54 protein-coding genes (2 of these 54 only partly in view) are annotated in these 57,671 nt (G+C 54.7%); 32 read left to right on the forward strand and 22 right to left on the reverse strand.

All coding sequences use genetic code 11. The features are described from left to right. Positions 1–483 carry the final stretch of an acyltransferase family protein gene (locus RCF31_RS22405; protein ID WP_416413467.1) on the forward strand. It extends 645 nt beyond the left edge of the window, so only the last 483 of its 1,128 coding nucleotides appear in the window; the start codon falls outside the window, past its left edge; the stop codon is at positions 481–483. A 42-nt stretch (positions 484–525) separates the two neighbouring features. On the opposite strand, the gene RCF31_RS22410 is transcribed toward RCF31_RS22405, so the two are convergent. From RCF31_RS22410 to RCF31_RS22425, 4 genes are all read right to left on the reverse strand, one after another. Beyond that, a complete protein-coding gene (locus RCF31_RS22410; protein WP_416413468.1) occupies positions 526–810 on the reverse strand; it encodes a hypothetical protein in 285 nt (94 codons plus the stop codon). A 52-nt stretch (positions 811–862) separates the two neighbouring features. Then, the gene (locus tag RCF31_RS22415; protein WP_416413469.1) at positions 863–1,519 is read right to left on the reverse strand and encodes an RraA family protein; all 657 of its coding nucleotides are present in this window, start codon (positions 1,517–1,519) and stop codon (positions 863–865) included. 28 nt (positions 1,520–1,547) lie between these two features. Beyond that, positions 1,548–2,507 (reverse strand): C-terminal binding protein, encoded by a 960-nt coding sequence (locus RCF31_RS22420; RefSeq protein ID WP_416413471.1) that lies wholly within the window; start codon positions 2,505–2,507, stop codon positions 1,548–1,550. A gap of 126 nt (positions 2,508–2,633) precedes the next feature. Then, positions 2,634–3,974 (reverse strand): MFS transporter, encoded by a 1,341-nt coding sequence (locus tag RCF31_RS22425; protein WP_416413472.1) that lies wholly within the window; start codon positions 3,972–3,974, stop codon positions 2,634–2,636. Positions 3,975–4,601: 627 nt separating this feature from the next. On the opposite strand from RCF31_RS22425, the gene RCF31_RS22430 reads away from it, so the two are divergent. After that, positions 4,602–5,840 (forward strand): L-dopachrome tautomerase-related protein, encoded by a 1,239-nt coding sequence (locus tag RCF31_RS22430; RefSeq protein ID WP_416413474.1) that lies wholly within the window; start codon positions 4,602–4,604, stop codon positions 5,838–5,840. A gap of 45 nt (positions 5,841–5,885) precedes the next feature. Here the strand turns inward: RCF31_RS22430 and RCF31_RS22435 are convergent, their stop codons facing one another. Next, positions 5,886–6,194: a DUF1090 family protein gene (locus RCF31_RS22435; RefSeq protein ID WP_416413475.1), complete on the reverse strand. Its 309-nt coding sequence runs from the start codon at positions 6,192–6,194 to the stop codon at positions 5,886–5,888. A gap of 243 nt (positions 6,195–6,437) precedes the next feature. Between RCF31_RS22435 and RCF31_RS22440 the strand changes: the two genes are divergently transcribed. Beyond that, positions 6,438–13,166, forward strand: a complete 6,729-nt coding sequence (locus tag RCF31_RS22440; RefSeq protein WP_416413476.1) for a hypothetical protein — start codon at positions 6,438–6,440, stop codon at positions 13,164–13,166. Between the two features lie 15 nt (positions 13,167–13,181). Here RCF31_RS22440 and RCF31_RS22445 read toward each other — a convergent pair whose 3' ends face one another. Further along, positions 13,182–13,730 carry a helix-turn-helix domain-containing protein gene (locus tag RCF31_RS22445; RefSeq protein WP_084880352.1) on the reverse strand — a complete coding sequence of 183 codons (549 nt, stop codon included), beginning with the start codon at positions 13,728–13,730 and terminating at the stop codon, positions 13,182–13,184. Between the two features lie 102 nt (positions 13,731–13,832). Here RCF31_RS22445 and RCF31_RS22450 point away from each other — a divergent pair, with 102 nt between their 5' ends. Continuing rightward, positions 13,833–14,498: an AzlC family ABC transporter permease gene (locus RCF31_RS22450; protein ID WP_299450522.1), complete on the forward strand. Its 666-nt coding sequence runs from the start codon at positions 13,833–13,835 to the stop codon at positions 14,496–14,498. After that, positions 14,498–14,818, forward strand: coding sequence for an AzlD domain-containing protein (locus RCF31_RS22455; RefSeq protein ID WP_299450523.1), 321 nt, complete (start codon positions 14,498–14,500; stop codon positions 14,816–14,818). Before RCF31_RS22450 ends, RCF31_RS22455 begins: the two co-directional genes overlap by 1 nt. Here RCF31_RS22455 and RCF31_RS22460 read toward each other — a convergent pair. Further along, positions 14,800–15,342 carry a GNAT family N-acetyltransferase gene (locus RCF31_RS22460; protein ID WP_416413478.1) on the reverse strand — a complete coding sequence of 181 codons (543 nt, stop codon included), beginning with the start codon at positions 15,340–15,342 and terminating at the stop codon, positions 14,800–14,802. The two genes, RCF31_RS22455 and RCF31_RS22460, sit on opposite strands and share 19 nt — an antisense overlap. Positions 15,343–15,404: 62 nt before the next feature. Between RCF31_RS22460 and RCF31_RS22465 the strand changes: the two genes are divergently transcribed. The 9 genes from RCF31_RS22465 (at position 15,405) to RCF31_RS22505 (ending at position 24,468) form a co-directional block, all read left to right on the forward strand. After that, positions 15,405–15,875 carry a GNAT family N-acetyltransferase gene (locus RCF31_RS22465; protein ID WP_416413479.1) on the forward strand — a complete coding sequence of 157 codons (471 nt, stop codon included), beginning with the start codon at positions 15,405–15,407 and terminating at the stop codon, positions 15,873–15,875. A 43-nt stretch (positions 15,876–15,918) separates the two neighbouring features. Beyond that, positions 15,919–16,887 carry a magnesium/cobalt transporter CorA gene (gene corA / locus RCF31_RS22470; RefSeq protein ID WP_299451113.1) on the forward strand — a complete coding sequence of 323 codons (969 nt, stop codon included), beginning with the start codon at positions 15,919–15,921 and terminating at the stop codon, positions 16,885–16,887. A gap of 338 nt (positions 16,888–17,225) precedes the next feature. Continuing rightward, positions 17,226–18,620 (forward strand): amidase, encoded by a 1,395-nt coding sequence (locus RCF31_RS22475; RefSeq protein WP_416413798.1) that lies wholly within the window; start codon positions 17,226–17,228, stop codon positions 18,618–18,620. A gap of 77 nt (positions 18,621–18,697) precedes the next feature. Next, positions 18,698–19,495, forward strand: coding sequence for a DeoR/GlpR family DNA-binding transcription regulator (locus RCF31_RS22480; RefSeq protein WP_084880369.1), 798 nt, complete (start codon positions 18,698–18,700; stop codon positions 19,493–19,495). Further along, positions 19,434–20,720 carry a Zn-dependent hydrolase gene (locus tag RCF31_RS22485; protein ID WP_416413481.1) on the forward strand — a complete coding sequence of 429 codons (1,287 nt, stop codon included), beginning with the start codon at positions 19,434–19,436 and terminating at the stop codon, positions 20,718–20,720. Before RCF31_RS22480 ends, RCF31_RS22485 begins: the two co-directional genes overlap by 62 nt. Continuing rightward, positions 20,717–21,652 carry a phosphotransferase gene (locus RCF31_RS22490; RefSeq protein ID WP_416413482.1) on the forward strand — a complete coding sequence of 312 codons (936 nt, stop codon included), beginning with the start codon at positions 20,717–20,719 and terminating at the stop codon, positions 21,650–21,652. Before RCF31_RS22485 ends, RCF31_RS22490 begins: the two co-directional genes overlap by 4 nt. Continuing rightward, positions 21,649–22,587: a phosphotransferase gene (locus RCF31_RS22495; protein WP_416413483.1), complete on the forward strand. Its 939-nt coding sequence runs from the start codon at positions 21,649–21,651 to the stop codon at positions 22,585–22,587. Before RCF31_RS22490 ends, RCF31_RS22495 begins: the two co-directional genes overlap by 4 nt. 88 nt (positions 22,588–22,675) lie before the next feature. Then, positions 22,676–22,945 (forward strand): hypothetical protein, encoded by a 270-nt coding sequence (locus RCF31_RS22500; protein WP_416413484.1) that lies wholly within the window; start codon positions 22,676–22,678, stop codon positions 22,943–22,945. Next, a complete protein-coding gene (locus RCF31_RS22505; protein WP_299450536.1) occupies positions 22,942–24,468 on the forward strand; it encodes a sodium:solute symporter family protein in 1,527 nt (508 codons plus the stop codon). The genes RCF31_RS22500 and RCF31_RS22505 overlap by 4 nt, the downstream gene beginning before the upstream one ends. A gap of 38 nt (positions 24,469–24,506) precedes the next feature. Here the strand turns inward: RCF31_RS22505 and RCF31_RS22510 are convergent, their stop codons facing one another. Then, positions 24,507–24,836, reverse strand: a complete 330-nt coding sequence (locus RCF31_RS22510) for a helix-turn-helix domain-containing protein (protein WP_416413485.1) — start codon at positions 24,834–24,836, stop codon at positions 24,507–24,509. Positions 24,837–25,078: 242 nt separating this feature from the next. Between RCF31_RS22510 and RCF31_RS22515 the strand changes: the two genes are divergently transcribed. Then, the gene (locus RCF31_RS22515) at positions 25,079–25,768 is read left to right on the forward strand and encodes a DJ-1/PfpI family protein (protein WP_416413799.1); all 690 of its coding nucleotides are present in this window, start codon (positions 25,079–25,081) and stop codon (positions 25,766–25,768) included. On the opposite strand, the gene RCF31_RS22520 is transcribed toward RCF31_RS22515, so the two are convergent. The 4 genes from RCF31_RS22520 to RCF31_RS22535 are packed head-to-tail and all read right to left on the reverse strand — an operon-like array spanning position 25,758 to position 32,330. Further along, on the reverse strand, positions 25,758–27,350 hold the full coding sequence (locus tag RCF31_RS22520) for a cyclic peptide export ABC transporter (protein WP_416413486.1): 1,593 nt from the start codon (positions 27,348–27,350) through the stop codon (positions 25,758–25,760). The two genes, RCF31_RS22515 and RCF31_RS22520, sit on opposite strands and share 11 nt — an antisense overlap. Positions 27,351–27,358: 8 nt before the next feature. Continuing rightward, positions 27,359–29,341: a Fe(3+)-hydroxamate ABC transporter permease FhuB gene (gene fhuB, locus RCF31_RS22525; protein ID WP_416413487.1), complete on the reverse strand. Its 1,983-nt coding sequence runs from the start codon at positions 29,339–29,341 to the stop codon at positions 27,359–27,361. Further along, positions 29,338–30,207: an ABC transporter substrate-binding protein gene (locus RCF31_RS22530; protein WP_416413488.1), complete on the reverse strand. Its 870-nt coding sequence runs from the start codon at positions 30,205–30,207 to the stop codon at positions 29,338–29,340. Before RCF31_RS22530 ends, fhuB begins: the two co-directional genes overlap by 4 nt. Further along, positions 30,201–32,330, reverse strand: a complete 2,130-nt coding sequence (locus RCF31_RS22535) for a TonB-dependent siderophore receptor (protein WP_416413489.1) — start codon at positions 32,328–32,330, stop codon at positions 30,201–30,203. The genes RCF31_RS22530 and RCF31_RS22535 overlap by 7 nt, the downstream gene beginning before the upstream one ends. Before the next feature lie 158 nt (positions 32,331–32,488). Here RCF31_RS22535 and RCF31_RS22540 point away from each other — a divergent pair, with 158 nt between their 5' ends. Continuing rightward, the gene (locus tag RCF31_RS22540; RefSeq protein WP_299451120.1) at positions 32,489–33,274 is read left to right on the forward strand and encodes an AraC family transcriptional regulator; all 786 of its coding nucleotides are present in this window, start codon (positions 32,489–32,491) and stop codon (positions 33,272–33,274) included. Positions 33,275–33,384: 110 nt separating this feature from the next. Here RCF31_RS22540 and RCF31_RS22545 read toward each other — a convergent pair whose 3' ends face one another. After that, a complete protein-coding gene (locus RCF31_RS22545) occupies positions 33,385–33,738 on the reverse strand; it encodes a hypothetical protein (protein ID WP_416413490.1) in 354 nt (117 codons plus the stop codon). Between the two features lie 6 nt (positions 33,739–33,744). After that, complete coding sequence (locus RCF31_RS22550) at positions 33,745–35,403, reverse strand: inositol phosphate phosphatase SopB (protein WP_416413491.1); 1,659 nt, start codon at positions 35,401–35,403, stop codon at positions 33,745–33,747. 410 nt (positions 35,404–35,813) lie between these two features. Here RCF31_RS22550 and RCF31_RS22555 point away from each other — a divergent pair, with 410 nt between their 5' ends. The 6 genes from RCF31_RS22555 (at position 35,814) to RCF31_RS22580 (ending at position 40,746) form a co-directional block, all read left to right on the forward strand. Further along, complete coding sequence (locus tag RCF31_RS22555; RefSeq protein WP_299450550.1) at positions 35,814–37,010, forward strand: M20 metallopeptidase family protein; 1,197 nt, start codon at positions 35,814–35,816, stop codon at positions 37,008–37,010. A 16-nt stretch (positions 37,011–37,026) separates the two neighbouring features. Continuing rightward, entirely contained in the window at positions 37,027–37,875 is an 849-nt protein-coding gene (locus tag RCF31_RS22560) for a transporter substrate-binding domain-containing protein (protein ID WP_299450553.1), read from the forward strand. Positions 37,876–37,887: 12 nt separating this feature from the next. After that, on the forward strand, positions 37,888–38,607 hold the full coding sequence (locus tag RCF31_RS22565) for an ABC transporter permease (protein ID WP_084880409.1): 720 nt from the start codon (positions 37,888–37,890) through the stop codon (positions 38,605–38,607). 9 nt (positions 38,608–38,616) lie between these two features. Next, positions 38,617–39,300 carry an ABC transporter permease gene (locus tag RCF31_RS22570; RefSeq protein WP_416413492.1) on the forward strand — a complete coding sequence of 228 codons (684 nt, stop codon included), beginning with the start codon at positions 38,617–38,619 and terminating at the stop codon, positions 39,298–39,300. Next, on the forward strand, positions 39,300–40,076 hold the full coding sequence (locus RCF31_RS22575; RefSeq protein ID WP_416413493.1) for an ABC transporter ATP-binding protein: 777 nt from the start codon (positions 39,300–39,302) through the stop codon (positions 40,074–40,076). Before RCF31_RS22570 ends, RCF31_RS22575 begins: the two co-directional genes overlap by 1 nt. A 280-nt stretch (positions 40,077–40,356) precedes the next feature. Then, the gene (locus tag RCF31_RS22580; protein ID WP_416413494.1) at positions 40,357–40,746 is read left to right on the forward strand and encodes a response regulator transcription factor; all 390 of its coding nucleotides are present in this window, start codon (positions 40,357–40,359) and stop codon (positions 40,744–40,746) included. Positions 40,747–40,751: 5 nt separating this feature from the next. Here the strand turns inward: RCF31_RS22580 and RCF31_RS22585 are convergent, their stop codons facing one another. From RCF31_RS22585 to RCF31_RS22595, 3 genes are all read right to left on the reverse strand, one after another. Next, positions 40,752–41,531, reverse strand: a complete 780-nt coding sequence (locus RCF31_RS22585; RefSeq protein ID WP_313682906.1) for a molybdate ABC transporter permease subunit — start codon at positions 41,529–41,531, stop codon at positions 40,752–40,754. Next, on the reverse strand, positions 41,528–42,454 hold the full coding sequence (locus RCF31_RS22590) for an extracellular solute-binding protein (protein WP_084880424.1): 927 nt from the start codon (positions 42,452–42,454) through the stop codon (positions 41,528–41,530). The genes RCF31_RS22585 and RCF31_RS22590 overlap by 4 nt, the downstream gene beginning before the upstream one ends. 114 nt (positions 42,455–42,568) lie before the next feature. After that, positions 42,569–43,129 carry a DsbA family protein gene (locus tag RCF31_RS22595; protein WP_416413495.1) on the reverse strand — a complete coding sequence of 187 codons (561 nt, stop codon included), beginning with the start codon at positions 43,127–43,129 and terminating at the stop codon, positions 42,569–42,571. Positions 43,130–43,420: 291 nt separating this feature from the next. Here RCF31_RS22595 and RCF31_RS22600 point away from each other — a divergent pair, with 291 nt between their 5' ends. Both RCF31_RS22600 and ahr read left to right on the forward strand, forming a co-directional pair. Further along, the gene (locus tag RCF31_RS22600) at positions 43,421–43,690 is read left to right on the forward strand and encodes a hypothetical protein (protein WP_084881206.1); all 270 of its coding nucleotides are present in this window, start codon (positions 43,421–43,423) and stop codon (positions 43,688–43,690) included. A 106-nt stretch (positions 43,691–43,796) separates the two neighbouring features. After that, a complete protein-coding gene (gene ahr / locus RCF31_RS22605) occupies positions 43,797–44,813 on the forward strand; it encodes an NADPH-dependent aldehyde reductase Ahr (protein WP_299450569.1) in 1,017 nt (338 codons plus the stop codon). A 51-nt stretch (positions 44,814–44,864) separates the two neighbouring features. On the opposite strand, the gene RCF31_RS22610 is transcribed toward ahr, so the two are convergent. Further along, positions 44,865–46,616 carry a DUF2534 family protein gene (locus RCF31_RS22610; RefSeq protein WP_416413496.1) on the reverse strand — a complete coding sequence of 584 codons (1,752 nt, stop codon included), beginning with the start codon at positions 46,614–46,616 and terminating at the stop codon, positions 44,865–44,867. 30 nt (positions 46,617–46,646) lie between these two features. Further along, complete coding sequence (locus RCF31_RS22615; RefSeq protein ID WP_416413497.1) at positions 46,647–47,045, reverse strand: DUF2946 domain-containing protein; 399 nt, start codon at positions 47,043–47,045, stop codon at positions 46,647–46,649. Between the two features lie 187 nt (positions 47,046–47,232). Between RCF31_RS22615 and RCF31_RS22620 the strand changes: the two genes are divergently transcribed. Then, positions 47,233–48,174 (forward strand): D-2-hydroxyacid dehydrogenase, encoded by a 942-nt coding sequence (locus RCF31_RS22620; RefSeq protein ID WP_416413498.1) that lies wholly within the window; start codon positions 47,233–47,235, stop codon positions 48,172–48,174. A gap of 8 nt (positions 48,175–48,182) precedes the next feature. On the opposite strand, the gene glsB is transcribed toward RCF31_RS22620, so the two are convergent. Further along, positions 48,183–49,106 (reverse strand): glutaminase B, encoded by a 924-nt coding sequence (gene glsB / locus RCF31_RS22625; RefSeq protein ID WP_416413499.1) that lies wholly within the window; start codon positions 49,104–49,106, stop codon positions 48,183–48,185. A gap of 146 nt (positions 49,107–49,252) precedes the next feature. On the opposite strand from glsB, the gene RCF31_RS22630 reads away from it, so the two are divergent. Both RCF31_RS22630 and clcA read left to right on the forward strand, forming a co-directional pair. Beyond that, positions 49,253–49,603, forward strand: a complete 351-nt coding sequence (locus RCF31_RS22630) for a cupin domain-containing protein (protein WP_416413500.1) — start codon at positions 49,253–49,255, stop codon at positions 49,601–49,603. 20 nt (positions 49,604–49,623) lie between these two features. Beyond that, on the forward strand, positions 49,624–51,015 hold the full coding sequence (gene clcA / locus RCF31_RS22635) for a H(+)/Cl(-) exchange transporter ClcA (protein WP_416413501.1): 1,392 nt from the start codon (positions 49,624–49,626) through the stop codon (positions 51,013–51,015). A 10-nt stretch (positions 51,016–51,025) separates the two neighbouring features. On the opposite strand, the gene RCF31_RS22640 is transcribed toward clcA, so the two are convergent. Continuing rightward, positions 51,026–52,219 (reverse strand): L-talarate/galactarate dehydratase, encoded by a 1,194-nt coding sequence (locus RCF31_RS22640; protein WP_416413502.1) that lies wholly within the window; start codon positions 52,217–52,219, stop codon positions 51,026–51,028. Positions 52,220–52,410: 191 nt separating this feature from the next. Here RCF31_RS22640 and RCF31_RS22645 point away from each other — a divergent pair, with 191 nt between their 5' ends. Both RCF31_RS22645 and RCF31_RS22650 read left to right on the forward strand, forming a co-directional pair. After that, positions 52,411–53,424, forward strand: coding sequence for a LacI family DNA-binding transcriptional regulator (locus tag RCF31_RS22645; RefSeq protein WP_416413503.1), 1,014 nt, complete (start codon positions 52,411–52,413; stop codon positions 53,422–53,424). Positions 53,425–53,508: 84 nt separating this feature from the next. Then, entirely contained in the window at positions 53,509–53,973 is a 465-nt protein-coding gene (locus RCF31_RS22650; protein ID WP_084880455.1) for a heme-degrading domain-containing protein, read from the forward strand. 61 nt (positions 53,974–54,034) lie between these two features. Here RCF31_RS22650 and RCF31_RS22655 read toward each other — a convergent pair whose 3' ends face one another. Next, positions 54,035–55,048, reverse strand: a complete 1,014-nt coding sequence (locus RCF31_RS22655) for a LacI family DNA-binding transcriptional regulator (protein ID WP_416413504.1) — start codon at positions 55,046–55,048, stop codon at positions 54,035–54,037. Positions 55,049–55,443: 395 nt separating this feature from the next. On the opposite strand from RCF31_RS22655, the gene RCF31_RS22660 reads away from it, so the two are divergent. The 3 genes in view from RCF31_RS22660 to RCF31_RS22670 are tightly spaced (at most 53 nt apart) and all read left to right on the forward strand, a layout consistent with a single transcriptional unit that may run on beyond the window. Next, positions 55,444–56,367, forward strand: a complete 924-nt coding sequence (locus tag RCF31_RS22660; RefSeq protein ID WP_416413505.1) for a substrate-binding domain-containing protein — start codon at positions 55,444–55,446, stop codon at positions 56,365–56,367. A gap of 53 nt (positions 56,368–56,420) precedes the next feature. Continuing rightward, entirely contained in the window at positions 56,421–57,599 is a 1,179-nt protein-coding gene (locus RCF31_RS22665) for a Gfo/Idh/MocA family protein (RefSeq protein WP_416413506.1), read from the forward strand. Between the two features lie 9 nt (positions 57,600–57,608). Then, positions 57,609–57,671, forward strand: partial view of a sugar phosphate isomerase/epimerase family protein gene (locus tag RCF31_RS22670; protein ID WP_416413507.1) — the 5' portion only. 879 nt of this gene lie beyond the right edge of the window; only the first 63 of its 942 coding nucleotides appear in the window; the start codon lies at positions 57,609–57,611; its stop codon lies off the right edge, out of view.

Here is a 57,671-nt window from a genome sequence, read left to right on the forward strand (position 1 = left end):
GTCAACAGAGAGAAAATTGTGGCATATGCGGATTGCTGGCTGCTCAATAAGTGGTTGATCGCGGCTATCGCGCTGGCTACCTGGCTGGGATTCTATGTGATTGCGCATCAGCATATTGCCAGCGCTGTGAAGTATCTTCCGGTACTGATGGGCAGTGTGTTGTCGGTTGTGCTTTCTTACTGGCTGGTGTTTACCTTCGAGCGTTTGCCGCTGAAAGAAAACCGTTTACTGACAGGGGTAGTGGATTCCGCTCTGGTCATCTATCTGTTGCATTATCCGGTGGTGATTACCTTCTCGTGGCTGATGGATGTCTGGCTGCCGGCCAACCTGTCGATCATCTATGTGCTGATTAACTGCGCCATCGGGATTGCGGTGAGTACCCTGTGTTATTGGCTGATAAAACGCTCACGCTTTACCTCAATGTTATTTGGGCTGAAACCGAAGGTGAAGAAAGTCGTGATGCCAGTTGAGGTCAGTTTGTAGCGAAAATGCCAGCCTGCGACGCTCAGGGGCAGGCTGGCACAGTTAACGTGTCGCGTGGAGAAACGTATCCACCTGAGCGCGTCCTGGGATGGAGGCTACAGCACCATAGCCAGTGGTGGTCAGTGCGGCAGCGGCGTTGGCATCGGCATCCTGTAATCCGGTCAGCAAACGTGCCTCATCGAGGCTTGGCAGGCTCGCAGCGCTGACGGCAAAGTTTGAGGTGTCACCGCCATATCCGCTCAGATAACTGACCGGCTGTTGTGCCCCGGGTAACTGGCTGAATTCGTAGAGCGGTTCACCGAAGGAGAGAATATCCAGATCTTTCATTTTAAAGGTCCTGTCAGGCGGCCACGGCGGGGGGCCGCAGCCGCTTACACGGTTAAATGCGGCCGTATTTGGCCAGCCCTTCACGCAGCGATCCTGACTGGATAATCAGTTTGGCCTGTTCCAGCTCGCGCTGGTCGATGGATTTGGACAGTTCCAGCACTGCTGCAACCTGGGCCTGCGGCACACACACCACGCCATCGACATCACCGACAATCAAATCACCCGGGTGAATCGCCACCTCGCCCAGGGTTAAGGTGACGTTGGCGTCCAGAGTTTTGAAGCGACCCAGCGTGGTGCCAGGGGTCACGGTTTTGGCAAACACCGGGAAATCGTAATCACGGCGGATCTCGGTTAAGTCGCGCACGCCACCCATCAACACTGCGCCTTCATGTTTATTCGCCACCGCGCCCGCGGTCATCAGGCCACCCCAGACGGCGACGTTCTCCAGTGCCGGGCTGCCGCCAATCACAATCACGGAACCGGCTTCTGACTCATCAATCGCATCCAGCGCGTGCTGAGGCGGTAATTTTTCATCGGTGACATCTTCGAGGATGGTCACCGCCGGGCCGACAATTTTTTTGTCGTTGATACGGTTCTTCACCTCAAACGGCAGGAACATGGTTTTACCCACAATCTGGTCGCAGGCATCCGCAATCGAAGCGGTGGAAAAAATCGCACGGTAACCTTCAATAATCTCTTGGCTGTACATCTTCTCTTCCTCTTGGCAGGGCGGGTGCTTATCGATTCACCCAATTCAGGGGTTTGTTGCCTTCAAAGACACGCAACACTTCCTGCGCGGCTTTGCGTTGCAGTTCAATCACTGATTCCTCAGTGAACCAGGCGGTATGGTCGGTACAAATCACCTCAGATAAGGTCAGAAGCGGATGGTCGGCACGGATCGGTTCCTGCTCAAACACATCAAGCCCGGCAGCAAACAGCTGACGATTTTGCAGAGCCTGGAACAGGGCAGTTTCATCGATCAGGCCGCCGCGTGAGGTGTTTACCAGCACGCTGGTGGGTTTCATCATCGCCAGTTGTTGCGCGCCGATCAGATGGCGGGTTTGCTCTGACAATGGGACATGCAGGGAGATGAAGTCGGCTTCACGGCACAATGTTTCCAGCGAGACGCTGACCACCCCGGCATCTTCAGCGGCCTGCGTATCCAGCAGCGGATCGCACACCAGCAGCGAACGGAAACCGATGCCGCGAGCTTTAGCCGCAAGGCAGCGGGCGATACGGCCAAAGCCCACCACGCCCAGCACTTTGCCGCTCATGCGGAACATGGGTTCAGCCTGGCCGATGTTCCACTGGCCCTGATGAACCTGCTGATTGCGCGAGGTAATACGCCGTGTGGCGGCCAGCAGTAAGGCCAGCGCGTGTTCGGCGACGTCTTCTGATCCGTAATCCGGCACGTTGGCGACATAAATCCCTTTTTCTTTCGCCGCGACGAGATCGACGTTATCCACCCCAACGCCGTAGCGCACTACTGCCTGGCATTTATCGAGAACGGCGATCATGCCGCTGTCGAGGCGTGCTTCACGCAGCATCACGGCATCGGCATCCCGCAACTGTTCCAGCAGCGCATCCCGCGCGGTATTGGCAGGGATCACCACAAACTGCGGATGAAAGGCGGCGAGAATGGCTTCTTCTTCACGGTAATGCACGTAACCCGGCTCGAGAACCACAATCTTTTTCATGACAACCTTCTTAATCTGACATGTTAGTTTTGGTCGATGTTGACGATATCTATCCGTATCAGCAATGTTAAAGTCTGATATTAGTGATATTTGTCACGTTTTATTGATTTAATCTGAAATGTTAGATTAGTGTCCTGGCATCGGAGCAGCACTCGGTTCGCGCTGACGTTGCAGCCATTTGATGAGCATCATGGTGCAGATCCCCCCCACCAGCATGACGATGCTGAGATAGACCATCGGCGCGGTGGCGCTTTGCATTTGATCGCGTACCAGCGGGATAGTGTTTTGCGCGAAGAAACCACCGAGGTTTGCCAGCGAATTAATGATGGCGATACCCGCAGCCGCTGAAGCACCGGAAAGGAATTTGGTCAGATTCCAGAAGCAGGGTTGGATGGCGAACACCGATAACACCACGCCGCAGATAAAGGCAAAACTGATGACCGGCTGGCTGGCAAACCACACCGAACCAATCAGGCAGGCGGCAGAGGTAAACATCGGCAGCGCGACATTGATAAACGGGTTATTGGTACGTTCCGGCTTTTGCGTCAGCCAGCGCAGCATAATCATCACCATCGCCCAGGGGATCATATTGACGAATCCGTTGGTCATATCGGAAACGCCGAAGGATTTCACGATGGTAGGCATCCAGTAGCTGATGCCATAAGCGCCGAAGCAGATAAAGCCATACACCAGCGCCAGTGCCAGCACGCGTTTATCGGTCAGCGACTTGAACAACGTATCGACAGATTTATCCGTTTCCTGACGGCGTTCGTCCTCCAGCCGTTGCGACAACCATTGTTTTTGTTCGGCTGACAGGAACGTGGCGTGCGCCGGACTCATCGGGAACCAAAACAGCACCGGAACGATGAGCACAATCGCCAGCAGGCCGGTGATCAGGAACAGCCATTGCCAGCCTTCGTAACCCATAATGCCGTGCATGCTGAGCAGCGCACCGTTGAGCGGGGCACCAATCATATTGGCGAACATGCTGGCGGTGACGAGGAAACCGACGATACGCGGACGGTATTTAATCGGGAACCACTGTGTTGAGTAATAAATCAGGCCGGGATAGAAACTGGCTTCCGCCAGCCCGAGAACAAAACGCAGGCTGTAGAACATGGTCAGGCTTTGTGTGAAGGCGAGGGCAATAGTGATGATGCCCCAGGCCGCGAGGCTGAGGGCAAACCAACGTTTGGCACCGACCTTCGACAGGATCAGGTTGCCTGGTACGCTAAAAACCAGATAACCGATAAAGAACAGCGAGGCACCGAGGCCAAAAGCTGACTCACTCCAGCCGAGGCTGCTGACCATCTGCAACTTGGCGAAACTGATATTTTGGCGATCGATATAGGCCACCACGTACATCGCCACCATCAGTGGCACCAGCATGGTGATAATTCTGCGGATAGTGATGTGCTCAATGTCGTTCACGGCATTGCGCGTTTTACTCTCTGTCAAAGTACTCATGGCTGCTTTCCTGATTCTTATACGATTGAATGACAGCGTGAGAAGCCGCGAAAAGAAAACGCTCGATCCCTGGTGGGGGGGATGCCGAGCGAGGTTGAGGTAATGCCTCGCCAGCTGTTTACGTTAACTTCGCGCTGAATGTCACTGGGTGTTTAATCTGACATGTCACAAATCTATCAGTCGGCAGGAATAAAGTTAGGTGTATGTTAGTTCTTTGCTAAATCGATCACAAAAAGTGCAGCAGATAGCGATTTAATGTGATGGCTGTCACGGGTAATGGGGTTTTTAGCACAATTATTGCAATCAGGGGTAAAATAATAAAAAACAAAACTAACATGTTAGTTGTTTAAGTCATTTATATTTATAGAGATAGCTTTGATCTGATGCTTAACTTGTGGCGCGAAGCAAAGCACGAAAAGCGCTAAAAGCAGCCAGAACAGAGGTGACGATCACATATCATTTCCGCTGATAACCGCCATAACAGCAGCTGATGACAGCCGTGGATTTTGTGAAGTAACGGGCAAAATCATTAAATCGTCCCTTTACCCGATAAAAGAGGATGCTAGATTCTGACATGTCAGAAATCGACAGATAACCACAATAAAACCATCCTTCAGGGGTAAAATTATGTTCTATGCATCTTCCTCATATCCGCTAAAAAAGCTTTCTACACTGCTGTTGTTGCTGACGGCGGGCGGGGTCGGATTACCTGCCATGGCGGAGACACAACCCAAACTGGATGTGGTCGCTGAGTGGAATCGTCTGCCTTATGACCTGAGCGACCCTGCTGCCGCTGCGGCATGGCAAAAAAACGACACCAAAGCGATGCTGCATGGCGTCAAAGTTGATGCGCACGGCAACCTGTATGTCAGCACTGCGCGCTGGGGCGGCCCGGAAGTGCCGGCTACGTTGTCAAAGCTGGTGAAAAAGGATGGGCAATGGATGCTGAAGCCGTTCCCCAGCGAAGCGATGAACGATGTGCATAATCCGCAGGGTTTAAAGGCGGTGCTGGGATTTGAGATCGATCGTCATAATGTGATGTGGATTCTCGATCAGGGCCACATTGCCGGTGCGCCGAATAAACCCGGTGATGAAAAGCTGGTCGCGTGGGATTTGAATAAAAACAAAGAAGTGGCGCGTTACACCTTCACTAACGATCAAGTCGATTTTACCTGTTCATTCCTCAATGATGTGGCGGTAGATAATGACACTGGCGTGGTTTATATCACCGATTCCGGCATTATGTGCCATCCGCTGAAAGGTGGTTTGCTGGTGTACAAAATGAAAACCGGCGAGGCGAAACGGGTACTTTCTGCGCCTGAATGGGTTAATGACCAGCCCGGTTTTACCTTCAGTATTCACGGTGAAAAAGTGCTGAAGGATAAAGACGGTAAAGCCAATCCGATGCTGACCGGTGCCGACGGTATTGCGTTGTCCGGTGATAAGAAAACCCTTTACTGGACCAATCTGACGGGCAATCGTCTGATGAAAGTGCCCACCGCCGTGCTGCGCAACTTCAATAACAGCGAAGCGCAGATCGAGCAGGCGATCAAAGTGGATACGGTATTACCGTCGAATACCGACGGCATCACTGCGGATCGCCAGGGCAATCTGTATCTTACCGCGCTGATGCTCAATGGCCTGATGAAACGTGATGTGAAAACCGGCAAAGTCACCCCCCTGGTGACCAGCGACGCCATCGCCTGGCCGGATACCATCGGCTGGGGACCGCATGGCGACCTTTACTTTGTCAGTAACCACCTCAACAGCTGGGTAGGGGGTGAGATGAATTTTACTCATCCGCCGGTACCCAATTTCCGTATTTATAAGGTCCGTGTCGGTGGTGAACCGTACACCGCGAAATAATTGTTCAGCGGCGGAGTATCACTCCGCCGTTTAACTCTCCTGAGGTTAGTTATTTCGGGCGTCGTCGAGTGCATCCTCGGCATCGGCCAGTTTCTGACGCAGTTCTTTTACTTCACGTTCCCGGCGGCGAATTTCTTCTGCATTACCATTACGCGAAGCCGAATTACGGCAATGTCTTTTCACTTCGGTGATGGCGCGTTCCAGCCCGGCAATTTCATGCCTGTTGTTATATTCCTGCGCATAACCCATCTGGCGCTGCAGTGCTGCTTCTCTTTGTTCACAGCTTGGGGTTTGCTCTGAGGCATGGCTGGCGACAGTGAATGCCACCAGCGGCAGAGTTAAAAACATTTTCATCGACAAATATTCTCTCCATAGGAATGATCCAGATATCTCCGGTGTTAATTTACCTGGCACTTAATCTTCAGACTTTCAGTTTTGGTCTGTTTCTTCTGTTTATTGACAGCCGGGATAATTAGCAACCTCACTGAGCATCTGATCAAAATTCGAGAGTTCAGGTAGATACCTGATAATCCCGGTAGGCTGTTACCGGTAATCTTCCCTGATTATTTTTTGACTTTCTTTGAATCAGGGACTCCCATGGTTAACAACGTAAACAGCAACCACGCACTGTCATTTGCCCCGGCGTTCGACATCCCCTCCTCATCCGCACCGCAAAGCGCGTTGCCCTATCCGCCATGCGAAAAGTCCATTCTCAGCACGCTGAACAGCAGCATCAGCCATGCCTCGGAAAGCAACTTTGACTGGACAGATAACCACTTTATCAGCGAGACCTTTGACGCGATTTGTACGCCCGAGGTTACGGACTGGCTGCAGGCCGAGACAGGCCTGGATTACAGGCCGCCTGTTCATCAGGAAGACGACGGTCCGGTTCCGCTGAGGTCACGGTTTTACGGACAGGCGGAAACGTTAACGCCGGCAGAGAGGGAAAAACTGGTCGGCGCGCTGCAGAAGCTGGAGAAAAATTGCCGGATGCCGGAGGAAAAACCGGAGGAGGCGGTGTTACCTGAGATGGAGAACTGGAAAGCGGGGCTGGAGAAGCTGAAAGAATTCCGTCGCCTGGGGAAAAACCGCGAACATCTTACGGTGGATATACCGCGTCTGCAGGAGAAAGCGGTGGATCTGGCGGAGCGGGAATGGATGCCGGATACGCGCCATGCCGGGGCATCACTGCAACTGCTGTGTCAGGAAGTGTCGTCACACAAACTGGATACCGGTGACCAGAAAGTGGCGATGTTTAATGCGGTGCATACGCTGTGCAAACTGGCGGAGGCGCTGGAAAAGGCGGATACGTTGCTGGCCGGGGTGGCGGAGTACAGGCAGAGCGGGGACCCTCTGGCACTGTCTGTCAGGCCGGAAGAGATACGGCGTGATTTGCAGCGCGCGCGGGAAGAGACTCATTTTGCGTCTCTCTGGAACGGGGTGGCGAAGACGACAGACAAAGCGTCATGGCAGGACCAGGAATCGCTGCATACACGGCTGCTCCAGACGTTTGAAGCGCTGGAAAGCGGGTGCCGGAGAGCGGAGCAGGCGATAGAGGATACGCGGCCGGTCTATCTGAAGGAGATGCGGGCGGAGCAGGCGTGGCTGCGGGAAGAAGCGGGCGCGATGATGGAGGCATGCCAGTCCAGCAGCCATCCTCTGATTAGGCAGACGGCAGAGGCCCTGGATCAGCTGTGCCACCTGACGGCAAATGCCATGTCCGAGCCGGGCGGTTATAAGGACTGGGTCATCACCGCGTTGCGCAAGTCGGCGGGCGACCTGTGCGACCTGTCGGCGGCGCTGCGGAATGCAGCAGCCATCCGGCCACTGGTGCTTGAAGAGGTAACAGGCGGCAAGGAGGTGCGCGCGCTGACAGAAAAAGCACTGAACACCGTCATGAATGAGCTGAAGAACGTGCAGGAAAAGCTGGAAAAACACCAGAAGCGCCTGGGAAACGTCCCGTTCTCCGGAATGAATAAGTCAGAGATACCTGCCGCGCTGAATACACTGAAAAACAGGGTGAGTGCGCTGGCGAAGCTGATGGACACAGAGCGGCAGGCGATGAAGGCACCGTTGCCGGAGAATCCGGCGGATTTCATGCTGCGTGCGCTGGATCACAGCAGGGCGGCGCGCTGGATGGGTGAAAAGGATGATACGACGACGGACGTGCTGTCGGCGCTGGGGCACATGGCGGGTAAAGGGGCGCGTGGCGTGCAGAATGGCTTTGCGCATTACCGCCGTGGTGCAAAGCGAAGCGAGTTTAACGTGCTGATGCGGGGAGCCGCGCGGGGTCCGCTCGGCATGATGTTAAGGGTGTGCCGTGCCACCGAGAAGCTGGCGTTTGCCGCGCTGGAGGCGTCGGAGAAGAAGCCGGACGTGGTGCGCCTGCATACCGACAGAAACAGGAAGATAAAACAGGATAAACCGGCGCAGAAGGTGGAGACGTACCGTAAGGAGAAAATGGACGCGCTGAAAGAAGCACAAAAGACAGCAGAAGGTGAGATAGAAAAGCTGGCGCTGGTGCACGGGCGCCTGAACAGCGATTTGGACCAGATGTCGCTGGCATTTTCCTCTCGGAAAAAAAATAAAAATATCAGCAGGATGCGCGCCAGGTGCAGCCAGTCAATGGAGGACTGCCAGCGGGCGGCCCGGCAGATCCGCGCGGCGATGGACGATCTGGTCAATCCGGGAGAAAAGGCCGGGAGCGCGGTGCCAGCGACGGCACTTCAGGACAAAGCGGCCTATGAAAGGGCAAGGCGAGTCATCACGGACGGGCTGGCAGTGATGCGCAAAGCGATGGGGAAGTTTGAGGTGGAGGTGGCGCTGATCACCGATAAATGTTTTGACCTGTTCTCAAACGACGCACGCATTGTCAGATCCTGCGCTGAGATAGTGGATATGTGCGGAGCGGGGATGCTGCCGGAGAACCCGACGGCAGAGGATTATGCAGAGTCTGATCGTGTGATGCGCAGGATGGCCACTGAAATGGGACGCCAGCTTCCCAAGCCCCAGGACCCGGAGGGAAGCGATTTTGCCGAACGGGTGCTGCAGGAGGTCAGGTTTCGTCGGGAAGATACGGCGGTGCAGGCACAGACGCCAGAAGACGTGATGAAGTTTGTGCGCAGCTGGGAACAGAAACTGGTGAGTAAAGCCAGCGGTAAAATGGTCGCGGGAATTATCAGCCGCGCGGGGAGAATGCTGGCGCGCCAGGCGCTACCGGAGCTGTTTGGCGGGGCGATCCACATAGCGAAATTCGCAAAGGCGGTATATAAGGCGTCAATCATACTCTCCACCTACTATGAGACGCGTAAGAATCTCGAAAACACGCTGAAGCCGGGCGACCACCTGCTGGCAGCGGATAAGGATACTGTGCGGGATACGATGATAAAGTCAATGACGGAGATGATTTTCGACACCCTCGTGCCGTCAGCGTCAGATATCAAGCTGGTTGCCAATACGGTTATCACCGGGGTGGCGAACAGGCGTGACGGCATATCAAAGGTAGCGGACCAGGTGTTAAAGGATGCGAAAGAAGAAGGGGCAATAACGTTACTTCTTGAGGGCTTCATGACAGGTGCAACACGGGTCGTGGAAGAGGGTGTGAAGCTTCTGAGCGCTGCGCTGGAGGATACCCCGGCCAGCCCGGCTGCGCCGGCGGAAATGAAAATGACCGGTGTGCAGGATACGAAGGTAAGAGCGGTGCAGGGCAGCTCCCGTGTGCAGGGCGCTGCCAGGTTAACGCAGGATGAACCGACAGAGGAAACAAAACAGCCGGTAAAGAGCAGGCGAAAACGCGAGGCATCGCCTGATATAGAACAGGCACCGGCCGATGTGGTGCAGCCACCGGTAAATGCTGCACCGGAAGCGGCAGATGAAGACAGCCGGGTGAGTGCCAGTCAGAGGACGTCCGTCGGTCGTACCGGGCCTGCCAAATTCTCGATGACCGATAAAGAATATAACGATACGCTAATCGGTATTGAAGCCAGGCAAAGTACCAGCACGAAAGAATTTATTGAACGTGATATCCAGAAAATAATTGATAAATACCCGGACGCTCATGGGAAAATCACTTCACCTTATAGTTGGGTCAAAATTCAAGTCCCGCATGGGTTGGGTAATAAAGTTTCTAAGGTCCGTGTTATTGATATCTACATCGGAAATGTACACCCGAAAGCTCATGTATTATGGGAGGGGTCTGATGGCGGGAGGGATGCCACCGGTACCTCACAGGCTTTCCGTGAAGAACTGTTCGGCCAAATGGAAAGTCATATTGACCCCAGTCGACCCAAGCACATAATCCCCAGGTACACAGCCACGAACGACCCGAGCCTGAAGCCCAGGCCACACTCGGCAAGACTGTTGCGTGAAAAGTGGGACGATAATATGAAAACCCAGCGGAAGAATAAACCGAAGATAGCCGCCCAATATAAAAATTTGTTTAAATTTGGCTTCAGTAATGCCCAAACTTCGGCAGATCCCGCTTTATCACCAGAAGCCCAGGACGCAGTGAATAGATTTCTCGGCGGTGATAATCGTCATGTCATTACACTAAGTTATAACGGTCAGCCCGTGCCGGACATGATTGCAATCGAGGTCAACGCAGCGGGAGATAATAGTAATGAAAGAAAACTATTAATAATGGATTATGAAGGTAACCTGAAACAGGTCACTGTTAAGCGAGCTGGTGTCATTTTTGATGGTGAAAATCGGCATATTTTCGAGCCCGATGCGGAAATGCAAGCCTTTATATCTAAGAACCAGCCGCAGGCCGATAAGGAAACGGTTAAGGCGAAACCAGGAAAACATGTAGCAATGATGTATTCCGGTAATGACTTTGGTGACAAGCTTGCTGAAACTCATCTGAATTCCCAGGAAAAGGAGTTCAAGCGTGTGGTGCCGGACCCGGGGATTGCCTCACTTAATGATCTTATAGATGATTCTTTCGAAATGTTATCTGTGGGGTTAGCGCCTATAGCGAAAACGACTTTACAGGGAGTATTTATCTCCGGGGGGCTGACATTAGTTAAGGGATTTTTAAAATATCATTTAAACCGTGATGATCCAGAAGCACAAAAGAATATCAGCGTAGATACAGGGAGAGAATTAGCCTCGAATGCCTTTACTAACGCAGTGGGTGGCGGACTGATTAATAGGGCGACTAAATTTTCTCAGAATGCACAAAATATTTTGGTAGTACCCAACTCGGTAGGGATTACAACAAAAAAACTGGCAGACGGAGCTACCGAGATCGTTGCTGAGGCCAGTCGCCGGCTGGGTTATACTACCACTGAACGGTCAGGGGCCGAATTGCATAAGGAGAGTTCGGATGCGGAAAACAGAGATAAATGGCAACGGGCTTTGGATGATATAGATAATGGATTTAACCATGTCGGCAATCATTCATTATCGGCTGAGACAATAACATTTCTCCGCGAACAGGGGATTGATATTGATAGGTTAATTAAGTTGCATAGCGCAGGGAATTCATTTGCGAATGCGACAACAGAGGGGGTTACGGATTATAGTCAGGTAAAATATGACTATCAAGGCGTCAATGACATCTATGGGAAGGCAAATGCAAAATATAAGCAATGGGAGCAATCACAAAGGCTAGAGCGTATAGATAATCAGTTAAAGAAACTGCAGGAGAGTTTATCAGGTTCTGAAACCGTAACTATCCCTTTTTCTTTATTGCAGGATTTACGTGAGGCGGGAGTACGGATTGACGAGTTTCTGCAAGGTAACGCGCCCTATCGTTACAATGTGCCCAATATGAAATACGAAGTGCCATCTGAGGCGTCAGAACTTGATCAGACTCAAGCTAAACGATTGAGATTTATTGTTAAAGTCCATTCTCTGGATGAAAAAGATATTGAAGGTGGTGTTAAGATTCTCAGGGAAATAAGGGATTCCATGGCAGAGGGGGAACGGGTTTATATTCCTGAGAAATTAATATCTATGCTGAAGATGCCCGGTTCAAATGCTCAGTTATATGTCAGAGATCACGGCAATGTAGGACCTGCATTGATGGCAGCATCGCGAAAAGGATTTGCATCTCCAATGACAAATTTGAATATGGGCGATTATACCATGGGCAGAAAGGAGGTCGACAAGCTTATCGATATGTTCTGGGGGCAGTCTGTGACCGGACAACGAGCGGCTTATAATGATTTAATTACACACATTAATGATATTGAGGTAGCGGAGAAACCAGCGGGGATCAGCCCGGCAGACGCAGATGCAGATGTTAAAAGGCATAGCTTGCCTACCAAGTTTATTGAAGCAGTGAGGAAGGATGAGCGTTTTGATATTGATGGTTATCTGGCCAGAAATGCACAATATTCACCTACGGATGGACGGATGTTACTGAGCCAGAATCAGTTAAATCAATTAGCCGCTGAGCTGTATGCCACATTAGGCGCAAAGGATCGCAATGAAATTGATTTACTGAGTACCTCAGAGCGTATTGAGAGTAATCATAAAGCATCAGCAGCGAACTGGAAAAGTGCTCAGGAGGATCTGGAAGGTATTATGAATGGTAGCAAAAGACCACTAAGTAAAAAGACAATCAATTTCCTGAAGGCCAATGGCATTAATATTGAAAACTTACTTGTTGGAAATGGAACCCTGGACTCTGTGATTGCAGCGAAGGATGAAGCTAATGACAACATTAATTCTGAGTTAATCGTGTTAGACAAAAAAGGGGCTACCGTAATCAGGAAAAAAATTGACCATCCACTGAGGGTATCAAAGATTCCTGAGAAACTGGAACAACTTGAAGCGCTGAAGGCAACACTGGGAGATGAGGAGACGGTTAATTTACCTGAGAGTTTGAGAGTTTTTCTGAAGGACAGTTCATTAATTGATGACAATGATCCCTATATAAAGAATCTTAAAACAACCCCGGTATCCGAGGCAGAACTGGAATGGATGATATGGGCGTTGAAAGCGGAGGAAGAACTTTCAGAAACCCACGACCACGAAGCGGCTTCTCCTTCTAAAACCGCTGCATTTATGTCAAAACTGGAAGATTCAACATTTGAAGAAGTTCAGATCATGTTATCGCCTCATTTAATAGAACGGTTGAGAGCTCATGGTGTTGATATTGATAATTATCTGCAAAAGAACGGTGATCCAGATATAGCAAAAGAAATGGCGGAACAAAGAGGCGAACCGGGCAATCTGCGTTCACAGGATATTCTGGTCAGTAAAAGTCAGATAGAAGAACTCAGACTACAGCTACTTGCTTTGCAACAAGCTCCGACGGTTGTGGAGTCTCCGACTCCGCCAGCAGAAAACACCGCTGATACGCAGGTAACAACATAATGTTGTCCCTGTGACTCAATTCTGCTCCGACAGCTGCACCGCCATGGTATTGGGCTCCAGCGCTTCAAACAGGTGCGGCTCGTCAGCGGGATAGCAAATGTAGTCGCCGGGGCCGAGCAGCACCGGTGCATCGCTCGGGCCAACCAGGGCGCGTCCCTGGGCGATGATCACATGTTCCACCGAGCCGGGCGGATGCGGCTTTGACGCACGTGCTGCGCCGGGTTGGCTGGTGATCAGATAAAGATCGCGACGCCCGCCTGGCGGGCAACTCGCCAGCAGTGCTGCCTGATAATCCGCCAGTTCGGCAGAGATCACCATCCCTTCACCTTTACGAATCACCTGTAACCGCTTCACTTCCGGCTCCATCAGGCGCGCAAAAGGAATATTCAGCGCCACGCACAATGACCACAGCGTCTCAATACTGGGATTGCCATTGCCTGCTTCCAACTGTGACAGGGTCGATTTCGCCACTCCGGCGCGACGAGCGACCTCAGTCAATGAAAGACCGGCGCGCTGGCGTTCACGCACCAGCCCGGCAGCAATAATATCAATCGGCGGGGTCACAGCTACTCCTGTTCGATATAAAGAACAAATTGTTCATCTTGTAAAACGGTGTTGAGGCGTTCATTATAACGGCTTTCCTGTTCGATATGAGATCAAATTGTTATGCGTCTGGGAGCAGTACCTCTGGATAAAGGGGTGATAAAAGCGATTTTTCTCGTTTGTCTGGCCGATGGAATCGTCGGTCTTTCTTATGGCTCGCTGGCGGCAGCGGACGGTTTTCCGCTCTGGGTGCCGATCGCGCTATCCACCCTGGTGCTGGCGGGGGCATCCGAATTTCTCTTTATTGGTATTGTCGCCGGTGGCGGCAGTCCGTTCACCGCTGCGGCCGCCGGGTTGCTCGTCAACGCGCGGCATTTACCGTTTGGCATCGCGGTTAAAGATTTGGTCGGGCAGGGCAGTCGTGCACTGTTTGGCTGTCATATCATGAATGATGAAAGTGTGGTGTTTGGCATTTCGCAACCGAAGCTGGCCCAGCGCCGTGCCGCCTACTGGATCTGCGGCTTGGGTATTTTTGCCATCTGGCCATTGAGCGTGATCAGCGGTGCGGTGATTGGTCGCTTTATCCCGGATGTGTCGGCGATTGGTCTGGACGCCGTGTTTCCCGCCATTCTGATTGCGCTGATTTTCCCGGCACTGCGCCAGCGACGCACGCGCTTTCCGGCTTCGCTCGGAGCATTGCTCTCGGTACTGGCTACGCCGTTTGTTCCTGCCGGGATGCCGGTGCTGTTTTCTTTATTAGGTTTGCTGAGCTGGCGGGAGCGTAAATAATGGAAAATGGCTTAATCATTGCGGGTATTGCGCTGCTGGCGAGCGGAACGTATCTGATCCGTTTTGCCGGATTTCGTCTCGGCAGCCGCATGCAGATGTCCGAACGCGCGCGCAGCATGTTGTCCGATGCCGCCACCGTGTTGCTGCTGTCAGTGGCTGTCACCACCGCACTGTTTGAAGGCACCCACTTCGCGGGCGTTGCCCGTATCGCAGGTGTGTTGTTTGCCGTCTTCCTTGCCTGGCGCAGAGCACCGCTGATTGTGGTGATCATCGGGGCGGCGTTAATGACGGCAATCCTGCGTTACCTTGGCGTCTCCTGATCGCGCCAGGTCTGCGCACGCAATTCATACACCAGGCTGGCGGGAGCGCCGGGAATGTCCTCAACCCGGTCATAACAGCGTAAACCCGCCTTTTCCAGCACCTGCTGAGAAGCCAGATGATCTTCGCGCACCGCCGCATCCACTACCGGTAGCTGGCAGTGATCAAAAGCGTAGGCAATCACCGTGCGGGCAAATTCAGTGGCGTAACCGTTGCCCCATGCCTCTTTTGCCAGCCGGTAGCCAAGATTATTCACCGGCTTGCCGGCAAACTCCCGCACCGTCAAGCCACCAAACCCCAACACTTGTTCAGATCGCTCGCGCAGACAAATCGCCCAATTGCCAAACGGATAGGATTGCCAGTGCGCCAGCCAGCGTGTTAACACTTCTTCTGTAAAGGTGAGATCAGGAAAAGGGCCGGTTGGATTAAACATGTTGGTGCCGGGATCGCCATAAATGGCGAACAGGGTATGCAGATCGCGCATTTCAACCGGGCGCAAAAACAGCCGTGCCGAGAACAGTTGCATGTAACTCACCTTAATTATCTTCCTGATCGCGTTTCTGGATTATAAGCACAGCAGGAGAAACCATGACACCTCGTTTAGCTCGTCCTGATGAAGCTGCCGCGCTGTGGCGTATTCGTAACCTCGCGATTCGCCACGGTTGCCAGGCCGTGTATCCCGCCGATGTGATTGCCGCCTGGACCCCCGACGCATTGCCAGAGGGATACTTTGAAGCCATCCGCGGCAATCCTTTCTTTGTGGTTGAAGACCCTTTGCATGGCGTTGCCGCCACCGGTTTTCTTGATCTGGCGAATGGCAGCGTTGAAGCCATTTTCACGCTGCCATCCTGCCACGGCAAAGGTTATGCCAGTGCCATTATGCAGGCGATTGTGCAGGAAGCACGTCAGCGTGGTTTTCGCCAGCTGACGCTGGCAGCAACCCCCAACGCCTGGGCATTCTATTTGCGTCACGGATTTAGCGTGGTGAAAGAAAGCCTGTATCACTCGGCGCTGGCCGGTGCGGCTTTACCCTGTGTTGAGATGAAATATGACCTTTAAGACTATGATTACAGGACATCAGCAAAAGAAGGATCTGGATAAGATGGTGATTAACTGCGTGGTCTATCGCCACGGCAAGCGTGAAGAGAATGTCAACATTGCCGACATCAGTGAGGTGCTGAAAGAAGACAACACCTTTGTCTGGCTGGGATTATATCAGCCAGATGCCGCCTTTATGCAGACGCTGCAACAGGAGTTCAGCCTGCATGAGCTGGCGATTGAAGATGCGCTGGTGGCGCATCAGCGCCCGAAAATTGAGCAGTATGGCGAGTCGGTGTTTGTGGTGGTTAAAACCGCGCATCTTGACGGCCAGCAACGTATTACCTTTGGTGAAACGCACTTCTTCCTCGGCAAAAACTTTCTGATCACTGTGCGCCACGGTTCTACCGATGGCTATGGCGGCATCCGCGCGCGTGCAGAAAAAAACCAGGCGATGATGAGCGAAGGGCCAGGCTACGCCATGTATTGCATCCTCGACTGTATCGTTGATAACTACGCCAAAATTACCGCCAGCCTGAGTAAGCGCATCAGCGAAATGGAAGACCAGATGTTCACCACCCGTTTTCATCGCGATACGCTGGAAGAGGTTTATCATCTGCGGCGCGAGTTGCTGTCGCTGCGCAATGCGGCGATGCCGGTCACCGAAATTTGCCCACAGCTGGTGCGCTTCCACGAAAATCTGATCCCAAAAAATCTGCGCGCTTATCTGCGTGATGTGCAGGACCATGCGCATCACGTGATGATCGATGCCGAAGATATGCGCGAAATGCTCACCAGCGCTATGCAGGTGAACCTGGCGCTGGTATCGGTGCAGCAAAGTGAGGTGAACAAGAAGCTGGCCGGATGGGGTGCGGTGCTGATTGTGCCTACCATCATTTTTAGTATGTATGGCATGAACTTCTCTGATATGCCGGAGCTGCATACCCACTTCGGTTATCCGATAGCGCTACTGGTGACCTTTATGATCTGTGGTTTTATGTGGTGGCGACTGAAACGTTCTGGCTGGCTGTAATCGGGCGCGGCGATTTTTTGGTCAAACGATTTTGTTATCACTGTGCGCGGAAAGGGGCAACTTGTGGGTTGTCGCACGTTCCGCGCGTTCATCGTTCGATCAGCGCAAAAAACTGCTGACCCTACCAGCAACGGTTATTCCGGTAGTTAAATATTCAACCTTGTGTCATTTTCATGACATTTTATGCTCTCTCCCATCATCACGCTTTCCTATCACTCACTTCGGATAAATACAACATATCCCACATTAACAACATGAACCGGTCTTGCATCTCTCCACAGCTATGCCACTATCAGCTCAACAGTTGGTCGGATGGATAGAGCGTGAACATGCAGGTTATGCCGGATTTACTGAGCGCGGCGGCACAGATTCGTCAGGGCGAGTGCAGCAGTGTGGCATTGGTGGAGTTTTGTTTGCAGCAGATAAAAAACCACAATCCCACATTGAATGCCTTCGGTGATGTCTATTACCAGCAGGCATTAGCAGAAGCGGAGATCTGCGACCGTGAAAGCCAGCAGGGAAAATTGCGCGGTCCGCTGCATGGTGTGCCATTCGGTATTAAAGATCTGTTTTCCACTGCCGGATTGCGGACCTGCAAAGGCTCCCTCACCGCAGTGGATAATGTCCCGGATAGCGACGCGCCGATTATTGCGCGCTTAAAAGCAGCGGGGGCGATCATTATCGGTAAAACCGCCACCACTGAATTTGGCTGGACCGGCTCCAGTTATTCTCGCGTCTATGGTCATGGTCGTAACCCGTGGGATCCGTCACTGACCAGCGGCGGCTCCAGCTCTGGTTCGGCAATCAGCGTGGCGGCGCGTATGGTGCCTGCGGCACTGGGGTCGGATGGCGGTGGCTCGGTACGTATTCCCGGTGCGTTTTGCGGCATTTTTGCCCTTAAGGCATCGCTGGGTCGTATTCCCACCTGGCCGTGGTCCGCGACGGAGATGCTCAGCCATGCCGGGCCGATGACCCGCACGGTGCGTGACAGCGCGCTGCTGTTTGATCTGCTCTCCGGCCCGGATGCACGCGATCATCAGGCGTTACCGGCGAAAACCGAAAGCTGGCTGGAACGTTGCGATGCACCACTGCCGCCCCTGCGCGTGCACTACAGCCCGACGCTGTTTAATACGCCCGTCGATGCCCGCATTGCTGCCTGTGTTGAGCAGGCCGTTGAGCAGATGGTACATGCGCTGCCGATCACGCTGACCGTTAAACCGCTCAGCTGGCAAAGTCCGTTCGACACTTTCGATACCTTGTGGAGCGGGGGCCGCGGTATCGCTTATGGCGCGGCACTCCGGCAGCAACTTGACCAGCTGGACCCCGGCTTCGCTGCCTTAATCGAACGGGCGCAACGTATCGGTCTGGCTGATTACCTGAACGCGCAAAAGCAGCGCGCTGTATTTGCCAGCCAGGTCCACGCGCTGTTTGACGAGGTGGATTTACTGATTACGCCCACGCTGCCGATTCTGCCCTTTGCCGCCGACCGCCACGTCCCGCAAGGGCAACCGGAGGGGGACAGTGGCGTGGAATGGGCGCGCTGGACGCCGTTTACCTGGCCTTTCAATCTGAGCGGCAATCCGGCTGCGACGGTACCGTGCGGCTTCACCCCGGAGGGTTTGCCGGTGGGATTACAGGTGATCGGACGTCGTTATGCCGAAGGGGATGTATTGCAGTTCTGCGCGGCACTGGAAGCATTAATGCCGTGGGATCAGCATCAGCCAGTGTTGTAGCGGCGCGATTTATCGCGCAAAACCACGCCAGGGTACAGGTATACTGCGGTTTTCCCCGCAGAAACAGAAGGGTAAGTATGATCAATCAGCCGCGACTCGATGAGATCAAACGGGTACTGAGTCACGATAAACGTGTGCGCGTCACCGAACTGGCGCAGAAGTTTGTGGTATCGGAAGAGACCATCCGCCGCGATTTAAAGTATCTGGAAGAGCAGGGAGTGCTGCGTCGGGTGCACGGTGGCGCAATTTTGCCCGTACCCAGCGAAGAGCAGCCGCTGCAAATTCGCAGCCGCATCAAACCACGCGCCAAAGTGCGTATGGGGCAACTGGCGAGTGAACTGGTTGAGGAGGGGATGGCATTGTTCCTCGATACCGGCACTTCGACACTGGCGCTGGCGCAGCAGCTGACGCGTTTTGCGCGACTGAAGATTATTACTAATTCACTGGATATTGCCACGCTGCTGACGCAGCAGAGCGAGAATGCTGTGACGCTAACACCAGGGCGCGTCCGGCGAAACGATAACGCACTGATTGGCCCCCATACGCTGGATTTTGCCCGGCAGTTTCACTACGACATCGCCTTTATGGGTATTGGCGCGGTGGATCGGGACAACGGCTTTATGGACTACGAGGAGCCGGAGGCGTTATTACGGCGCGTGCTGAGCACGCATTGCCGCCAGAGTGTGATTCTGGCGGATGAAGGCAAATTTGGACTGCGTACCTTTGTTAATACGCTGCCGTTCAGCGCGGTCGATACCTTAGTGACCAATGCGCCGCCACCGGCAGCTTTTGTAGCGAGTCTGGAGAACGCACATGTCAACATCCTCCATCCCGGCACTGCCGCGGATGACCTCACGCGACTATCAGGCATTTGATGCGCTGTTTGCCACCAGTAGCCGCATTGGTGCCACGGCAGCAGGCGGTTTGCATCGTCTGACGGCCAGCGCCGAAGATCAACAGGTGCGCGATGCCTTTTGTACCTGGCTGACCCAACAGGGTTTTGACGTAAAGATTGATGAAATCGGTAATATTTTTGGTCTGATGACGCTGCGCCCGGAAGCCCCCTGGCTGCTATGTGGATCGCATCTCGACAGCCAGCCGCTCGGTGGTCGTTTCGATGGTGCTTACGGCGTCACCGGTGCAGCCGCCACGCTTGCCGCACTGGCGCGACAGTTGCGGGACCATCCCGCTGATGCGCAATGCAACCTGGCGGTGGTCAACTGGACCAATGAAGAAGGCGCGCGTTTTCAGCCGAGCCTGATTGGCAGCTCGGTCTTCACTAAAGCGGTAACGCTGGATGAGGCGCTGGCCTGTACCGATGCTGATGGCATTACGCTGGCTACCGCGCTGGCAGAAATTGGCTATCGTGGTGAAACGTTACCCGCCTTGCCGTTGCGCGCTTACCTCGAACTGCATGTGGAGCAGGGGCCGCACCTTGAGCTTCAGGGCAAACAAATTGGCGTGGTGACAGAAACCTGGGCGGCACTGAAATGGCAGGTGACGTTTCGCGGTGAGCAAAACCATACCGGCCCGGCATTGATGAGTCGCCGTCGCGATGCGTTGCTGGCGGCGGCACAGACCATTGTTGCGGTGCGTGCTGAGGCCGATCGTCACGGAGAAATTCTGCACACCTCGGTGGGGCGTCTCGAAACCACCCCTAATTCTCCCAACGTGGTGACGTCTGAAGCCACGGTGTACATCGAATTTCGCTCTGCTGATGAGGCTTTGTTGCATCAATTACGCGACAGCTTCAGCCAGCAGATGCAATCGATTGCTCAGGCTACTTCTACTGATGTCAGCCTCGATCGGGCGCAATTCCGTGCCCGGCAACAGCTGGATGCCGGGCTGGTACAACGCGCGCTACAGCAGGCAGATCGCCTTGGCCTGAGCGCCATGCCGCTGCGTAGTGTCGCCGGGCATGATGCTATCAGCCTGAGTTATCACTGCCCCAGCGCGCTGCTGTTTGTGCCGAGTGCGGGCGGGTTATCCCATAACGAACGTGAATTTACCGCCACTGAGGATCTGCATCGTGGGTTGGATCTGCTGATGGCGCTTTTGAGTGATCTCATCCTGCAACCCGTTCCGGAGGAAACCGCATGATGACGCGCTTAGAACAGGTTCTGGAAGCGTGGCAACCCGGCCAGCGCTTTGTTGTCGAACCGGGTTGCGCCGGGGTGGCATCACCACATCGTCTGGCGACGGAGTGGGCAGGATTCCGGCTGGAGAGCGCCGGGCAGCACTTTTACGCCAAAGTGTTATACGACGATCAACGCACGCTGCTGGATGTCCGCCGTAGTGCTGAAATCAGTCGCCAGGCCGGTGAGCTGGGTATTGCCCCTGCGTTGTGTCATGCCGATGAACAGGCTGGGGTGCTGATCTTCGCGGCGCTGGATGCCGATTTTCGCTGGGCCAAACTGGCCAGCTTTAGCGACCCGGCACAGTTCGACGCCCTGACACGCACCCTTGACCGATTACACGATGCCGCGTTACCGCTGCCACAGCGTACGCGTCAGCAGGACATGCTGCGACTGCGCCAGCAAATCGGGCAGGCGAACATTGCCTTGCCGCAAGAGATGGTATGGCTCGGTGAATGCGTGGATCTGGCCTGGCAGGCGCTGCTGGCTGCGCCATTTACGCCGGTGCTGATTCACGGCGACCCGATTGCCAGCAACTGGATGGTCAACAGCAAGGGTGACTGGCGTTTGCTGGATTTCGATTACGCCGCGCAGGGGGATGCCTGGCACGATATCGCCACCTTAATTCATGAACAATTACCCACTGACGATCGCTGGCGCGATGCGATCCGCGCCTGGCGCGGTGAATGCAGCGAAGCTGATGTGGCGCGCTGCCGCCTGTACGCGCTGGTGGATGATTACCACTGGACGTTGTGGGGAATGCTGAACGGCCACACCAGCGCGCGCGGGCTGGAGTTCGCCAAGCTCGGCCAGTGGATGTTGCTGCGCTGCCGTCAGAGCGCGCGCGATCCCCGATTCGAACGTTGGTTAACCCTGACAGCGGAGCAATCCCGATGAGTAAACAACCCGGACAAGCCGAAAGCTGGCAGGAGCAGCGTCTTGAGCAGGCGATTGCTGCGATGCCTGGCTGGCAAAACAAAACCATCCACTATCGCCCGGTACACGGGGGAATCTCGAACGCGAACTGGCATGTGGCGGTTGCTGGCGCGCCCACGGCTTACTTCGTCAAAATTCCCGGTGAAGGCACCGAGCGGTTTATAAATCGAGACACCGCACACGAGGCCAGCGTCAAGGCGGCACAAACCGGTTATGGCGTGCCGGTGGTGGCTTATTTGCGCGAGTTAGGCGTGGAGATATTCGAGTTTATTGACGGCTGGCGTGCTTCATCCAACCTCGATTTTCAACAACCGGCTATTCGCCACCGTGCGTTGCATGCGCTGAAAAGCTTTAATGACCAGCCGCGACTGACCGAGAACAAAACCGTGTTCGATATGCTGAATGAACATATTGAACAGGTACAGGGGCTTAAAGCTCCCTTTTCGGCGGATGCCGTCTGGCTGCATAAGCAGGCGCAACGTGCGCAGCAGGCGCTGGAAGCGGCGGGACTGGATAGCGTGCCCTGCATGAATGACACGCTGGCGGGGAATTTTATGCTGAATGCCAGTGATGAAATTCGTCTGGTTGATTTCGAGTATGCCTCGAATAATGACCGGTGTTATGAACTGGCGTTATGGTTTGGCGAAATGTTTTTTACACCACAAATTGAACTTGAATTGCTGGAGGATTATTTCGGTAAAGTGGATAACGCGATATTTGCCCGTGTACAGATCCACAAATATCTGGCGGATATGAAGTGGTCAACCTGGGCGATTATTCAACATCAGGTAGCGGATATTGATTTTGATTTCTCGAAATATGGTCGCTGGAAAGAATTGCGCGCCCGCAGTGTATTAAATCATCCCGACTGGGAAAACTGGTTACGCGCATTGTAAGTTTTATCGAATTACACCACAGGGGAAAGGCTGTCTGACAGCAGGTAAAGGAGTGCGAACACCATCATTCTAAATTCCGGAGGGGGTTATGAGTACCATGATCATGGCGCAACAATTGCGCGATCGCATTCGTATTAAAAATAAAATCTTTGCCATCTATCTGCTGGCTTTATTACTGCTGGCGCTCTGTCCACCGTTATATTTAAGTGTCAGTGGTAGTGGGGCGTTATTTCTGGGTATTCCGTTGCCGATTATTTACTGGCTGGCTATTGCGGTATTTCTTGGCGTCGGATTATGGGTGATGTATCTCGCTGAATGTGCATTTGGCGAAATTCCCGCGGATGAGGAAGTATCATGAAAATTAGCGCCGCAGAACCGCATTATTTAATTACCTTTGGCATGATCGGTTTATTTCTGGCGATCATGATTGCCGTACTCTATGCCACCAACCGTAAAAGCACCTCGTTCTCTGACTATGCGGTCGGCGGGCGCTCTTACGGTCCCTGGTATATCGCCATGAGTTACACCAACTCCTGGTGGCCGGGGGCGACCTTTACCGCGTTTTTTGCGCTCTCTGTCAGCGGCGTGATTGGCTTCTACGGCGCGGTGTACTCCACGCTCGGCGTCACTGCGATGTATCTGATGGCACGCCGCGCCTGGAAATGGGGTCAGCACTTTAACCTGACCACGCAGCCCGATTTGCTGGGGATGCGCTACAACAGCCCGGCTGTGAAACGTGTGGCATCGATCATTGGCATCATCTGCGTGTTTCCGTGGGTAGTGATGGGCATTCAGGCACTGGCATTGCTGGTGGAATTTGCCAGCTTTGGTCGCTGGGGCGTCACCACCTGCCTGATCGCGGGGGTACTGCTGATTCTGGTACGCCAGTACTGGACGGTGAGCATGGGGATGCGCGGGTTAATCATGACCGATATGTACCAGGGTATTATCGCTTACGGCCTGGGCGCGCTGGTGTGTGTGGTGCTGTTGTTCAACGGCGATCACAGCTTCGGCCAGCTATCGTCGCTGCCGCCAGCCATGTTACAGATTCCGGGTGCCGAAGGTTCGCATTACGGTTCGTGGTATATGTTCAGCCTGATTTTCACCGGCGTGGTGGGGTCGATGTGCTGGCCGATGAGCTTCCAGCGTATCTACACCGCCAGCGGTATCAAGGCGGTGAAGAAGGGCACGTTACTGACCATTCTGCTGGTGGGCGGTTTCTACGCCATTCTGATGTTGTTTGCTACGGCGGTCAGCCAGGATCCGAATGTACAGGCCAACCCACAGAACGGTTTCTTCACCGCCTTGTTTGATCAGGGTGGCCCGTGGCTGCTGGCGTTAGCGTTGGTGATTGTGCTGGCGGCGAGCATCGGCCATGTCGATGGATGTGTGCAGGTATGCGGCACGCAATTCGCCAATGACCTTGCCACCTGGAACAAACCGCGCAGCGATCGTCAGTTAACGGTGCTGGCGAAATCGGGCATGGTGGTGTTTATTGTCGCGGCAGCGCTGCTGGCGTATTTCACTTTTAACTATTCACGTTTGCAGTTGCTGGCACAGATTTCTTACCAGGGGATTATCCAGCTGGCGGTGCCGCTGTTCTTTGGCATTTTCAGTCGCTTTGGCAATAAGCAGGGCGCACTGCTCGGCATGATGACCGGCATTATCATTGCCATCGTGCTGACGGTTTTCTTCCCTGATGACATTCCGGCTCTCGGCTCGCTGACCAGCGGTATTGTCGGTCTGGCAGGTAACCTGCTGGTGTTTGTCGCCTGCGGCGTACTGGTGCCGGTGGATGCCAAAGAGAAAGCACGAGTTGAAGCGTTGTTTGCGCTGGCGGAGCGCCCCACGCAGCCACTGGGAAAACCGGTGCTGAATTAACGCGGATGTAAAAAAGCCCCATTTATTGGGGCTTTTAATCAGATAGCGAAGACATCCGGACCCTTTATCGCAATGGTATTGAGTACGCGAAGCGCTGCACCATTGGGTTTTTTCTCACCTCGTTCCCATTTTGAAATGGTCACAACTGACATATTCACGTACAACGCCAGCATGGCCTGGCTTAAGTGGAAACGGTCACGTAAGGAGCGTATTTCTTCGCCATTCATATCCTGAACAACTGGCAGACTGGCACGAAGTTCTCGCAGTTGGACGCGGGCATCGATATGTTTTACCAGGTCATCAGAAACCACGCCGATTTCGTTGAAATCGTGAGCAATTTCCTGCAAGTCTTTAAGATGATTCACCATCACACTTAACCTCTCCCATTTTCCCTATACGTTTACGTACTCGCACTGAATCGCGCCGCTACAGAATGTGCTTTACAGAGTGGCCTTAAACTCTCTTCACTTCTTTTGCTTATAAGAACTATGATACTGAGTATTATAGTTATATGAGATTAATTTAAATTTAGTGAACCTGGACCAGATGCATCTTCCCCCAAATAAGTCCATGATAAGTCGATGATTCCCAACAGGAGCTGATAATGGCGATGTCCACCCCTTTCAATATTGGTCTGCTGCTTTTCCCCTCTCTGACGCAACTCGACCTGACCGGTCCGTGGGAAGTCTTCGTGCGGATGCCTGGCGTTAATAACTACCTGGTGTGGAAAGATCGCCAGCCGGTGATGTCCGACCGGGGTTTAGCCATCATGCCGACGGCGACGTTTGCGGATTGCCCACCGCTGGATCTGATCTGTATCCCCGGTGGTCCGGGCCAAATTGCGCTGATGGAAGATGACGAAACGCTGGATTTTGTGCGGCGCATGGCGGAACAGGCGCAGTGGGTGACCTCGGTCTGTACCGGTTCGCTGGTGCTGGGTGCGGCGGGATTGTTGCAGGGTTATCGCGCCACTTCCCATTGGGGATCGCTCGATCAATTGAGCTTGTTTGGGGCAGCGCCGGTGCAGGAGCGGGTGGTGCGCGACCGTAACCGCATCACCGGTGCCGGGGTGACTTCCGGCATCGATTTTGCGCTGACGGTGGCGGAAGAATTGCTGGGCCGGGCAGCGGCGGAAAATATTCAGTTGCAGATGGAGTACGACCCGGCCCCGCCGTTCCACAGCGGTTCACCGCGCAGCGCTTCAGCAGAGAGACTCACTGAAGCGCAGCAGCAGATCGCGGAATTTATCGCCCGCCGTCGGGTGGCGAGCGAAAAAGCGGCCGGGCGGCTTAAGCGTTAAGTAGCTGGCCCAGCTCCAGCTTCAGGCAGCGATCGGCGAGGTGAAAATAGCGATCGTCATGGGTTATCACCAGCACGGTTTTGCCACGCGCTTTCAGCGCGGGCAGCAGCTGGTGATAAAACACCTCGCGAAACGCCGGGTCCTGATCGGCTGCCCATTCGTCAAACAGATAAAATGGCCGATCTTCCAGCCACGCTACCAGCAACGCCAGCCGTTTGCGCTGTCCGGTAGAAAGCGCCAGCGTGGAGAACACCCCATTCTGTAACGTGACTTTGTGGTTAAGCTGCAAGGCTTCCAGTAGCTGTTGTGCTTCATCATTCCAGCGTGCGGCATCAATCCCCTGCAGATCGTCGAACAGGTGGAAATCGTTGAATACCGCCGAGAACAACTGCCGATAGCGCGCGCGGCTGGCATCGGTGATGGCAACACCATCCAGCAGCAACTCGCCACCATCAGGTTGATATAAGCCGGTAATCAGCCGGGCCAGTGTGGTTTTGCCGCTGCCATTACCGCCGGTGAGATACACCAGTTCACCCGCGGTAAACTGCAACGAAATCGGTCCGACCTGAAAACCCTGCGCTGCGCCATGATGGTAGGTCAGATCGCGTAGCTCCAGTCGCTGAAATTCCTGCGGGGCGGCGTCGATGTGGGTTTGCTCGGGCGGCAATTGCAGCTGCATCGCATTGATGCGCTTTAGGGCAACCTGGGTCATGGTCAGCGAGGGCAGGGTGGATAGCGCGCTTTCAATCGGCACAATCATATAAAGAAACACCATGGCGAAACCCGACAACACCGCACCGTGCAAGTCCAGCACGCGGGTCAGCAGAAACATCACCACACCGATAAACGCGAAGAAAAAAACGCTGGCCCAGATATTCGCCAGGGAATACAACACATAACCGCGCGTGCGCTCGACGCGTACTTTCTCAATAGTGGTGAACAATCGATTATGCAGAAACGCCTGCTTGCGCGCGGCGTGCAGTCGTAACTCCTTGGCCCCGCTGAATAGCGCGTTGACATCGCCGGTCAGGGTTTCTTCCCGCTGGCGCGACTGGCGCATCAGTTGCAACGCGCGGCGATGCACCCAGCTGTAGCCGAGGGAGCCAATCAGCACGGTAACAATCGCAATCCCCATCACGGTGACAGACAGATAACCCAGATAGGCCATGCAGCCCATGATTACCGCCAGCGACATGACAAAAGCCGGGAGCGAAACGAAAAAGATCACTACCTGATCCAGGTCCTGGGTCAGGATGCTGAGTGCGCGCGGCATGCCGTGCAGCTCCAGATCGGCATAGCGCGCATCCGCCACCTGCTGCACCAGCATGCGTCGCAGCTGGGCTTTACTGCGCTGGCCCATCGCCATAAACAGCGACTGACTGAGCGTTCGCGTGCCGAGCATCAGCAGCGCCAGCAGACCAAATTGCCACGCCAGTTGCAGGCGCTGCGCATCCGTGGCGTTCAGCCCCTGGTTGATTAAGGCCAGCAGCGCCGCGTTACTTAAACCGCCCACTACGCTACAGCCCAGCGCCACAAAAAATAGCGCACCGGTGGTGCGCAGTAACATCAGGTAAATCGCCACCTCATCTCCTATGAGTTTGTACTATTCAACGGACGCCACAGCAGTAGCGCCAGCCACGGGCCGCCGATCAGCGTTGCCATCAGTCCGGCCGGAATTTGTCGTGGATAAAGTAGATTGCTGCCTGCCCAGTCAGCCAGCATCATCAGCACTGCTGCAATCAGCACCGCCAGTATCAGTTGCCCGAGCGGACGTCGTGCGCCCAGCTGCCGGGCCAGCTGTGGCCCAAGCAGGCCGATAAAGGACAAAGGGCCGACGATCAACGTTGCCACGCCGGTCATCGCCGCCGCCAGCACCATCAGCAGCAGGCGCGCCTGTGTGACGTTAAGTCCCAGTGAGGACGATACCTTATGCAGCGGTAACAGCAGCAATGCGCGGCGCAATAGCGGGGTCAGCGCCAGCAACAGCAGCGCCAGCATCAGCGCAATTGCCGCGGTACTGGCATTGACGTAGTAGGTTGAACCGGTCATCAGCTGACGCAGCATCGCTGCCGCCATGCCGTTGTTGCTCATTACGATAGCGGCGACTGACTGAAACAGCGCGGTGATAGCCAGGCCACTTAATAACATGCGTTGCGGATTGAGAGCGTAATGGCGCGCCTGCCACAGCGTGAGCGCCAGCGTCAGCAACGCGCCGATGGCGCTACTGGCCAGCATCAGCATGATGCCACCCAGCGGCCAGAGCAACAGTTGTACGGTGATACCCAGTGAGGCGCCAGCGCCAATGCCCAGTAATTCCGGGCTGGCCATCGGGTTACGGCTGACCCGCTGGATGATCACGCCAGCCGCCGCCAGCAGCACGCCTGCCGACAGTGCTGCCAGCAGACGTGGCAGACGGAACGGCAGCAGGGCATGGAGTTCAGCCAGCGAGTTCCAGTGCCAGCCGTGAATGCCACGCGCAAAATCGAGCGACACCGCCAGCAGCAGAAAAAACAGCGCGATCACCGGCAGCAGGATTATGCGATGGGTGGGAAAGGGTGCCTGAGAAGGTTCACTGACGTCGGGTTGAAAGATATGACGCAGCCGGGGTAAAAACCACAACAGCAACGGTCCACCCGCCAGCGCTGTCATCATACCGGTTGGCAGCAGCAAACCACCGATGCCGTTCAGACGGCTGACGCCCTGATCGGTCAGCCACAGCAACCCGGCCGCCAGCAACGGCGACCAAATCAGTTTCTGGCGCAGATGTTTTGCGCCCGCCAGCATGGCAAGATGCGGGGCGGCGAGGCCAATAAAACCAATCACCCCGACCACGCTGATCACCAGGCTGCTGATCACCAGCGCTGACAGCAGTGCGATGCCCCGCACCAGCCCGGCGGGCATGCCTATTGAATGGGTTACCCGCTCATCCAGCGCCAGCAGCCGCAGAGGCCGCAGGATCAGCAGTACCGGCAAGGCGGCCAGCAGCACTCGCGGCAAGAGCCACCAAAACGGGCTGGCATTTTGCTGGGTTAGGGCACCACCGCCCCAGATAAATACCGCCGCCAGCGAACGGTCATAGATGATCGTCAGCAGCAGATTGACGGAGCCACAGTACAGATTGACCAGCATGCCCGCCAGCGTCAGTGCCAGCGGGGTAAAACCCTGACGCAAACTCAGCAGAAACACCACGGCAAAGGCCAGCAATGCGCCGCTCAGCGCGATCCATTCACGTCCGGCCAGCAGCCACGCCGGGCCAGCCAGGGAAGCGAGCGACAGCGCCAGCGTGGCACCGGAAGCGATGCCCAGTGTCAAGGGCTCCGCCAGTGGATTGCGCAGCGCCTGCTGCATCACCACCCCGGTAAAACCCAGCGCCAGCCCGCACAGCAACGCCATCCCCTGACGCGGTAACCACATCTGGCTAAAAATCTGCTGCGCCAGGCTGGGATTGGCTGAGCCGTGCAGCACCTGCCAGATATCTGGCCATGCCAGCTGCTGGCTGAGTTGTTGCAGGCTGAGGAGCATCGCTGTGGCGAACAGCAGGGTACAGAGCAGGGCAGGATGGCGTGTCATCATGCGTTTGCCTCCTGTAACGCGCTGACCAGGCTCTCGGCAAAACGTACCGCCGTCAGCACACCGCCCTCGGTGGATAATCCATCGGGCATTACCAGCAACCGGTGACCACCGCGCGTCAGGGTCTGCCACAGCGGGGAGTTAATGACCGGTGTCAGGTCCACCTCCGGCCAGGAAGGCAACAGTACCAGCCAGCCGGGCGGCATTTGTGCCAGTTGTTCCAGCTCCAGCGTTGCCATGCCCTGTGGGCCGACGGCGAAGGGGGGACGATGATCCAGCCCCAGCAATCTCAGCATGTCGTTAAACAAACTCCCCGGGCCGAGCGCCAGCACATGCAGCGTATCCAGCGGATGCAGCAGGTAGATGGGCCGTGGCTGAAATTGTGCGGCTCGTTGCCGGGCCTGGTCGAGCCGTTGCAGCAGGGTTGTCATCACCTGGTCCGCCCGGGGACCCTCTCCCGCCAGCTGTGCCATAGCACGCAAATTCTGCTGCGCCTGCTGCCAGGGATGGGGGCTATAAATTGGGAAGTAATGCAACGGTGCGATGCGTGACAACTGCGCTTCGGCCATACGATGTGCGGGGGTGACCAGCAACTGGCTGGGGTGCAGTTCAAACAGGGTTTCATAGTTGGGTTGAAACAACAGGCCAACATCGGTCACCTGGGAGGGCAACGGCGGCTGGCTGAACAAGCGGCGATACCAATCTGGCGCGGCGACACCCACCGGCGTGACGCCGAGCAGCAGCGCCATTTCGGTTAATCCCCAGTCGAGGATCACCCAACGTGGCCGGGTTGCGGCCAGCAACGGAAACGAAAACAGGGCAGCGCCTGCCAGCGCGCCCTGGATTACCTGCCGACGGCTAATTACCACTGATAACTCACCGTGGCGATCAATTGCCGCCGCAGGCCAAAGTGGCAACCGAGATCGTTACAGTTGCTGATGTACTGTTTATCGGTCAGGTTTTGCAGATTCAGCGCCAGCTGCCAGTCTTGCCAGCGGTAACGCATCATCGCGTCATAAATCATCACCGCCGGTACTTTCAGGCTGTTGTCGGTGGTGGCGTAGTTGGTACCAACGTAGCGTCCGCCACCGCCGATGGTGACGCCATCAAGCATCCCCGGTAAGGCGTATTCGGTCCACAGGCTGGCAGTCTGCCGGGCGATCGCTACCGGCTGTTTACCCTCGGTATCATCGTTAGCCGAGATCACTTTCGGGTTGGTCAGCGCGTACGAGGCATTGACCAGCCAGCGTGACGTGATGTTCGCTTTCGCATCCAGTTCGAATCCCTGAGAGCGGATCTCGCCGGTTTGCACCGAATAATTAGCATGCTCCGGGTCGGCGGTCAGGACATTGGTCTGACGCAGGTCGTAGAGCGCAGCGCTGAACAACGCATTAAAGCCATTCGGTTGATACTTGATTCCCACTTCCGACTGTTTGCCTTTGGTCGGCTTAAAGGGATCGCCCGCCCAGGAGGTGCCGGACTGCGGCTGGAACGAGGTGCCATAGCTGATATATGGCGCAATACCATTGTCAAAGTGGTACATCAGACCGGCGCGACCGGTAGTGGCGTAGTCGTTCAGCTCGGTGCGGGTATCGGTGACCCAGTTCTGTGCGCGGCTTTGCGCTTTGTCATAACGTCCGCCGAGATTGAGGATCCAGTGGTTCCACTTCATGCTGTCCTGGAGGTAAAAACCCAGCTGGGTCATAAAGGAACGACTGTGGTTATCAATCGACGGGCTTGCAACCGGCGTACTGTAATCCGGGTTGAGATAGCTGATATCAGACGCGGTGCCGTAGCCGCTGTTCTGACGTAAATCGTCGTGCACATAATCCATGCCCACCGTCACCGCATGGTTAACCGGGCCGGAATACAGATTGCCTTGCAGGTTAGTATCGACATCAAACGCATTGAAGGATTCGATCACGCGCATGCTGTCACGGCTTACCGTCGCTGAGCCATCAACCACGGTATTGGTCGGGTAGACCATCTGGTAATCGCTGCTGGTGTGCAGATAACGCAGGTTCTGGTGCAGGCTCCAGCTGTCATCGAACTTATGCATAAAGTCATAGCCGATGCTGGCCTGCTCGCGGCGATAGTAATCAAAGCCCGGCTGGCCGCCGTAGAAGCTGTCGGAGTAATTGCCCTGTGCGAGGTGGATTAAGCTGCCTTCCAGCGGCAGCTGGTTATAAAACCCGGCGTAGGGATCTTTGCGGAACTGCCCGAGCAGCGTCAGACGCGTGTCGTCATTGGGCTGCCAGGTCAGCGCCGGGGCGATATCATAGTGTTTATATTTGGTGTAATCGACCTGGGTGTCGTTGCGAGACCAGGTGCCGGTAATACGGCCCAGCCAGTGTTCGTCATTATCCAGCGCGCCGGAGAGATCCAGCCCGGTTTCAAACAGATTATGGCTACCGGTGCTGACAAAAATCTGGTGGATAGGTTCGGCAGTGGGGCGTTTGCTCACCAGGTTAACCACGCCGCCCGGGCTAGCCTGACCAAAGGTCACCGAGTCCGGGCCTTTAACCACTTCGACGCGATCCAGCAGGAAAGTATCGAAATTCGGACGCGACCAGTAAGTCACCGTAGGGAGACGCAGGCCATCCAGGAACTCGTCAGCCGCGAAACCACGAATGTAGATATCATCGAAGCGGTAATCAGCGCCACCGCCTTCGGAGCCGATGCCGCTGTTATAACGCAACGCCTGGGCCACGTTCAGTGCACCCTGGGAAGCCATCTGCGCCTGAGTGATCACCGAGATGCTTTGTGGCGTTTCGATTAACGTGCGGCTGCTTTTGGTGGCAGAATCCGCTTTTTTCGCCACCTGGTTCCAGCTGTCGGCATCGCTGCCATCGGTATCCACGTTATTGGCGGTGACGGTCAGCGTATTGTCATGCGAATTATTATTGTTATCTGCCGCCAATGCTGGTGTGCTGCTGAACAGCACCAGCAATAAGGCGTTCAGTGGTGTGCGTTGAAAAGTGCGATGACGCAAGATTTTTATCCCCGATATAGTCCAACGGCCCTAAATAGTGATACAAATGATAATCATTACTATTTTATTTGATAGCGCCGCGCTGGCGGCTTCGCGCGATTGATTGGTTCAATAACGCAAAGCGGACAGCAATCGGCAATCTGACAGGATTGGATGTGATGGTGTTGAACAAACCACGGCTAACCGATGCCAGCCCGACCTTACCCTTATTAACCACGCGGGAAATGCATTATCACGCGGGGCGTGAGGAGCGCTGGCATGCCCATGAAGTGGCGCAGCTGGTGCTCTGTTTGCAGGGGGTGATGCGGGTGCAGACGCACAGCGCATCATGGACATTAACACCGGGCAGGGCGCTGTGGCTGCCGGGGACTTTACCTCATGCGTTAACGGCACTGAGCGATATTCGTAGCCTGAGTCTGTATCTGGAACCGGTGGTGGCTCGCGCCTTCTGGCCGGAAGCTCGCAGCATGATGATTTCGCCCTTGCTCCAGGCGTTAATGCAGACGCTGGTGGAGATGGAACAACAATCTAACCCCGATCCGCTGCGGGTGGAACTGATTACACCGTTGCTGCTGGATGAAATCCATCGCGCACCCGAGGGGCCGGTCTGTGTGCTGCCGTTACCTGCCGATCGTCGTCTGATGAACATTTGCCAGCAGTTGCTGCAAACTCCGGCCAGTAGTGACACGCTGGAAGAGTGGGGCCATCGCGTCGGGGCCAGCTCGCGTACCCTGGCGCGTCTGTTCCGCGATCAAACCGGTATTACCTTTACGCAATGGCGGCAGCAATTGCGATTATCAGAAGCGCTGGTGCAACTGGCACAGGGACAACCGGTACTGCGCATTGCCAGCCAGCTCGGCTATCAAAGTCCCAGCGCGTTTATCTCCATGTTCCGCCGTTTGCTGGGTGATACGCCACAGCGTTTTTTGCGGATTTCAGGGTGAAATCGCCAGCCTGATGATCACCGATGCCCGCCTGTAGTGGGGCATCGGGCGATGGTATCCGTGCTAATTTCGCCCGTTGATCTTCCCTGTTTCTCAACGCCCGTTCAAAACTATACTGCGTTGGAAAAGCCATTTTTACATAGCATGCGGGACACGCTGATGAGTTGGTGGAGTCCCGATTCTACTTCTGCGGCAGCACTGGTTGCCGGAAGGCGTAACAGGGCTAACAGCGCAGTCTTATCGGCATCCGTTGCCAGCACCACCGGGCTGGAATAGTTAAGTTGCAGGACTCTTTGCAAATCATCTACCGTGTTCGGCAATAGCCCAACAGGACAACACATCTCCAGCGTATGGTCTGACTCATTGAAGTAAATGGTCAGTTCCTCATCAACGATTAAAACCGGGTCATCACCGTCTATTTCCAACCCGAGAGCGTCATAAAGACTATAAATAATATTCGACATAATTCCTCAGCTACAAACCAGTTTTGATAGCCCTTGTGTTGCTTTCAATACCTGGTTGTTTCCAATACGCTCATTAAATGACAGATTCATCCCGGGAAGAGGTAAGGACTTAATGACTTTATTACCTGCAACACTGGTGTTATACACCTGAACCTCTGCATTACCACCATTAACCAGGACGTTCTGAAATAATTCCTTATCTGCTTTACTTTGCAGGCGACCCGGTTGACTTAAGGGTTTTCCCTGATGCTGACTTATAATTTCCCTTTTGATTTCTGCATCCAGCATGCCTGTTCTGTCCTTGCCACTTTTACAGTTCCAGCACGGTACAGCACCAATTTCATATGCCAGCATGGCGATGCGTTGTGCTGCCTTGTAGGGCTCACCTCCATCATGATGGTGGGATTTTTTAATAAAGATATCCCTGAGCTGCTGGCTAAGTTCCCGTACTTTTTCTCCATTCTCAGGGTTGGTTTTCAGATATTCGCCGACCATACCTTGAGGTTGCTTAGTGAATTTCAGTTCAGGACCAAATAGTTGCTTCAGTGCCTGATCATTATATTTATCTGAGGCAGTCCAGCCCAGTTTGAACTTCAGTGCCATTTCGTTAACCCCCAGACTGAATGCAACAACCTTCAGATTGACCTTTATCTGTTTTAATTCGCCCTGTTCATCCCTGATGGTAAGACTCAGAGGCGTTTGTTGGGTCAATGCTTGCCAGGCATGCATTTGGTCAGCGACCATACCATCCTCTTTTCCTGGCTTGCTTGCGGTGGCGAGTGAGGTGGAAACCAGGTTCAAAGGAATTACCTGGCCGGAGAGTGCGCGCTGTAACAAATCTGGTTTTGCATATAAAGCTGCAGTTAACACTTCCTTTGCCCGAGTGATGGCTCCGGCCTGACGAGCAGGATCGCTCTTTTTCAATCCGTAGGGTGAGAGAATACCGTGGCGGATGCCGTTAAATAACGTCTCAGGGCGACCATTCTTATCGGGAGCCGTAATTTCCGACATCCATAAATTGGTGGCGTGTTGGGTATCAGTAGTGGATGCGCTGCAAACACCTTTATCCAGATAGGATTGCTGGAAGATATCATGGGTGCCAGTCTTCATTTTCCCGGCAGGAGTCAGGGTGCTGGTATAATTATGGCCGCCGTGTGCAATATTTGTGTTTATTTTGTCCCAGTTCTTGCTGTTACGTATTTTTATTGCCGCTGCTTTGAATTCTTTTTTTATGATGCTTTTAACGTCTTTCAGGGGCACTCGATGTTTATTACTGAATGCAGTTGAAATATTATCGATGAGTTTGCCATTTAATTTTTTTGAGGTGTTTATTTGTTCTTTATTGGCTATATCAATGCCTGAATCTGTCGTTTTTAAAAGCCCAGGCATCAATTGCAACGTGCTTTTATTGAGTTTCAATTTATCCATGACAAATTCTGCAATTTTCAATTGATCAGTCTGGAAAGCTAAAAGCGCATTGACCGAACGGGCAGGCGGGGAAATATCACCCCCCGCTTCTGGACAGATTGGAGTGGCAAGGTAGGGGTTTGCTGCATTACCGCTGGTAAAAGGCAGCGGATCCTGCGAGGCCCGACTTGGCTGGATTTGTTCTGTGTTCAAATCATATGTTCTAAGTTCTGCATGTGCTATTGAAGCCCGAATCACATTAATCTCCTGATAGTAAAACAAAATTTATGAAGCCGTCTTACTAACAACGTGCATCAAATAAACCCAGTTTACTGAATCAGGTGAATGGCTTTTATGAATTACCGCATACGCTTATGGTTTTGGTACAACAGCCAGATTGCCTAAATATCCAGCAATCGTTCGTTCAGTAACAAAATCAGAAATACTGATGATCCGCAGTCGATTATGAATGTTATGACTGCTTCATTTCCCGCATATGGATTTTTATCCTGCTTTCGCAGGGGATTAGCAAAATATCACGAAAATTCAGCAAGTAACCCGCGAGATTGCGCGTTGCATTCTGCCTGGGGCTGTGAATAAATACGGAGACTTTCTTCATAAAAATGCCATAAAGGCCGGGCGCAAGCCTGAAAAAGATCACCGCAACCATGAAAGACCATCAAGCCACTTTGGCCCGGGAAATCAGTGCCAGAAGCGAAAGCCTGGAAGCACATCTCATCAATATCCGTCGTGATATTCACGCCCATCCTGAACTGGGTTTCGATACTCACCGTACCGCGAAAATCGTTGAGCAGGAGTTGTTAGCTCTCGGCCTGACGCCGAAAACCGGCGTAGGGAAAACCGGTGTGATGCTGGACATTGTCGGTGCTCATCCCGGTAAAACCGTATTATTGCGTGCCGATATGGATGCGCTGCCGATTCACGAGCAAACCGGGTTGCCGTTCAGCAGCAATTATCCGGGCAAAATGCATGCCTGCGGCCATGATATTCATACCGCGACGTTGCTGGGCGTGGCATCCATCCTGCCGCATTATCGTGACCAGCTGCATGGCACGGTACGCCTGATTTTTCAGCCTGCGGAAGAAACGCCGGAAAGTGGTGCGGAAGCGATGATCGCCGATGGTGCGGCCGATGGCGTCGATCTGGCGATTACGCTGCATAACAAGCCGGAACTGGCGGCCGGTGAAATCGGCCTGACACGCGGGGCCAGCACGGCCTCCAGCGATGAGTTTGATTTGGTGGTGCACGGCACCTCAACCCATGCGGCACGCCCGCATATGGGTACCGATCCGATCATTGCGGCGGTGCATCTGATCACCCAGTTGCAAACTATTGTTTCCCGTGAACTCGATCCGGCTAACTCGGCGGTCCTGACTGTTGGCCATATCCACGGTGGCACCACGCACAATATCATTTCTGATAGCTGCCTGATTCAGGGCACGGTGCGGGCGAAGTCCCCGGCGGCACGCGCACATATCGAGACGGCGTTTAAACGTATTTGCGCGGGGGTGGCGCTGGCGCTGAATACGCGTATCGAGGTCAATTATCAGCGCGGTGTACCACCACTGATGAATGACGATGCGCTGATTGACCAACTGGAAACCATCCTGTCGCATCAGTTCGGTAAAGCGATTATCGCTAAACCCAGTGCCAGCTTTGGCGCTGAGGATTTCTCGCTGTTTACCGAACGGGCACCGGGATGCCAGATCCATATTGGTTCCGGCGCGCCAGGACGCGACGATCACCTGCACAACTCGGATTATCAGCCCGACGAGCGCAGTATCCATGCAGGCACTCAGGCGTTAGCCCGTTTAGCCATCGATTTACTCTCCAGCAATCAATAACAAATCCTGAGGTTTTATGATGATGCGTAAAGGGCTTTTCACCGCTTCCGTTGGCATGCTGCTGCTTGCCACTTCTGCTCTGGTCCAGGCGAAAGATTTTGGCACCCTGAAATTTGCCACCGAAGCGGCTTATCCTCCGTTCAACCAATCCACGCCAAGCGGTAAAATTGTCGGTTATGAGCCGGATATGGTGGCAGAACTGGCAAAACGCGTTGGCTTCAAATACGAGCTGGTGGCACAGAAATGGTCAGGCATGATCCCCGGCCTGGTGGATGGCAAATACGATGCGGTGGTCGATGCGGTAACCGTCACGCCGAAGCGTGAAGAAGTAGTGGATTTCACCCATCAATACACTGTCAGCGTGTCGGGCTTTGTCACCCTGAAAGGCAGTGCGCTGGATACCCTGCCAGGTAACAACGAAGTGGTGCAGGCCGGTGATGAAGCGGGTATGACCAAAGCCATCGACGCGCTGAAAGCGAAGTTCAAAGGCAAAACCATTGCGGTGCAGGTTGCCACCATCCAGGCTGACTTCCTTAACAAATATCTGTCTGATGTGGCGACCATCCGCACCTATCAGGGTGGCCCTGAAACCTTCGCCGATCTGCTGAATGGCCGCGTTGATGCGGTGATGGCGTCACGTACTAACCTCAATGCCTATGTGAAAAAACATGCGGATACCGTGAACAGCACCGGCTATGGTTTTGTTGGTGGTGTGCTGGGCCAGGGTTCAGCGATTGCGCTGCGTAAAAACAATCCGGAGCTGAAAGCCGCGCTGGATGCTGCGCTGGTCTCAATGATCAAAGACGGTACGCTGAAACAGCTTTCTATTAAGTGGTTCGGCGAGAACGTCGCACCTGCGGAGTAATGCCTGACGCTTATGACTATCGACTGGCAACTGTTAGGATTCGGTGACGAAGGGTGGGGCGGCGTGCTGCTTAATGCCGCTACCGTCACCGTGACCGTTTCACTCTGCGCCTGGCTGCTGGGCGCAATTCTTGGCAGCCTGTTGTGCTGGATGCAGATTGGTGGCTCGCGCTGGCAACAACGGCTGGCGGGTGGCTACATCACTTTGTTTCGCGGTGTGCCGGAACTGTTGGTGATCTACCTGTTTTACTTTGGTGGCCGTCAGGTGGTGGGCTTCTTTGGCGCACTGCTCGATTTACCGGGGCCGTTCGATGTGAACGGCTTTGTCGCCGGGGCGATCGCCATTGGCCTGATCTCAGGAGCTTATCAAAGCGGCGTGTTCCGTGGGGCTTACCACGCCATCCCGAAAGGGACGCTGGAAGCTGCTACTGTGACTGGCATGGGGCGTTTGATGCTGTTTCGCCGCATGATTGTGCCGCAGGCACTGAAAACCGCGTTACCCGGTATGGGGAACCAGTGGCAATCAGTGATTAAGGAGTCGGCGCTGGTTTCAGTGACCGGCCTGGTAGAAACCATGAACCAGATTTCTACCGCCTCCAATTCAACGCAAATGCCGTTCTTCTTCTACAGCGTGGGTGCGGTGATTTACCTGATCATCACCACCTGTTCCGATTTTGTCTTCCGTTATGTGGAAAAAGTGGCCATGCGCGGGCAACAACGCGCCCGGTTGTAAGGAGGCCCGATGGATTTTTCCTTTTTGCAGCACACGCTGGTGGCGCTGCTGCGCGGATTACCGCTCACGCTGAATCTTGCCGTCCTGTCATTACTTGGTGGTGGCATGCTGGCGTTGTTGCTGAATTTGCTGCGACAAAATCGTGTGGGCAGCTATGTCGCACGCTTTTACGTCTGGCTGTTTCGTGGTACGCCGCTGTTGATTCAGATTTTCATGATCTATTACGGACTCGGCAGCTTACCGGCGGTGCGCGAGAGCCTCTTCTGGCCGCTGCTGCGTGATCCTTACTGGTGTGGCCTGATCGCCCTGATTCTTAATGATGCAGCGTACACCTCGGAAATTCTGCGCGGCGGCCTGAATGCGGTGAGCGTGCAATCGCTGGAAGCGGCGAAGGTGTGCGGCATGTCGCGCTTTACCACGCTGCGCCGTATCACGTTGCCGATTGCCGTGCGTCAGGCGTTACCCGCCTACAGCAATGAAATCATCTCGATGATTAAATCAACGTCGCTGGTCAGCACCATCAGTCTGATGGAGATGACCGGCATTGCCGATTCGATTGTGTCCGAGACCTTCCGCGCGCTGGAGGTATTTATCAGCGCGGCGATTATCTACCTGCTGCTGACCGTGCTGGTGAGCAAAGGTGTGGCGCTGCTGGAGCGCCGTTTGTCCCCTTATTACGCTGGAGCACGTTAATGAGCAAACCGACTATCGCCCTGAGCCATCTCAGAAAAAGTTACGGTGGCCATGAAGTGCTGCACGACATCAGCCTGACAGCACAGGATGGCGATGTGATTTCGCTGATCGGTGCCAGTGGTTCGGGCAAAAGTACCCTGCTGCGCTGCATCCCGTTCCTCGAAATTCCCCAGGGGGGCGAGATCGCGGTAGGTGACGAAGTGGTCACCATCGATAATCCGCATGAAAAGCTGAATCGCGAGCAGCGTAACCGCATCAAGCTGATGCGGATGCAGCTGGGTTTTGTGTTCCAGAGCTTTAATCTGTGGCCGCATAAAACCGTGTTGCAGAACATCATGGAAGCCCCGGTGCATGTACAAAAGCGCAGCTATAAAGAGGCGCTGGAAGAGGCCGAAGCGCTGTTGCATAAAGTGGGTTTGTATGAAAAACGCAACGCCTGGCCGTCACAGCTTTCGGGCGGACAACAGCAACGTGTGGCGATTGCCCGCGCGCTGGCGCAGCAGCCGAAGGCGATTCTGTTCGATGAACCGACTTCGGCGCTGGACCCGGAACTGGTGGGGGAAGTGCTGCGCGTGATCCGCGGGCTGGCGGAGGAGGGGCGTACCATGATTATCGTGACGCACGAGATGGGTTTTGCCCGCGACGTTTCCAATAAAGCGGTGTTTTTGCATCAGGGTAAAATCGAAGAGTCAGGCTCACCACAGCAGGTGTTCAGCGACCCGATTTCGCCGCGCTGTAAGGCCTTTGTCAGCAGCCATTTGCAACGCAACAGCTAGTCCGCCTCACTTGAGTGTAAGTAGATTTTACACGATGCCTTAGAAATATCTGATTTCGCACTGGTGTGGTGCAAAAAGCAAGACCACGCCAGTGCTGGAGTCAGATAATTATCCTCCCGATGTGCCTGACGTTCGCAGGATCTGCTGTTTTTTAACCTGGTGCTATTCACACAAATCCCCGACGGAATGCGGCTTTATGGCTGATTTTCGCCGGTGGAGATGTGGCCGTACGCAGACTATTATCAGCGCTCGCATGACGTTTTAGCTGCGGGGTAAATTGATGATTGCGACGGTCTGGTTAGTGGAAGACGACGTATCCGTGAGCGAATCTCTTGGGTTCCTGTTGAGGGCTTTGGATTATCAGGTGGGGGATTTTATCGATCTTGCTGATTTCGAGGCCGGCACCCAGGATGTCAGGCCGCTACGGGGGTGTCTGCTGCTGGATGTACCCTTACCGGATATTAGCGGGCAAAACTGGCTGGCGGAACATAACCAACTTCATCCATTGTTGCCGGTGATTATTATGGCCGACCAGGGCACACCGGAAGAATATCGCCAGGATGCTTTTGCTTTTTTTATCAAACCGCTCGATATGGAACCTTTACTGGAAAGTATTAAACAGGCGATGGAGGAGAGTGCGCGGCGCGTCGAGCGCTGGCACTCGGGGTAACGAATTTAAACCAGTGCGACTTTCCCCTGCTGCAAGCGGCGCGAGGTGACAAAGCACAGCAGCGGTACCGGTAAAGTAAACAACAACAATAGCCATAACAGCACATACACGGCGTCAACGCCGTCATTTTGCAGGTTGTTGTAGAGTTGCACCGGCATCCCCTGGGGGAAGTAGGCAAAGATCATCACGATACCGAATTCGCCCATAGCACGTACCCAGGCCAGGGCGGTAGCAGAAGCCAGACCCGGTGCCGCCAGCGGCACTGACAATCGCCAGAAACGTTGCCAGGGAGGTGCGCCGAGGGTGCGACCGGCTTCAAGAATTTCTTTCGGCACGCCAGCGAAGGCGGAACGTGCGGCAGTGACAAAGTAAGGCAACGCGCCATACCATTGCGCCAGCACAAAGGCTGCCGGGTTATTCACCAGCGTCATGCCGAACCGTCCCAGTAACTCGCCGGGCAGACTGTAAGGCCCATAGGCACTCACCAGCAAAATCCCCATCGCCAGCGGTGGCGTGAGCAGCGGGATCAACACCAGCAATTCCACGATCAGGCGCGCTTTTCCCCGCGCCTGTGACAGCCACCAGGCCACCGGTAATCCGCTGAGAAAAATCAGCAACAGCGCCACCCCTCCCAGCGCGAGGGAGGTGGCGATGGCATGGCTATCGCCCCATGCCAGCCGCAGATGTTGCCAGTGCGTCACGCCAATCAGCGTGACGAACGGGACAGCCAGCAGCAACAGGGCCGGAAGTGAGAGCCACAACGCGGTGGACTGGCGTTTTCTCATGGCTGGTATAGCACGCCACCTTTCGGTGCCGCATAGCCGTTCTGTTTCAACAGCGCCTGGCCCGGCTGGCTCAGCATAAAGTCAACGAAGGCTTTACCGGCAGCGGTGCCGTTTGGCGCGTTTTTCAGCACGGCAGCGTAATACACCATCGGTTGAGTATGCAGGGTTTTTTCCTCGCCTTTGCTGTCTTTCACCTGGAAACTGACCGTGTCATACCACTGTTTTGCCTGATCCGGGTTGCTCAGGTTGATTTCATCCGGCAGCGCGATATAAGGCAGATGGGCGGAGATCACTTCACTTTCGTAACCGGCCGCAGCATCAACCTGGCCACTCTCAAGGCGCGCCAGCAGGCCACCTTCCAGATGGGTTTGTGCCGGGTTTTGTACCCCGCCCATGATTTTTTCGGCGATGCCCGGCTGGTGGTAATACTTCTCAGCCAGCAGCAGGGTAAAGACAATGTTCTGGCCTTTCGGATCGTTAATTGGGTCGGTGCGGCCAAATTTCAGCCCTGGCGTTGCCAGCACTTTCAGCCAGCTGGCATCGCTGCCTTTGGCCTGAGCAAACTGCTGCGCGTATTTCCCTTTCGGACTGTAGGCGATCACCATGCTGGTGCTGGCAACCGGCACCGCGGTATCGATCAGTCCGGCATCTTTCAGGATCTGCATCGGCCCTGGGGTGATGGAAACAAACACATCGGCAGTGATTTTCTTACTCGCCAGCAGGCGAGCCATGCCGTAAGCCCCCTGGCCTTGCCCCTGGTAATTACCGTTATTTTCTTTAGCAAACGCTGGACCTAACGCCTGGTCCATGACTTTGCCCATCGAACCGGCATAGGTCACACGGATGTCAGTATTTGCCAGGGCATTAAGACTGAGACTCGCGCCTGCGGTGAGCAGTAACGCGCTAAGCAGTTTATGTTGCATTCCATTTCTCGCTATATAATTAGGTAAATAACGATTAACAGGATAAGCATAACGAAGCAAGGAGTAAACTATTGCGAAATATAGCGAAAGGCCCGACGACGCGGGCCTCGGGAGTCAGGCAAGAATCCGTTTTGCCCAGGATTCGATCTCATCACCACTGCCAATATCCCCCTGCACCAGCCCATTGACAATAAAGGTGGGTGACACGTGGATACCGTTCTGGCGTGAATATTTGCAATGCCATTTGATTTCATTCTGCAATTCGGCACGGTCAAAAGGCTCGCGTGCATTGACACCGCTGTATTGCTCCAGACGATCGAGGAGCTGGTTCGGCGTGGTATCCATATTGGGGCCGCGGGCGTGATCGGTGAACTCGAACTCTTCGCGGTGATCGGCCACTGCTTTCAGCACCGCTTTGGCGGCGGCTTTGCCTGCGGGCAGGGTAGACGCGGCAAGAATGTAGCGCACAATCAGGCCGGAATACATATGCCACGGCTGTGATTGCAAACGGATTTTCAGCGTCATCTTCTCTTCGCCGACCAGGTTTAATAACGCATCGAACTTATTAAATGCGCGCACCGAAAACGGGCAGGTTGGTTCGAGAAACACTTCAAACACCTTCGGGCCGTGGCCCCAGACCAGTGGATCGGCATGCAATGCGGTTGACTGACTCATCGTGACTCCCTGTGTAGAGAAAAAGTTTTCCTACTTTGACAAAGCGTTGCTGCGGCGACCAGCACAAGCTCAGGCTTTTTTGTTACAAAGCCATTCCCGGATGACATAATCCGTGCCAGATAAAAATCAGTTTACAGATCCGCGAGCTACGAAATTGTCAGGCGCGATGCCCTTTGCCAGCTAAATAACCAACTATAGTTATCCTACATTTTGATTGTTTCAGGCGCTGCGGCCGCCGCGCCTTTTTTATTCATTTGCCCGGAGCTGAGAGAGATAAAAAAGAGGTTAATTGTGCTTGCCGAAATTTCCTGGAAAATCATCCATCAGGTTATCAATCAAACGATTGCGGAGATGGTGGATGAGCAGCAGACGCTGGATGTGTTGACCCTGCGTGGGCGGTTAAGGGAAATGGCCGAAAACGAGAGCGATGAAGAGATGGTGCTATGTTACTGGCAGGCGATGAAAGTGCTGACGCACCTGCCGCCGACGGTGACAGCCAGTCAGTTGATTGAGGCGGCGCGTAACGCCTTTCGTAGCCCGATTAATCATGACCCGCTTTAACGCTGCTTCGCAGCAGGTGCTAACATAATCGTATGATTATTCAGCATAATAATGGGACATGATTTGATAAACTTCTGTCGTCAGAGACCAACCACTGAGGACAGCAATGAAAATTACGAGCTATGCCGCCATGCAGGCGGGTGAGGCGCTGGTGCCTTACGAATACGAGGCCGGTCCATTGGCTGCCGAGGATGTGCAGGTAGAGGTAGATTACTGTGGCGTCTGCCACTCTGATCTGTCGATGATTGATAATGAATGGGGCGGCTCAACCTATCCGCTGATTGCCGGTCACGAAGTGATTGGGCGCGTGGTGGCGCTGGGGGACGCGGCACAGAATAAAGGGCTGAGTCTCGGCCAGCGTGTCGGTATCGGCTGGACAGCCAAAAGCTGCCAGCACTGTGATGCCTGTATCACCGGTGACCAGGTCAACTGCGAAAACGGTAAGGTCTCCACCATCAATAACCACGGTGGATTCGCCAGCCATCTGCGCGCTAACTGGCAATGGGTGATCCCGTTGCCGGAATCGCTTGATATTGCCACTGCCGGTCCGTTGCTGTGTGGCGGTATCACGGTGTTTAAACCGTTGCTGATGAACAACATCACCGCGACCAGCCGCGTTGGGGTGATTGGTATCGGTGGCCTCGGTCATATGGCGATCAAACTGTTGCGCGCGATGGGGGCGGAAGTCACCGCGTTCAGTTCGTCTGCCGGTAAAACCGAATCGATTCTGGCGATGGGCGCTGACCGTGTGGTCAACAGCCGTGACCCGGAGGCGCTGAATGCGCTGGCAGGACAGTTTGATTTGATTATCAGCACCGTGGCGGTGGATCTCGACTGGAAACCCTATTACCAGGCACTGGCGCGTCAGGGCAAGTTCCACACCGTGGGTGCGGTGATGAAGCCATTTGAAGTTCCGGCATTTAGCCTGATTGTTGGCGATCGTGCGGTTACGGGTTCTTCCACCGGTTCACCGGGTCAGCTGCGTGCGTTGCTGAAACTGGCATCACGCGTTGATATCGCGCCGACCGTGGAAGAATTTCCAATGTCGAAAGTGAATGACGCGCTCGATCATGTCCGTGCCGGTAAAGCGCATTATCGCGTGGTGCTGAAGGCAGATTTCTGACGCCGGGTATTTAATGATCACGGCGCGATGGCTCGCGCCGTGAGTTAAGGTTTACCCCTGTGAATCATCCTTTTCGCCGAGGAAAAAGTACCACAGCGGAATCGACATCAACGCGGTAAACACCGTGGTGTAGAGCGCGATCATAAAGCCCTGAGTCAGATACATGGTCAGTGACCAGCTGCTGAACGGGATACCATATTGTTCAATCACGCCACCGATAATCGCATTACTCATCACTGTGCCGACAATCAGCGCCAGCGCACACAGCCCATACAGGAAGTGACGCATCTCCTTGCGTTTCACGGCAAATCGGGCGCGAATAATGCCAAGCGGCGATTGCTGCGCGGCCAGCAGCACCTGCGCATCAACCGGTGCGCGTTGCTGAGCACGGAAGCGCAGGATATCGACCAGCAAAAACGCCAGCAGACTCACGCCCATTACTGGCAGCGCATAACCGAGCGCCAGTGCCAGCAGCAAACAGGCCCCTTTGGCATAGTGTGGCAACGCCACCCAGGCGGCGGTCAGAGTCTGAGTCGGACTGGCTTCTGCCTGCTGTGGACGACGCAGCCACCACATGCGATAACCCAACACAATCATGGTGCATAAACCCAGACCGAAGGCCGCCAGCAGCAGCTGATTTGCCAGGCCGAACAACACCCCCATGTGCGCATCCACACCCCAGCGTGTCAGCTTCGCCACCAGCGGGAAACGATCGAAATACACATGATCGACGATGGTGAAATCCTGTGGATTCACTGACACGGCATCCACCTGAGTCGGCCAGCTGCGATCGATTTCGCTTACCGTCCATGCCTTATCAGCATTTTTCGGCTGACGTAACTCCAGTTTGGTTGCCGAGATTCCGGCAGCTCGCGCTGCGTGCAACGCGCGATCCCAGTCGCCATCGGCGACATTGACCGGGCCATGTTGTACCGGCATCGCCATCGTCGACATATCCATGCCCGGCATACTTTGATGGTCGGCATGGGGGTCGGCGGCCATCGCAGGTTCATCGTGGTTGAGCGCGGTGTTGACCTGTGGCGTCAGCCAGTTCAGTTCGGTGCGCCAGCGATCAATATTGCCACCTGCCCATTGCGACCAGGTCAGTCCGGTGACGGAGAAAAACAGTAAGCCCAGCAGCAGCGTCAGGCCAAGGGTGATGTGCCAGTGACGGCTAAAGGCAAAGCGTCCACGTGACGTTTTTGCCTTGCGGCGTGGACGCGTCCCCAGCCACAGCAGTACACCGCCGAGCGCTGCCACCCACAGCCAGGAAGCTGCCAGCTCGCTGTAGTTGCGGCCAAAGTCCCCCAACAACAGGCTGCTGTGCAGCAGGTCGATGGTCATGCGCAGTGGCAGCACGCCACTGGTGCCATAGACCGTCATATCGCCTTTCACCTGTAAGGTGTAGGGATCGATAAATACCGAACGTGACTGCGAAGCACCGAGGGAGGGATCGCTGAACTGCACACGCGTGGTATCGCTGGCACCCGGTGCCGGGCGAACGGCATAGATACGTTGTTTCTCACCAGCATAAGCGCGTGCAGCGGCGATTTGTGCCGACAAGGGTTGTGCGTGGTCGCCAGGCTGAACACTTAACGCGTCTTTATACAGCACGTTTTCCAGCTGGGGTGTCAGCACATACAGCGTGCCGCTCAGCGCAGCGATAAAGATAAAAGGGGCGACAAACAGGCCGATATAGAAATGTAAGCGGCGTAGCAAATTAAGCACCGCGCCGCGCGGTGCTACAGAGTGAACAGCAGACAAAGCCGTCTTCCTTGCGATAAAAGAATGCTCAAGCGTCATCCAGCGGGATGCGCTACCGATTGAATCATGTCAGCAGGAGAGAAGGGCAGGCGGTGCGCGCGGTCGGTGGGTTGCGACTTGACGACGGGTCACCGGCGCGATGACGCAGGGCAGCGGTGGGGCGCGGGAAATTACCAGCATCAGCCAGATGAAGGGGATAAACACCCACATCATCAACGGCACATGCACCAGCAAATCACAGTAGCCACAGGCGAATTCGCCATCGTCCATCATATGATGATCCATGCCCGGCATCGCCATATCCGGCATGGCATCGTGATGCATAGGCATGTCGGCCATCATGCTTTGCATGTGGTTCTGACGTTCCAGCAACGTTTTCGATACCACCGGCGCAACAAACAGCAACAACACCGCCAGGATGGCGATGCAGGCAGTCAGGCGCTGGCGAATTGCAGACGAAAACATCATGGCGGAAACGGAGGTTACTGATTAAATTGGGCGGAAGTGTAACGCGATTACCTGTGATGGGTTAAAAAAACTGAAGGCATTGAAGAAATAATTCGCATCTTTTGAAAAAAATCACGTAACACTCAGCTTTTGTTAACCTTAATGCAACCTGACAAGATCAATAGAGAAACATTAAAGCGGAGAAGCAATGAAGATTGTCACCCTTGACGGCGATACCCTGCCGCGTGCGCCACAACGTCCCCAATGGTGTACCGACTGGCAGTATCGCGCCACCACCTCGCTGGCGGAACTGGTCCATGTACTGCATGATGCGGAGATGGTGATCACCAACAAGGTGCCGTTGCGCGCTGATACGCTGCGCCAGCTGCCCGCCTTACGTTACGTCTGCGTGGCAGCTACCGGTTATGACTGCATCGATCTGGCGGCCTGTCGCGAGCGGGGCATTGTCGTCAGCAACGTACCGGGCTACTCCACGCGCAGCGTGGCGGAAGGGGTGATTGCGGCATTATTTGCCCTGCGACGTCATCTGGTGGACTACGTCAACAGCACGCGTAGCGCCTGGCCTGCCTCGTCGCATTTTTGCGTGCATCGTCAGCCGATCCAGGACATCTATGGCGCGACCCTGGGGATCATCGGAAAAGGCGATATTGGCCGCGCCGTCGGCGAGATGGCTCAGGCGCTGGGGATGAAAGTGTTATATGCCGACCGCAAAGGCAGCAGCGTCTTGCGTGATGGGTATGTGCCGTTTGAGCAGGTACTGGCGCAAAGCGATGTGCTGACGCTACATTGCCCGCTGACGCCAGACACAAAGCAGCTGATCAATTTATCCGCGCTGGCGCAGATGAAGCCTTCCGCCCTGCTGATCAACACTGCGCGTGGCGGTCTGATCAACGAAACCGAGCTGGCCCACGCCCTGCGTCAGGGGGTGATTGCCGGGGCGGCGCTGGATGTGCTGACCAGTGAACCACCCGCTGCCGATCATTCGCTATTACAGGCTGATGTACCTAACCTGATGCTGACACCGCATATCGCCTGGGCCAGCCAGCAGGGGGTTGCCAACCTGTTGCGCGGTATTGAGAGCAACCTCGCCGGATTCTGGCAGGGCACTGCGCAAAATGTGGTGAGTTAAGCGCGCGATTAAAAAATCGATCGTCCCAGCCGTTCCGTCAGCATCTCCAGCATCACCGTACCGGCCAGTGAGTTGCCCGAGCTATCCAGCGCGGGCGACCACACCGCGATACTCATTTCTCCGGGGATGACCGCGATAATGCCGCCGCCAACGCCGGATTTTGCTGGCATTCCCACACGCCAGGCAAACTCGCCCGCACCGTCGTACATGCCGCTGGTCATCATCAGCGCGTTGACCTGACGTGCATGACGCGGTGAAATCACCGTGATCTCATCACCGAGGCTGCGCCCATGATTCGCCAGGTAGAAGAAAGTGCGGGCCAGTTCGGTGCAGCTCATCGCCATCGCGCAGTAGTGGAAATAGGTTTCCATCACTTTGCTAACATCGTTGTGGAAATTGCCGAAGGATTTCATCAGCCAGGCAATGGCGGCGTTCCGTGCCGAGTGTTCATATTCGGAGCGGGCCACTACCCGGTCATAATTGATGCCATTGCGCTGCGCCAGGCGGCGCACAATCTCCAGCATGCGCTGACGCGGTGCCGTGAGTCGGCTTTCCAGCAGGTCGCACATCACCAGCGCCCCGGCGTTGATGAAGGGATTGCGCGGTTTGCCCTGTTCCAGCTCCAGTTGCAGCAGCGAATTAAACGCCTGGCCGGAGGGCTCTTTGCCGACGCGCTGCCAGATTTCCGGCTCGTCATATAACGTCAGCGCCAGGGTCAGCGACAGCACTTTCGAGATCGACTGAATGGAAAAACGGGTATCGGCGTCTCCCGCCTGATAACAGGTGCCATCAGCGACATAAATTGCGATGCCTGCCTGATCGGGTGATACCCCCGCCAGCGCGGGGATATAGTCCGCCACTTTTCCCTGCCGGGTCAGCGGACGAACCTGTTCGATAATCTCTTCAAGCAATGCGTTACTGAGTTCAGACACTTTTATGCTCCGTGCATAGCCATTCTGGCCGGGGATGATCGTGACTTGCCGCTTGCGCGTCAATCAGTGACACAAAAAACTGTGAGCAATCAGGGTGAAGCCTGCGTTACAGTGCATTGATTATGCACCGATGATGAGACATCACCATGTTAACCAATCTGTTGCAGGCCTTCCCTGCGGTGGCCCAGGCAGGCAGTGCTGAAACCTTCGAGCAACTTTTGCAACGTCCCAATCTGCGTATCGAACGTATTGTTTCAACCGGCCAGGCCAGCCCGCCGGATTTTTGGTACTGCCAGACGCAGGGCGAATGGGTGTTGGTCGTGCAGGGAGAGGCCGGTTTGCAGCTTGAGGATGAAGCCGAACGGCGATTACGTCCCGGTGATTTTGTTGATATCCCTCCCGGCTGCCGTCATCGTGTGAACTGGACGGCGGCGGACCAGCCAACGGTGTGGCTGGCGATTCACTACGGTGAGTTGCCCGATACAGAAGAACAATAAATTTAAAGATAGAGGATGGCATGTCTGTTACACAACATTCTGCGCAGCCGGAAACGGTGATGCGCGCGGGGCGTTTTCTGTTGCTGCAACGCTTGATGCGGCGCGATAAAACTCCGGTTGCTCTGCTATTACTGGCGGCGCTGGTTGGTATTTTGACCGGTCTGGTGGCGGTAGCCTTTGATAAATCAGTGAACTTTATTTTTCATTCACGGCTGAACTGGCTGGCTGATCAGGCGAGTAATCCGCTGCTAAATGTGCTGTGTGCTTTCTTTGCGGCCGCCCTGCTGGGTGCGCTGGGCTACTGGCTGGTACGACGCTTTGCGCCAGAAGCGGGGGGATCGGGCATCCCGGAAATTGAGGGCGCGCTGGAAGAACTCAGGCCGGTGCGCTGGTGGCGCGTATTGCCGGTAAAGTTTATCGGCGGGATGGGCGCGCTCGGGTCGGGCATGGTGCTGGGGCGTGAAGGTCCGACGGTGCAGATCGGTGGCAATATTGGGCGTATGTGTACCGATATGTTCGGGGTGCGCTCGTCAGAAGCGCGTCATACCTTGCTCGCAACCGGTGCGGCGGCCGGGCTTTCTGCCGCGTTCAACGCACCGCTGGCGGGGATTCTGTTTATCATCGAGGAAATGCGTCCACAGTTCCGCTACAGCCTGATTTCTATTAAAGCGGTGTTCGTCGGTGTGATTATGTCGAGCATCGTGTTCCGCCTGTTTAACGGCAATGAAGCGATTATCAACATTGGTCAGCTTAAAGATGCACCGACGTCCACCTTATGGCTGTATCTGCTGCTCGGCATCCTGTTTGGCGGCTGCGGCGTGGCGTTTAATCGCCTGATTTTCTGGACCCAGGATCAGTTCCAGCGGCTGCATCACGGACGTACCGCGCCCTGGGTGTTGTGGGGCAGTTTGCTGGCTGGTATTTGTGGTGTGCTGGGATGGATACTGCCGGAAGCCATCAGCGGCGGCATCACGCTGATCCCGGATTTCTCTGCCGGACATTTCACCGCGCTGGGATTATTTGCCCTGTTCGCGTTACGCGTGGTGATCACCATCTGCTGTTTTGCCTCTGGCGCACCCGGCGGAATTTTTGCGCCGATGCTGACACTGGGTACCCTGCTTGGTACCTGTTTTGGTCAGCTTTGCGCGCATTGGTTTCCTGGTTATCAGCTGGAAGCGGCGACGTTTGCCGTCGCCGGAATGGGAGCGCTGTTTGCCGCCTCGGTGCGAGCACCGCTGACGGGCATCGTGCTGGTACTGGAGATGACCAATAACTATCAGCTGATCCTGCCGATGATCATCACCTGCCTTGGGGCCACGCTGGCGGCGCAATTCTTTGGTGGCAAACCGCTGTATTCGTCGTTGTTGGCGCGCACGCTGGCGAAAGCCCAGCGCCGCGAAAATGCGACGTAGCGGCTGTCGTTCAGGGCCGCTTACCCACGCTGTGGGTAAGCGTGGTCCATTTACGCGCCTGCTCGCTCAGGCTGAAACCGAGGCCGTGGCGGTCAGAAATCAGCATGCGCCCATCACGCAGTTCCAGCTGTTCATTGAATAGCGGATTGAGCCACTCAAAATGTTCCAGCCAGGGTTCAATCGGGTAGGCGGCCGCCAGATGGATATGAATCTCCATGGCGAAATGCGGGGCCAGCTTGCGGCCGTGACGGGCCGCCAGATCCATAATCTTCAGAAACGGTGTGATACCGCCGACGCGTGGCGCATCGGGCTGAACGAAGTCGCTGGCGTTGCCAAGGATCAGTTGTTCATGCTCGCGGAAGCTGGTGAGCATCTCACCGGTGGCAATCGGGGTATCCAGCGCTGCGGTCAGAGCCGCGTGCCCCTCAACATCGTAAGCATCCAGGGGTTCCTCAATCCACACCAGATTGAATTGTTCCATTTTGCGGCCCATGCGAATGGCGGTTTCACGATCCCATTGCTGGTTGGCATCGACCATCAGCGGGAAATCATCGCCCAGCGTCTGACGTACCGCTGCCAGGCGACGCAGGTCTTCTTTGGTGTCAGGCTGGCCGACTTTGATTTTAATGCCGCCGATGCCGTTCTCGCGTGAAATGGCGACGTTCTTCAGCACCTGATCGAGTGGGGTATGCAGGAAGCCGCCCGAGGTGTTGTAGCACTGCACCGAATCGCGATGCGCCCCGAGTAGTTTCGCCAGCGGCAGGCGGGCGCGTCGTGCTTTCATATCCCACAATGCAATGTCGAAGGGTGAAATAGCCTGCACGGCCATGCCACTGCGACCCACTGATGCGCCTGCCCACAGCAGTTTGGTATAGATTTTATCGATATCGTTAGGATCTTCTCCGAGTAACGCATCGGCGATTTCGCAGGCGTGAGCATAAATACCCTGGCCTCCGGCACGTTTGGAATAGCTGAAACCGATACCCTCAAAGCCATCACGCGTGGCGATTTCCGCCACAATGATCGCTACTTCGGTCAGTGGCTTCTGGCGTCCGGTCAACACCTTGGCATCGCTCACTGGCGTCGCCAGCGGCAGAAAGGCCAGCGATAAATTGACCCAGACGATACGGTCGCCACTTTCGGCAGCGGTGGCGGCACCCTGCGCTTTGGCATAAGTCACTGCGGCGGAATTAACACCTGACATGCGAGTCTCCTGTTAAAATGATTGCGCTAACATTTTTGCTTCGAAAGGACTATGCGCCAGGATGTTAGTTCGTTAATGTTCACATGATCACATTTTCGGCATTGCGAAGAAAAAAATGATAGCCCTAACATTTACCGGGGAACGCCGTTTTACGTTATGCTAGCCGCTGGTTTTCTCCAGGCTAAGTGGCAATGAAACAACGCAATCTGGCGCGCAAAGGTGCGCCGACGCTGGAAGATGTGGCCCGGGTGGCCGGTATTTCACCGATGACAGTCAGCCGTGCGCTCAATTCGCCCCAGCAGGTCCGGCCCGCTACGGTAGAGAAGGTGCTGGCCGCCGTACAGGCCACCGGCTATATCCCGAACGCACAGGCGGGTAGCCTCGCCACCAATCGCAGCCGTTTGATTGCCGTGGTGGTGCCGCAAATTAACAACAACATGTTTGTTGATACCATTCAGAGCCTCAATGACACCCTCAGCGCGCAGGGTTATCACATGCTGTTGTGCGTGACCGGCTATGAGGCCGAGACTGAGGCGGAAACCGTTGCCACGTTGCTATCGCGTCGGCCCGATGGGGTGGTGCTGACCGGTATCCATCACAGCAGCCAGCTGAAGAAGGTGTTGTTGCAAGCCGATGTGCCGGTGGTGGAGATTTGGGATATGACACCGACCCCCATCGATATGCTGGTAGGCTTTTCTCATGAAAAAGTCGGCGCATGCGTAGCGGCCTATCTGGCGCAGCGCGGGTATCAGCGACCGGCGTTGATCTGGACTGACGATCAGCGTGCATTGCAGCGTAAGCAGGGTTTGCTGGAGGCATTAAAAGCGCAAGGCATCGCTCTGCTTGTCGATGCACCGGTCGCGCTGCCCGCGCTGATGACGCGTGGTCGTGAAGCCTGCGCTGAGGTATTGGCGGCCCATCCCACGGCAGATGTACTGGTATGCAGTTCCGATACCCTGGCGCAGGGTGCGCTGATGGAAGCGCAGGCGCGCGGCCTGGTGGTTCCCAGACAGCTGGCGGTAATTGGTTTTGGCGATCTCGATTTTGCCGCCGCTAATTTTCCGGCGATTTCTACGGTGCGTATCGATCGTCAGGCGATGGGCAGGCTGGCGGCACAGCAACTGCTGAGCCGTTTGCAGGGCGAAGCAGTGACTACGCCAATTATCGATATGGGTTTTACCATGATTTCCCGTGATTCGGGCTAAGGCACGTGATCCTCATCACTGGTGAAAAATATTTTCCATGTTATAAATTGTGGAAATTTTATTTCATTTGGAGAGGAAACCTTTATGTCATCATCGCTTAGCCTTGAAACCCTGTTGCAACAGGAAGCGGAACACCGTCTGCCGCAGTTTGACTTCGATCTGGCCTGGCAAATCGGTCAGAGCATCCAGCAGCGTGGCCGTGAAGCGCAGGCACCCATCTCGATTGAAGTCTATGCTTTTGGTCAGGTGCTGTTTCTGGCGGCGTTGCCAGGATCCTGTCCGGATAATCTGGAGTGGATGCGACGCAAAAGGAATACCGTATTGCGTCATGGTCACTCTTCAATGTATGTGGGGCTGCTTAACGAGCAGAAGGGTGAGAGGATGGATCGGCAGGCTTTTATCAGCCAGGCGGATTACACCGATCACGGTGGTTCTTTCCCGCTGCTCAATCCTCAGGGCGCGATTCTCGGCGCTGTCAGCGTCAGCGGTTTACCTTCTGAAGATGACCACGCGTTAGCGCTATGGGGGATTGCCCAGCTGCTGCGCTGAAAATAGGTCCAGAGATCCGGTATAGGCAGTGTAAGGCATGGCCGGATAGAGGAAGCCATGCTCACGGCTTCAGGTGAGAGCGTCGTATATGCAATTCTCCCTGCGTCCAGACGCCACCCGGGGTGGCACGATCGTCAATCAGCCGGTTTAAGGCTTCTTCAATTAACAAATCAATGCGCTGGTTATAGGTGGTGAGTTGCCAGCCGGGGAGGGCGGCTTCCTCGATACCATCAAAACCCACTACCGCCATATGTTTATTGCCAGCGCCCTCGCGCAAGGCTTCCAGCGCACCCAGCGCCAGCGCATCGTTCTCACAGAACAACGCGTCAATGCGATCGGCAGGCGCGTGGGCATTGAGATACTCCGTCAGCACCGTATAGCTGCGCTCCTGGGCGTAGCCACCGGCCGTCAGCATCACTTCCAGCGTTAACCCCGCCTCCGTCAGCGCCAGCTGTAAACCATCAAGACGCTGCAAATGGTTGTTGCTGGTTTCTGGCCCATGCATATAACCAAAGCGTGTATATCCCTGTGCCAGCAATAGTTCGCCCAGCTGTTTACCTGCGCGCAGATCATCGATTTTCACCACATCGATGCCCGGCACATCATTGTTGCGGCACAGCTGCACCAGCGGGATATGGTGCAGTTCCTGCGCGATGCCCACCAGTTCTTCCGTCAGTACCGTGCCGAGGAACAGCAAACCATCAACCTGCAATTGATCCGCTAGCATCATCACCGATTTATGATTCTCGCTATTGGTGATGTTGAGCAGCAGGGCCATGTAGCCGCGTTTCTGCAACTGGTTGGTTACCGTATCAATCAACAGTAGCGAATGCGGATTCCTCATCTCATCAATCACGACCCCAATAATGTGCGTCTTCTTTTGCGACAGGCTGCGCGCCAACAGGTTAGGGCGGTAGCCCAGCTCAGTTGCCACGGCCAGCACGCGTTCACGCGCTTTGTCGGAGATTGACGCACCTGGCGTAAAGGCACGCGATACCGTCCATTTCGACACGCCCGCCTGGCGTGCAACATCGCTGGCGGTGGCTTTGTGGGGTTTTGCGATGGGTTTGCTCATAGCACCTGCATATCAGAGTTGGCGAAAGATCCCTGCATTGAACGTGAAACCCAAGCGAAAATAAACACCCAAAGCGCGTTTGTGCGTCGAAACCTGTCGCGAAATAACCCTGTTTTTATGATGTTGCGATTATGTTTTATCTTTGCACCCGATTGCAATGTTTTTTTGCAATCGGGTGCAAATGATTAACATTTTGTGATCGCTTCCGCTGATTTACATTTTGCCGGATTGACTAAATTTTCGCTGTGGACGACATTTTCGCCAGTACCTCCCCTGAAGATATGACTGTCCGTCTCTTTTTTTTACTTATTTTGCACCCGGGTGCAAAAGAGTGGAAATCAGCAGTGTCGCTCTTTCGGTCGGATCATAACACCATGACCCTACAGGAAATGACCATGAAGACTGTGAAAACGATAGTTCTGATATTATGTGCACTGGCTATCGCCAGTGTGCAGGCTAAAACCTGGCAGGTGGGCGTTGCATTGGCCAATTTCGACCTCAATTTCGTCTCGATTCTACGTACCCAGATGGTACATGAGCTGGATAGCTCAGGCATGAAAGGGCAGTTCTCCGATGCCAAAGGCGATGTGGCCCTCCAGGTTCAGCAGGTGGATGATTTTATTAACCAGGGCGTTGACGCCATTATTCTCAACCCGGTAGATACCCAGGGGGTAAGGCCGATGATGGAGGCGGCCAGACGCGCCAATATTCCACTGATCTTTGTGAATCGTAAACCGGAGGTGAAGCTGGCTGGGCAGATGGCGTATGTCGGTTCCGATTCGGCTCTCAGCGGTAAGATGGAGATGGAAGCGTTGGCGCAACGCATGAACTACAAAGGCAATGTCGCCATCATCATGGGTGCGTTGTCGAATGAAGAGGCGCGTGAACGCACCCGCGCGGTGGAAGAGGTGATTGCTGCGCACAAGGATATGAAGGTGGTGGAAAAGCAGACCGCCAAATGGCAGCGCAACGAGGCGGTGGATGTGGTGTCCAGCTGGTTACTCAACGGTACGCCGATCGATGCCATTGCCGCCAACAACGATGAAATGGCGATTGGGGCCATTATGGCGCTGAAGCAGGCGAAAAAGGAACACGTACTGGTGGCGGGCATTGATGGCACGCCGGACGGTCTGCAATTTATTAAAAGCGGTGACATGGCGGTGACCATCTTCCAGGACGCGAAAGGACAGGCCACCGGTGCGGTGCAGGTCACCAGGGCGATGCTGGATAAACAGAAAACCGCCCCCTACAACTGGATTCCGTATGCCACGGTGACCCAGGCCAATTACCTGCAGTTTGAACAGAAAAACCAGAAATGAACCCTTACCTCTGACCTCAATTGCACCCGAGTGCAAATAATTAAGGAATGGCTATGCAAAATGGTGAAAAGAAGATCCCTCGTCCTTTACGCTGGGCAATGATTGGTGGCGGGCGTTTAAGCCAGGTGGGCTATAAACATCGCTCCGGCGCGCTGCGCGATAACACCGCTTATCAGCTGGTGGCCAGTGCGTTCGATATTGATGCGGAACGTGGCCGTGATTTTGGCGTCAACCTCGGAATGAACGCCGAACGTTGCTACAACAACTATCAGCAGCTGCTGGCAGAAGAGGCGCAGCGTGATGATGGCGTTGAAGTGGTGACCATCGCCACCCCTAACGGCACGCATTATGAGATCACCAAAGCAGCACTTAATGCCGGGATTCATGTTATCTGCGAGAAACCGCTGTTTTTCACAACTGAGGAAGCACAGGAAATTAAGGCCCTGGCGGCAGCGAAGGGGTTGATTGTCGGTGTCACTTATGGTTTCTCCGGCCATCCTTTACTGATGCAAATGCGGGCGATGATCGCCAAAGGCGATATTGGCGAAGTACGCATGGTCGAACTGCAATACACCCACGGCTTTAGTGCCAGCGATAGCGCCGACAAATTCAGTGATGCGCAAAAATGGCGTGTTGACCCGAAAATTGCCGGGCCTTCTTTCGTGCTGGGCGACATCTCTACCCATACTTTCTATATCTCGCAACTGGTGCTGCCGCAGCTGCATATCCAATCGCTGTTATGCGATCGCCAGAGCTTTATCCCGTCGCGCGCCCCGCTGGAAGATAACGCGCTGGTGTTGATGCATTACGACAACGGTGCCGTGGGCCGCATGTGGGCGTCATCGATCAACGCCGGTTCGATGGATAGCCAGAGCATTCGCGTGATTGGTTCGCGCGCCAGCCTGGAGTGGAGTGACTACAACCCTGGCGAGCTGAAATATGAAGTACAGGGACAGCCGAACCAGATACTTCATCACGGTATGCCGTATCTCGATGACAGCGCGCTGGCGGATGAACGCCTGGGTGCGCTGCACACCGAAGGGTTGGCGGAGTCATGGGCCAATATCTACCTCAAATTTGCCATTGCCATCAGCGCCACGCAGCGCGGCGATCAGCAAACCCTCGACAGCTTGATCTATCCCGATATTAACGCCGGTCTGGAAGGGGTGCGCTGGATCGAAAACTGTGTCCGTTCGGCGGATAACGGTGCCTGCTGGGTCAACTATCAATAAGGAACCCTCATGAGACTCTCTTTTTGTACTGATAGCCTCGGGCATCTGCCGTTTGCAGCGATGCTGGATAAA

The sequence above is a fragment of the Pantoea sp. App145 genome (genome assembly GCF_047947045.1).
In the GTDB taxonomy this organism is placed as follows: domain Bacteria; phylum Pseudomonadota; class Gammaproteobacteria; order Enterobacterales; family Enterobacteriaceae; genus Pantoea.

Coding starts and splice junctions, on each gene's coding strand:
- RCF31_RS22410 (WP_416413468.1), bottom strand. CDS start 810: ATGAAAGATCTGGATATTCTCTCCTTCGGTGAACCGCTCTACGAATTC.
- RCF31_RS22415 (WP_416413469.1), bottom strand. CDS start 1,519: ATGTACAGCCAAGAGATTATTGAAGGTTACCGTGCGATTTTTTCCACC.
- RCF31_RS22420 (WP_416413471.1), bottom strand. CDS start 2,507: ATGAAAAAGATTGTGGTTCTCGAGCCGGGTTACGTGCATTACCGTGAA.
- RCF31_RS22425 (WP_416413472.1), bottom strand. CDS start 3,974: ATGAGTACTTTGACAGAGAGTAAAACGCGCAATGCCGTGAACGACATT.
- RCF31_RS22430 (WP_416413474.1), top strand. CDS start 4,602: ATGTTCTATGCATCTTCCTCATATCCGCTAAAAAAGCTTTCTACACTG.
- RCF31_RS22435 (WP_416413475.1), bottom strand. CDS start 6,194: ATGAAAATGTTTTTAACTCTGCCGCTGGTGGCATTCACTGTCGCCAGC.
- RCF31_RS22440 (WP_416413476.1), top strand. CDS start 6,438: ATGGTTAACAACGTAAACAGCAACCACGCACTGTCATTTGCCCCGGCG.
- RCF31_RS22450 (WP_299450522.1), top strand. CDS start 13,833: ATGCGTCTGGGAGCAGTACCTCTGGATAAAGGGGTGATAAAAGCGATT.
- RCF31_RS22455 (WP_299450523.1), top strand. CDS start 14,498: ATGGAAAATGGCTTAATCATTGCGGGTATTGCGCTGCTGGCGAGCGGA.
- RCF31_RS22460 (WP_416413478.1), bottom strand. CDS start 15,342: ATGCAACTGTTCTCGGCACGGCTGTTTTTGCGCCCGGTTGAAATGCGC.
- RCF31_RS22465 (WP_416413479.1), top strand. CDS start 15,405: ATGACACCTCGTTTAGCTCGTCCTGATGAAGCTGCCGCGCTGTGGCGT.
- corA (WP_299451113.1), top strand. CDS start 15,919: ATGGTGATTAACTGCGTGGTCTATCGCCACGGCAAGCGTGAAGAGAAT.
- RCF31_RS22475 (WP_416413798.1), top strand. CDS start 17,226: ATGCCGGATTTACTGAGCGCGGCGGCACAGATTCGTCAGGGCGAGTGC.
- RCF31_RS22480 (WP_084880369.1), top strand. CDS start 18,698: ATGATCAATCAGCCGCGACTCGATGAGATCAAACGGGTACTGAGTCAC.
- RCF31_RS22485 (WP_416413481.1), top strand. CDS start 19,434: ATGTCAACATCCTCCATCCCGGCACTGCCGCGGATGACCTCACGCGAC.
- RCF31_RS22490 (WP_416413482.1), top strand. CDS start 20,717: ATGATGACGCGCTTAGAACAGGTTCTGGAAGCGTGGCAACCCGGCCAG.
- RCF31_RS22495 (WP_416413483.1), top strand. CDS start 21,649: ATGAGTAAACAACCCGGACAAGCCGAAAGCTGGCAGGAGCAGCGTCTT.
- RCF31_RS22500 (WP_416413484.1), top strand. CDS start 22,676: ATGAGTACCATGATCATGGCGCAACAATTGCGCGATCGCATTCGTATT.
- RCF31_RS22505 (WP_299450536.1), top strand. CDS start 22,942: ATGAAAATTAGCGCCGCAGAACCGCATTATTTAATTACCTTTGGCATG.
- RCF31_RS22510 (WP_416413485.1), bottom strand. CDS start 24,836: ATGGTGAATCATCTTAAAGACTTGCAGGAAATTGCTCACGATTTCAAC.
- RCF31_RS22515 (WP_416413799.1), top strand. CDS start 25,079: ATGTCCACCCCTTTCAATATTGGTCTGCTGCTTTTCCCCTCTCTGACG.
- fhuB (WP_416413487.1), bottom strand. CDS start 29,341: ATGATGACACGCCATCCTGCCCTGCTCTGTACCCTGCTGTTCGCCACA.
- RCF31_RS22540 (WP_299451120.1), top strand. CDS start 32,489: ATGGTGTTGAACAAACCACGGCTAACCGATGCCAGCCCGACCTTACCC.
- RCF31_RS22545 (WP_416413490.1), bottom strand. CDS start 33,738: ATGTCGAATATTATTTATAGTCTTTATGACGCTCTCGGGTTGGAAATA.
- RCF31_RS22555 (WP_299450550.1), top strand. CDS start 35,814: ATGAAAGACCATCAAGCCACTTTGGCCCGGGAAATCAGTGCCAGAAGC.
- RCF31_RS22560 (WP_299450553.1), top strand. CDS start 37,027: ATGATGATGCGTAAAGGGCTTTTCACCGCTTCCGTTGGCATGCTGCTG.
- RCF31_RS22565 (WP_084880409.1), top strand. CDS start 37,888: ATGACTATCGACTGGCAACTGTTAGGATTCGGTGACGAAGGGTGGGGC.
- RCF31_RS22570 (WP_416413492.1), top strand. CDS start 38,617: ATGGATTTTTCCTTTTTGCAGCACACGCTGGTGGCGCTGCTGCGCGGA.
- RCF31_RS22575 (WP_416413493.1), top strand. CDS start 39,300: ATGAGCAAACCGACTATCGCCCTGAGCCATCTCAGAAAAAGTTACGGT.
- RCF31_RS22580 (WP_416413494.1), top strand. CDS start 40,357: ATGATTGCGACGGTCTGGTTAGTGGAAGACGACGTATCCGTGAGCGAA.
- RCF31_RS22585 (WP_313682906.1), bottom strand. CDS start 41,531: ATGAGAAAACGCCAGTCCACCGCGTTGTGGCTCTCACTTCCGGCCCTG.
- RCF31_RS22590 (WP_084880424.1), bottom strand. CDS start 42,454: ATGCAACATAAACTGCTTAGCGCGTTACTGCTCACCGCAGGCGCGAGT.
- RCF31_RS22595 (WP_416413495.1), bottom strand. CDS start 43,129: ATGAGTCAGTCAACCGCATTGCATGCCGATCCACTGGTCTGGGGCCAC.
- ahr (WP_299450569.1), top strand. CDS start 43,797: ATGAAAATTACGAGCTATGCCGCCATGCAGGCGGGTGAGGCGCTGGTG.
- RCF31_RS22610 (WP_416413496.1), bottom strand. CDS start 46,616: ATGACGCTTGAGCATTCTTTTATCGCAAGGAAGACGGCTTTGTCTGCT.
- RCF31_RS22615 (WP_416413497.1), bottom strand. CDS start 47,045: ATGATGTTTTCGTCTGCAATTCGCCAGCGCCTGACTGCCTGCATCGCC.
- RCF31_RS22620 (WP_416413498.1), top strand. CDS start 47,233: ATGAAGATTGTCACCCTTGACGGCGATACCCTGCCGCGTGCGCCACAA.
- RCF31_RS22630 (WP_416413500.1), top strand. CDS start 49,253: ATGTTAACCAATCTGTTGCAGGCCTTCCCTGCGGTGGCCCAGGCAGGC.
- clcA (WP_416413501.1), top strand. CDS start 49,624: ATGTCTGTTACACAACATTCTGCGCAGCCGGAAACGGTGATGCGCGCG.
- RCF31_RS22640 (WP_416413502.1), bottom strand. CDS start 52,219: ATGTCAGGTGTTAATTCCGCCGCAGTGACTTATGCCAAAGCGCAGGGT.
- RCF31_RS22645 (WP_416413503.1), top strand. CDS start 52,411: ATGAAACAACGCAATCTGGCGCGCAAAGGTGCGCCGACGCTGGAAGAT.
- RCF31_RS22650 (WP_084880455.1), top strand. CDS start 53,509: ATGTCATCATCGCTTAGCCTTGAAACCCTGTTGCAACAGGAAGCGGAA.
- RCF31_RS22655 (WP_416413504.1), bottom strand. CDS start 55,048: ATGAGCAAACCCATCGCAAAACCCCACAAAGCCACCGCCAGCGATGTT.
- RCF31_RS22660 (WP_416413505.1), top strand. CDS start 55,444: ATGAAGACTGTGAAAACGATAGTTCTGATATTATGTGCACTGGCTATC.
- RCF31_RS22665 (WP_416413506.1), top strand. CDS start 56,421: ATGCAAAATGGTGAAAAGAAGATCCCTCGTCCTTTACGCTGGGCAATG.